Below are 57,671 nucleotides of genomic sequence, written 5' to 3'. Positions count from 1 at the left end.
TTAAAATCGTCGGTATTTTCTACCGCACTTTCAGGCTTTGCATCATTCGTTGTTGAATTTGCATAAGCAGCCTGTTGTGTTTTCGGTTCTCCCCAACCTGATGGCGGTGTGACTGGTTCACGATTCATCAATTGTTTAATTTGTTCTTCTTCAATGGTTTCATATTTGACTAACGCATCTTTCATTGCGTGCAGAATATCCATATTATCAGTCAAAATCTGTCTTGCTCTCGCATAGTTACGATTTACAATTGCACGAACTTCTTCATCAATTGCATGAGCGGTTTCATCTGACATATGTTTTGCTTTCGCCATTGAACGACCTAAGAAAACCTCGCCCTCATCTTCCGTATAAAGAATTGGACCTAATTTGTCAGAGAATCCCCATTGCGTCACCATATTACGCGCGATATTAGTCGCTACTTTAATATCATTCGATGCACCCGTTGAGATATTTTCCTCACCGTAAATCAAATCTTCTGCTAAACGCCCCGCATACAAGGTAGAAAGCTTACTTTCCAATTGTTTTTGGCTAATACTAATTTGATCACCTTCAGGCAAGAAGAATGTCACACCCAATGCTCGTCCACGAGGAATAATCGTCACTTTGTGTACAGGATCATGTTCAGGTACTAAATAACCCACAATCGCATGGCCAGCTTCATGATAAGCAGTGGACTCTTTTTGCTTATCCGTCATAATCATGGTTCGACGCTCTGGCCCCATATTGATTTTATCTTTCGCTTTTTCAAACTCAAGCATGGTTACCATACGTTTATTCACTCGAGCAGCAAATAAAGCGGCTTCATTCACTAAGTTTGCTAAATCTGCACCAGAATAGCCAGGCGTACCACGAGCCAATGTCATTGCATCAACATCTTGTGCTACAGGCACTTTTCGCATATGGACTTTTAAGATTTGCTCACGACCTTTTACATCAGGTAAACCAACAACAACTTGTCGGTCAAAACGACCTGGACGAGTTAAGGCTGGGTCAAGCACATCTGGGCGGTTAGTTGCTGCAATAACAATTACGCCGTCATTACCACTAAACCCATCCATTTCAACCAGCATTTGGTTTAAGGTTTGTTCACGTTCATCATGTCCACCACCTAAACCCGCACCACGTTGGCGACCCACAGCATCGATTTCATCAATGAAGATTAAGCAAGGTGCATTTTTCTTAGCCTGTTCAAACATATCTCGTACACGTGATGCGCCAACACCCACAAACATTTCTACGAAATCAGAACCAGAAATAGTGAAGAATGGAACTTTTGCTTCCCCTGCGATAGCACGAGCCAGTAAGGTTTTACCAGTACCTGGAGGCCCTACCATAAGGATACCTTTTGGAATTTTACCACCCAAGTTTTGGAATTTATTCGGATCACGCAAGAAATCAACGATTTCGCCCACTTCTTCTTTTGCTTCATCGCAACCAGCGACATCCGCAAAAGTAACCTTAATCTGATCTTGGTTCAGCATTTTTGCGCGGCTTTTACCAAAGCTCATCGCTTTGCCACCACCGCCTTGCATTTGGCGCATAAAGAATACCCATACGCCCACAAGGAATAACATTGGGAACCAAGAAATTAAAATTTGGGATAAGAAACCACGTTTTTCAAATGGCGTACCTTCCACCTTGACTTTTTTGCTTAACAAATCATCAAGCAATTTTTTGTCTTCAAGTGGGGGCATTACGGTTGAATATTTAGAACCATCCGTTTTCGTTACCGTAATCTCATTAGCATCAAAACGTGCCGCTGTCACTTGTCCGTTGCTTACATCGTAAACAAAGGTTGTATAATCAGTAGAATTATCTACCGAAGAGGAATTAAAACTCTGGTATGCAGTCATCATAATGACTGCGACTACCACCCAAAGCACCAGATTTTTGACCATATCGTTCAAAGTCTAACCTACCTTTCCTAAGTTAAAAAATTTTTTACAAGATACTATACATTATTAGCAATGAAAAGCTATCAAAGCAATTAACCTTTATAGCCTGTTGCCACAATATATACTTCGCGAGAACGTCCGCGTGATGCTTCAGGCTTACGCACTTTCACCACATTAAATAAAGAACGAATTTCTCTTAAATATTCATCAAAGCCTTCACCTTGGAAAACTTTAACAACAAAGCTTCCTTTGGTTGCCAAGACTTGTTTACACATATCTAAAGCAAGCTCGACCAAATACATTGCGCGTGGAATATCCACTGACGGCATTCCACTAAAATTTGGTGCCATATCAGACATCACAACATCAACTTTATCTTCGCCTACGCGCGCTAATAAAGCATTCAAAACGTTTTCATCACGGAAATCGCCTTGCAGAAAATCAACGCCTACAATGGGATCCATTTCCAAAATATCACAAGCAATCACTCGACCTTTGCCACCAATTTGCCCCACCACATATTGCGACCAACCGCCAGGTGCTGCGCCGAGATCGACCACGGTCATTCCTTGTTTAAATAATTTATCCGTTTGCTGAATCTCATCAATCTTAAAATAAGCGCGTGATCGCAACTTTTGCTTATGCGCTTTTTGCACAAATTGATCACTAAAATGTTCATTTAGCCAGCGAGAAGAACTCGCTGAACGTTTTTTCTTTCCCATAATCTTCTATTTTTGGTAGTAGTTTTGCTTATATTTGGTTACAATCTGCCGAATTCAAGCCGAAGCTGATTGAAATCAGTGAAAAACATTGAGAAAATCAACCGCTCTTTTTAATTAGGAATCCTTATGACAACCTTATCAACCAAACAAAAACAATTTTTAAAAGGTCTTGCGCACCATCTTAACCCAGTCGTTATGCTTGGTGGAAATGGCTTAACCGAAGGCGTACTTGCTGAAATTGAAAATGCACTTAATCATCACGAACTCATTAAAGTAAAAGTTGCTGGTGCAGATCGCGAAACAAAACAACTTATTATCGATGCGATTGTGCGTGAAACTAAAGCTGCACAAGTACAAACTATCGGGCATATTTTGGTGCTTTATCGCCCAAGCGAAGAAGCAAAAATTCAGCTTCCACGCAAATAACAACAAAAGTGCGGTCATTTTTAACCGCACTTTTTTATTTAAATATAATTCACTTCAATAATATCAAACTCAACGACACCGCCAGGCGTTGTAATATTAACGGTATCATCTAATTCTTTACCAATTAAACCTCTCGCAATTGGTGAATTAACCGAAATCAAACCAGATTTAATGTCCGCTTCATCATCGCCCACAATGCGATAAGTGACTTCTTCGTCTGTATCTGTATTTACAAGCACAACGGTTGCACCAAAAATAACTTTACCGTTATTTGGCATTTTTGTGACATCAATAACTTGAGCATTACCAAGTTTACCTTCAATCTCTTGAATACGGCCTTCACAAAAACCTTGTTGCTCACGAGCCGCATGATATTCTGCATTTTCTTTTAAATCACCGTGCTCACGGGCTTCTGCTATCGCTTTAATAATTTCAGGACGACGTACATTTTTTAAGAAATCCAATTCTTCACGTAATTGTTCTGCGCCACGCACAGTCATTGGAATTTGTTGCATTGTTTTTCCTTTTACTAAATAAAACAAAAACCACGGCAAAATACTAAAATCTTGCCGCAGTATTATTAAAAATAAACTTGAAATGAGAAAATGATTTACTCAATTTCATTCGGGGCTTATTATTGTTCGTCTAAAAAAAAATAGCAACCATAACAAACCTAATATGAAAAAATTATCTTCAATTTCAACCGCACTTGGATCCTTTTTACTTTCAGTGAGTTTTAGCCTGCCGACTTTCGCCAATATTAATGTTTCAGATTTAACACAAAAATTGCCTGAAGGTTCTAGCGTAGGTTTCATCGCAAAAAATATAAATCAAAACCAAATTATCGCAGATTATAATGGCTCAACCTTTATGCTTCCTGCAAGTACACAAAAAGTTTTTACAGCTGTTGCGGCTAAACTTGCATTAGGTGATCAATTCCAATTTGAGACCGCTCTTTTGACTAATGGGAAAATTCAAAATGGGAATTTAGATGGTCACTTAATCGTGCGTTTTACAGGCGATCCTGATCTCACTAGCGGCCAACTTTATAGCTTACTTGCAGAATTAAAAAAACAAGGTATCAAAAAAATTAATGGCGATTTAGTATTAGATACCTCTGTTTTTTCCAGTCATGACCGAGGATTAGGTTGGATTTGGAACGATCTCACAATGTGTTTCAACTCTCCCCCAGCAGCTGCAAATATCGATAACAACTGTTTTTATGCGGAACTAGATGCCAATCAAAATCCTGGTGAAACAGTAAAAATCAATGTACCTGCACAATTTCCAATTCAAGTGTTTGGACAAGTCTATGTAGCGGATAGCAATGAAGCGCCTTATTGTCAGCTTGATGTTGTTGTACACGACAATAATCGCTATCAAGTAAAAGGATGTCTAGCCCGTCAATCTAAACCTTTTGGCTTAAGCTTTGCTGTGCAAGATACAGATGCTTATGCTGCTGCGATTATTCAACGTCAATTAAGACAATTAGGTATTGAGTTTAATGGCAAAGTCATGCTGCCCCAAAAACCACAACAAGGTCAGCTATTAGCTAAACATTTATCCAAACCATTACCAGATTTATTGAAAAAAATGATGAAAAAATCGGATAACCAAATTGCCGATTCATTGTTCCGAGCGGTGGCATTCAATTACTATAAACGCCCTACATCCTTTCAATTAGGTACATTAGCGATTAAATCCATATTACAAAAACAGGGAATTCGTTTTGGCAACAGTATTTTAGCCGATGGTTCAGGTCTGTCTCGCCATAATCTTGTAGCACCTAAAACAATGCTATCCGTTTTAGAATACATCGCCAAAAACGAAGATAAATTACATTTAATGGAAACTTTCCCCATCGCAGGTGTAGATGGCACGATCAGTGGGCGAGGTGGATTAATTAGCCCGCCATTAGTAAAAAATGTGATTGCTAAAACTGGATCTTTAAAAGGGGTTTATAACCTAGCCGGATTTATGACAAATGCTCGAGGGGAAAAAGTAGCCTTTGTACAATTTATTAATGGCTACTCAACAGGCGATTTGGAAAGCAAAACAAAACGTGCGCCACTGGTACAATTTGAGCGTAACTTATATAACGAACTCTATAAATATTAATAAAGTCTTCTAAAAAACACCGCACTTTTCCATCCAAAGTGCGGTGTTTTTTTATTTCCTTTTAAAAATACTATTGATCAATGCAACACAATTAAATGATAATAATTTTCATTGCTTAAATTATTATATTTTTTTATACTCGCCACTCTTTTTTAACCTAGATTTAACTTTTGGGAAGCAATTTATGAATTTTAAATTAAGCCTAATTTACACCGCACTTTTTGCTGGAGTTTCTGTTTCGTTTGTAGCGAATGTAAATGCAAAAGAACATTCAACTAATGAACACACATTAGAAGGTATTGAAGTCATTACAAAACTTGTTAATGAAAAAGGCTATAAGGCTGAGCGCACTGAAATTACGGGCGTAAATTCATCAATTATTGATACACCTTATAGTATTGATATTGTGACACAAGAACAATTACAGGATAAACAGCCAAGTACTTTAGAAGACGCAGTAAAAGGAATTAGTGGTTTAAGTCAAGGTAATAATTTAGCAGGCACACTTGATACAGTAAAACGCCGTGGCTACGGTGGAAATCGTGATGGTTCTATTATGCGTAACGGACTTGCAAGTCCACTAGCACGTAACTTTAATGCTAACGTAGAACGAGTTGAAGTACTAAAAGGCCCAGCTTCAGTATTATATGGCATGCAAAACCCAGGCGGCGTAATTAACGTTGTAACTAAAAAACCTTCCTATGAAAACCATAAAACAACGTTAGATACAAGTTACGGTTCAAATTATAGCCGTAATTTTGGAATTGATGTTACAGGCCCCATTGCTGATACTGGATTCGCTTATCGCATCGTTGCTGATCACAAGAAAAAACATTCTTGGCGTAATTTTGGTGAAAATAAAGAAACAATCATTGCACCATCTTTATCTTGGAAAAATGATTCAACAAAATTAACCTTGTCTTATGAATATCAAGATTATAAAGGTGATTTTGATCGTGGTATTTTCATAGACACAAATAAAAAAATTGGGCTTAACCATAACCCAAATTATGGAAAACCTGTTGATATTCCATTAGAAAGAAGATTAGATGATCCAATCAATGTAACAACAGGTTACTCTCATACTATTCAATTTAATGCTGAACACAAATTAAATCCAAATTGGACTCTGAAAGCAGATTATGGATATGCAAAAAATCATTATTCTGATTGGCAAGCTCGTATTACAAAATATGATGCCAAAACCAGAAAGGTAACAAGAAGAATTGACAGTACAAATCCATCCGATGCAGTGAATAATAGTTTGAATTTATCTGCTATTGGGATTATAGAACAATCCCCTTCCGTTACTCACCAATTACGTACGGCTGTTGAACTACAAAAATATCAGTTAACGATTGGCGATTTACGCCGTAGCGGAACACATACAATGTCTATTGATACCCCAGAATATAATTCAACACAGGTGATTAATGGGCAGGCATCGTCAAAAACAGATGTACGAACTAGCGATATGTTAGAACAATATAAAACTCTTGGTTTAGTCGTGCAGGATGCAATCTATTTGGGTGACAAATGGATTGTTTCTGGTGGTGTTCGGGCACAATGGCATCAAATAAAATCAGGACAAGGACGCGAAAATCAAAAATTCCGTAATAATGACAGTGGTTTTGCCCTTTTACCACAATTAGGTTTAGTTCACTTAATTACACCTGACTGGTCTATTTATGGAAATGTAGGTACGTCAGCTAAACCTAATCCCTCTCGTAGCTGGGATTACAAAGGTGAAAAAATCAAACTTGAAACAAGTCGTCAATTTGAAATTGGAACCAAATACAATAATGAATGGTTAAGTGCTAACCTAGCTTTATTCCATATAATTAAAGATAACACCGCAAAACGCTATAAAGATCCTGCTACAAATGAAAATGTTATTAAAATTGCAGGCAAAGATCGTTCTCAAGGTATCGAAATTGATATTAATGGCAAGCTAACTGACAAACTAACAATTTCAGCCAATTATACTTATACTAAAACAAAAGTATTGCGTGATGATGCTGAACCACAAAATATAGGTACTGATTTTGATAGTACACCAAGACATCTTGCTGGATTAACATTAATCTACGATTGGGGGCACTTCTTAGGGGGGCATTGGCGTACAGGTGCTGGTGCTGAATATCAAGGAAGCTGGGGATTTAACTATATCAATAATGGTCAAGCGACTTGGTTAAAAATACCATCTGCTACGCTTTATAATGCCTTTATTTCTTATGACGTAAAACTCGGCAAGCAAGATCTTAATTTACGTTTAACAGGTAAAAACCTTACTAATAAACATTATTTTATCTCTCATACCACAGCAACCATGGAACACTTATCTATAGGTTCACCGCGTGAAGTTGTACTAAGTGCAAAATTCAGCTTTTAATTCATAAAAATATATCCTCTATCTCTATATAGGAATAGAGGATTTTCATTTTTTATAGGAAATCAATGAACTGGCAAACCGAACTTAATAATAGTTTAAACTGGATTTTAACCGCACTTTTTTGGGTGATATTGTGCTTTAGCGTAACAATGTTAGCCTTAAAACAAACTACTTTCGGCAAAAAATTCTGGTGTATTGTCTCTCCATCAATGAACAAAAAAACAAGCATTAAACTAATTTTAATGTTGTTAGTGCTCTTTATGATGATATTGTTGGAAGTACGATTTAGTGTACTTAATTCATTTTTTTACAATGGATTGTATAGCTCAATGCAAGAATTAAATATTGAGAAATTTTGGTTCTTTGCAAAACTAAATGCTCTCCTTGTGGTAGCACAAGTTATACATGCCATTGCTGATTACTTCTTTCAACAAGTATTTGAAATTCGTTGGTTGGAAAGCCTTAATGCAACACTTGTTAAACGCTGGCTAAATAAGAAAAAATACTATCGCCTAAAATACGAACGAGATTTACCGGATAATATCGATCAACGTATCGAACAAGATGCAAGAGAATTTATTACCAGTACGGTACAAATTGTGCGAGGCATGATTAACTCGGTGCTCACGACCATTGAATTTACGATTATTTTATGGTCACTTTCTGGTGTGTTAACTTTATTTGGATTTAATATCGAAAAAGGCGTCGTTTTCTTCATTTACTCTTTTATTATTTTTGCAACTCTCATGTCCGTGTGGATTGGTCGCCCACTAATTAAGCTAAATTTTACAAAAGAGAAACTCAATGGCGATTATCGTTATTCCTTAATCCGTGTACGAGACAATGCAGAAAGCATTGCTTTTTATAATGGTGAGCCAAAAGAACAAACTTTCTTACAATATCAATTCCGTCAAATTATTCATAACCGTTGGTCCATTGTATTAAAAATGTTGGGCTTAAATAGTTTCAACTCTGGGGTAACTCGCGTGGCTAAGTTATTACCTTTAATGTTACAAGCACCACGTTTTTTTTCTGGTCAGATAAAACTAGGAGATATGCATCAAACAGTCCAAGCATTTAACCGATTAATGACCGCACTTTCATTCTTCCGCTTGTTCTATGAGCAATTCACACTCTATCAAGCTCGGTTAAATCGTCTTTATGGTTTTATAACAAAAATGGATGAATTAGATAAACAAAACATTCACCATCCTTTTCATTGTTCTCATCGTGTCGCCTTAAAAAACTTCGGTATTAAAGATGAACAAGGTCATGCACTACTCAATAATTTAAATATTCATTTAGAAAATGGAGATGCCCTATTGATTCAAGGTGCATCTGGAACAGGAAAAACATCGCTGCTAAAAGCAATTGCAGGAATCTATCCTTTTGAAACCATAGGTATTGCAGAGCATCCATGCATGGGAAGTTTATTCCTGCCACAACGACCTTATATGCCGCAGGGTAGTTTACGAGAAGCAATTTGTTATCCAAATATCAATCCAAGTCACACAGAATTAGAACAAACCATGAGGGATTGTGCGCTAGGAAAATATATACACGCACTTAATGTAAAAAATGACTGGCAAGCGATTTTATCGCCCGGTGAACTTCAAAGAGTGGCCTTTATTCGTATTTTACTCACTAAACCAGATGTTGTATTTCTCGATGAAACGACTTCAGCATTGGATGAAACAACCGAGCATTTACTCTACCAAACAATTAAAGAGCGTCTGCCCGAAATGATCATTCTCAGCGTAGGTCACCGTAGTACATTACAGCAATTTCATAACAAACAACTAAAATTAGATGTATGTTTATTATGTGAACATTAGAAGATGGCAAGTTAATATATCAGCCAAATATTTTATTTATTTTGATGATAGTCTGAAGAGCGCCTATAAAATTAAAATAAAACTATAAAAAAAGCCCTCGATATTCGAGGGCTTGATTTTTTACTATCGTAATAAAAATTAGCGACGTAAACCTAAACGAGCGATAGTGCTTTGATATAAAGCAAGATCAGTACGTTTTAAGTAGTCTAAAAGTTTACGACGACGAGAAACCATACGTAATAAACCACGACGACCATGGTGGTCTTTTTTGTGCTCAGCAAAGTGAGCTTGTAAGTGGTTGATTTGTGCAGTTAATAATGCGATTTGAACTTCAGAAGAACCAGTATCTTTCGCATCACGACCAAATTCAGCAACGATTGCTGCTTTTTTTTCAGTACTTAGAGACATTTTTTACTCCTAAAAGGTAGTGTTGTTAATACATCATTCGCCGATCTCTAACTCAGCGATGACAAGGAGCCTGCATTCTAGCGATGAATAGGCTTAAATGCAAGGTTTAAAGCTAAAAAAGCCAGATGATTAACATGGCAACCTTCAAATGTTGCCTATTTATCTCCCCTCATTGCCACATTAACAACTCATCTCTAAATTGATTGAAATAAGAAACGATTATTAATTTACTTTTTACACTTTCTTTTTTGAATATATATAGTCTAATATTTTGTAAATTACTGAAAAATAAAGACATTTATAGATTCTTCAAAATGTAATACGTAGTTGAAGATATATGAGTGATAACTTTAAAACTAATACTTTAGATAATCAATTTTTAACTTATAATGATGAAATTACCGAGCTGTTCATATATCATCCTCATTGCTTCAGAGGACATTACAGCACGCTTGGGTTCGCTTTCGACAGATTTCGAGCGGTTTATACCGTGGAAAGTAGTGGATGATAAAACAAAAGAAAGCGATTAATTTTCACAAAAATCTGCAAACCATATCAGAAATAAAAAAACATTTGAGCGTTTTTGCACAATTTTAGTCAATAAGATTTCCTATACTAATACCTCATGTACATCAGAAGAGGAAAAATCATGAAAAAAATAATCTCAACCGTATTTTGTTCGCTTATTGCTGGTACATCTTGTGCAAACTCATCAGTTTTTAGCATTAATGTGCCAGATTTACCTAAACACGGATTTCACGCTAAAAACTTGTTAAGTACCGATTATGGTTTTGGTTGCAATGGAGGAAATCTGTCACCAGCGATATCTTGGACAAATGCCCCGAAAGGGACGAAAAGTTTTGTGGTGACGATCTATGATAAAGATGCGCCAACAGGCATTGGCTGGATGCATTGGGTCGTTGCAAATATTCCTGCAAATACGACCGCTCTTCCTGAAGGCATTAAAGCTGATGGTACTAATTTACCACAAGGTGCGCTGCAAACCCGCACTGATTTTGGCGTGCCAGGCTTTGGCGGAGCTTGTCCACCCGAAGGACAAAAACATCGTTACGAAATTAAAGTCACAGCAGTAAGTGTAGAAACCTTGCCAAATGTGACGGCAGATACAATGCCTGCTGTAGTCGGTTATTTTACTAAAGCTAATGCCCTTGCCGAAGCTTCTATTATTGTGGAACATAGTCGTTAAACAGCACTCGATTGCCGAACCTCTAACGGAGAACAACCAAAATGTTGTTTAAATTTCACGGAAAAACGTGAATGACTTTCATAGCCAACTTCATAGGCGATTTGTGAAATTGGGCGTTGAGTGAGTTGTAACAAATTCAACGCTCGCATCATTCGCACTGTAGTTAATACTTCCCGAAACGATGTTTTTTCTGCAGCGAGATGACGGCGCAATGTAGCTTCACTGGTATTTAACAATTTTGCAATGTCTCCAATTTTCCAGTGATACTCAAAATTTTCTGAAATTTTCTTACTAATTTGACACTTTAAGGATGGGGTAGAAAATGGATTAAATACACCACCCTGTTCCGACAACCAAGCTAGTAATTCCCACAAGCGAATTTCCACAATACGATCAGGAATTTCATCACTGGAAAGTGCTTTTGAAACAATCGAAAAAGCTTGCTGTATAAAAGGATGTACAGGCAAGTGAAACAGGCTTTCAAAGGTTTTTGGCTTTGAAAGCAGCCCAAAAAATCTCTCAACCACTGCATTATCAATAGATAACCAATCCGCTTGATATACACCTAGTTCATCAGGTTCATTAATCACATCAAATCGTTGATTTCCTGCCAACATTACCATTTCACCAGCTTGGATAATTTTCTCTCCATTTATCCAACGTAGAATTTTCCGACCACGCCGAACCCAAATAACGGTAGGTTGCGTAAAATAAGATTTATCTAGTTTCAATTTATGTTGTTGTATAATAGTACTTTTTTCAGCAAAATTAGGACGAATGGGCATAAAAATTCCTTGTAAAAGTGCGGTCATTTTAAGTAATTTTTTATGAATGTTCTAGATGATCTGCACCCCAACCTTTCACCTAATCTTTCAATAATTTAATTTTTTCAATCACATTTGTTGTTGAACAACCATTTTCAAAGTTTAGCACTTTAACATCACCGCCATTTGCCCAAACTTCTTTTGCTCCAGCAATCTCTTCGGGGTTGTAATCTCCGCCTTTAACTAAAAGATCTGGTAGAATTTCGCCGATTAAACGCTGTGGTGTGTCTTCGGTGAACGGCACCAACCAGTCCACTGATGCCAAACCAGCCAATACCGCCATACGAGTTTCAAGATTATTAATTGGGCGACTTTCACCTTTTAAGCGTTTAACTGAATCATCACTGTTTACCGCAACAATTAAACGATCGCCCAATTTGCGTGCATTTTCTAAATAAGAAACATGCCCTGGATGCAAAATATCGAAACAGCCATTAGTCATCACAATTTTTTCACCGCGCGCTTTCGCTTGTGCGACAGCATCTTTTAATTCAGCTTCATTCATAATGCCAAACCCAGTGTCAGGGCGAGCATGAATCGCATTTTCAAGTTCCACAGTCGAAACCGTTGAAGTACCCAATTTCCCCACCACAATTCCTGCAGCAACATTAGCTAAATAACAAGATTCTTCAAAAGAACGTCCATCTGCTAATGCAGTTGCTAATACACTAATGACAGTGTCACCGGCTCCCGTCACATCAAATACTTCTTTTGCAACGGTTGGCAAATGATAGGGTTCTTGATTTGGACGCAATAATGTCATTCCTTTTTCAGAACGCGTCACCAAAAGTGCGGTTAATTCAATATCAGAAATTAATTTTAAACCCTTCTCAATAATTTCTTCTTCTGTATTGCATTTGCCCACGACAGCTTCAAATTCAGACATATTTGGTGTCAATAATGTCGCACCACGATAGCATTCAAAATCAGTTCCCTTTGGATCGATCAACACAGGTACATTCGCTTTGCGTGCAATTTGAATCATTTTCTGAACATCTTTAAGCGTGCCTTTACCATAATCAGAAAGAATCAAAGCACCGTAATTTTTCACCGCACTTTCTAACTTAGCTAATAAATCCTTGCAATCTACATTATTGAAATCTTCTTCAAAATCAAGGCGGAGCAGCTGTTGATGACGAGATAAAATACGTAATTTAGTAATGGTTGGATGGGTCTCTAATGCAACAAAATTACAATCGATTTTTTGTTTTTCTAATAAATTAGAAAGCGCAGAACCAGTTTCATCTTGTCCAATCAGCCCCATTAACTGAACGGGTACATTAAGTGAAGCAATATTCATCGCTACATTTGCAGCCCCCCCCGCGCGCTCTTCATTTTCTTGTACACGAACCACTGGCACAGGTGCTTCTGGTGAAATACGGTTCGTTGCGCCGAACCAATAACGATCAAGCATCACATCGCCTAATACGAGTACTTTTGCTTGCTTAAATTCTGCTGAATATTGAGCCATTTTAAAATCTCTCTATTTGAATAACCAAAATTGTGGCGATTTTACCACAACTCAAATTTACGATAAACTACGCCCCTAACTTACGTGGAAAGAACAATGAAAAACGAAAAACTCCCTCAATTTCAACCGCACTTTTTAGCCCCAAAATACTGGCTTTTTTGGTTAGGCGTGGCAATTTGGCGAAGTATTTTATGTCTTCCTTATCCTATTTTGCGCCATATTGGTCATGGTCTCGGTTGGCTGTTTTCACATTTAAAAGTGGGTAAACGTCGAGCAGCCATTGCACGCCGTAATCTTAAACTTTGTTTCCCTGATATGCCTGAAAACGAGCGTGAGGCGATTTTGCAAGAAAATCTTCGTTCAGTAGGCATGGCAATTATCGAAACTGGCATGGCTTGGTTTTGGTCGGATTCACGTATCAAAAAATGGTCAAAAGTTGAAGGCTTACATTATCTAAAAGAAAATCAAAAAGATGGAATTGTTCTCGTCGGTGTTCATTTCTTAACGCTAGAACTTGGCGCACGCATTCTTGGTTTACATCATCCCGGCATTGGTGTTTATCGTCCAAATGATAATCCTTTGCTTGATTGGCTACAAACGCAAGGTCGTTTACGCTCTAATAAAGATATGCTTGATCGTAAAGATTTACGCGGAATGATCAAAGCTTTACGTCACGAAGAAACCATTTGGTATGCGCCTGATCACGATTACGGCAGAAAAAATGCTGTTTTTGTACCATTTTTTGCAGTGCCCGATGCTTGCACAACCACTGGTAGTTATTATTTATTGAAATCCTCACAAAACAGCAAAGTGATTCCATTTGCGCCATTACGCAATAAAGATGGTTCAGGCTATACCGTGAGTATTTCAGCGCCTGTTGATTTTACGGATTTACAAGATGAAACGGCGATTGCTACGCGAATGAATCAAATCGTTGAAAAGGAAATAATGAAGGACATAACAATATACATGTGGCTACATCGTCGTTTTAAAACACGTCCAGATGAAAATACGCCTAGTTTATACGATTAAAAGTGCGGTCGAATATCACCGCACTTTTTGATAGAATTTTCTCAAATTTAAAAAATTAACGACTCATCTAACCATGACAACCAATTATTCAGCTCAAGAAATTACCGTTCTTAAAGATCTCGAGCCGGTGCAAATTCGCCCCGGTATGTATACAGACACCACTCGTCCGAATCACCTCGCACAAGAAGTTATTGATAACAGCGTGGATGAAGCCCTTGCGGGTTTTGCCACAAAAATTGAAGTAATTTTACACCCAGATCAATCTATTGAAGTCACAGATAATGGTCGCGGTATGCCTGTAGATATTCATCCTACGGAAGGCGTTTCTGGCGTAGAAGTGATCCTGACTAAACTACATGCGGGTGGTAAATTCTCCAATAAAAATTATGAATTTGCAGGTGGTTTACACGGTGTGGGGATTTCTGTGGTGAATGCGCTTTCTGAACGCGTGGATATTCAAGTTAAACGCAATGGTGAAGTGTATAAAATTGCCTTTGAAAACGGCAATAAAGTAGAAGAATTGGAAGTTATTGGGACTTGTGGCAGACGCACAACGGGAACAACTGTTCACTTCAAACCGAATCCAAAATATTTTGACAGCGCAAAATTTTCCGTTAGCCGCCTACGCCATTTATTAAGAGCGAAAGCGGTACTCTGCTCAGGGCTTGAAATCAAATTCATTGATAAAGTAAACAATACTCAAGACATTTGGTTATATGAAGATGGTCTTTCCGATTACCTTATCGAAGCAGTTAATGGCTTTGAAACTCTTCCTGAAAAACCATTCGTTGGTAAATTTAAAGGAACAAATGAAGCGGTTAGCTGGGCATTACTTTGGTTGCCAGAAGGTGGCGAACTGATTGGCGAAAGCTACGTAAACTTAATTCCGACTATTCAAGGCGGAACGCATGTTAATGGCCTACGTCAAGGTTTATTAGATGCCATTCGTGAATTTTGCGAATTTAGAAATCTATTACCACGCGGCGTAAAACTTACCGCTGATGATATTTGGGATCGTTGTTCTTACATTCTTTCCCTTAAAATGCAGGATGCGCAATTCGCGGGGCAAACCAAAGAACGCTTATCATCACGCCAAAGTGCGGTCTTTGTCAGCGGTGTTTTAAAAGATGCGTTTAGTTTATGGCTCAACCAAAACGTACAAGACGCTGAAAAATTAGCAGAAATCGCGATCAGTTCCGCACAACGCCGATTACGAGCAGCCAAAAAAGTCGTACGTAAAAAACTTGTTAGTGGGCCTGCATTACCAGGAAAATTAGCGGATTGTGGCTCACAAGATTTAGAAAAAACAGAATTATTTTTAGTGGAGGGCGACTCTGCGGGCGGTTCAGCAAAACAAGCTCGAGATCGTGAATATCAAGCGATTTTGCCGTTACGTGGGAAAATCTTAAACACATGGGAAGTTTCCCCTGATCAAGTATTAGGTTCAACAGAAATTCACGATATTGCCGTTGCTCTAGGGATCGATCCTGACAGCAATGATTTATCACAACTTCGCTATGGTAAAGTATGTATTCTCGCGGATGCTGACTCCGATGGCCTGCATATTGCCACCCTCCTCTGCGCCCTGTTCTTACGCCATTTTCCGAAATTGGTACAAGACGGTCACGTTTACGTCGCAATGCCACCACTTTATCGCATTGACTTAAATAAAGAAGTCTTCTACGCATTAGATGAAAACGAAAAAGAGGCGATTTTAGATCGGTTGAAAAATAAAAAAGGCAAACCGAATGTTCAACGCTTTAAAGGTTTAGGTGAAATGAATCCATCGCAATTGCGTGAAACAACAATGGATCCTAATACGCGTCGCCTTGTTCAATTAACTTATGATTTAGAGGAAGACCAAGGCGCGAATACATTAGAACTCATGGATATGTTATTAGCGAAAAAACGTTCCGAAGACCGTAAAAATTGGTTACAAGCGAAAGGCGATCAGGTTGATTTATCTGTTTAGACTAAATTAATCTCAGTAAACCCGAATTTTAATAAATTAAGAATATATTCAATTAACAGAAACCAAAATGACAAATATCAATTATGAAGGCATTGAGCAAATGCCTCTACGCACCTTCACCGAAAGGGCTTATCTCAACTATTCCATGTATGTCATCATGGATCGTGCGCTGCCTTTTATCGGTGACGGTTTAAAACCCGTTCAACGCCGTATTGTATATGCGATGTCTGAACTTGGCTTAAATGCTACGGCAAAATACAAAAAATCAGCCCGTACCGTCGGTGATGTACTCGGTAAATTCCATCCACATGGAGACAGTGCTTGTTATGAAGCGATGGTGTTAATGGCACAACCCTTCTCTTATCGTTATCCGCTCGTAGATGGTCAAGGTAACTGGGGGGCGCCAGATGATCCAAAATCTTTCGCGGCCATGCGTTATACGGAATCACGCCTATCTAAAATCTCAGAAATCTTGTTGAGTGAACTCGGACAAGGAACGGTAGATTATCAACCAAACTTTGATGGAACCTTGGCTGAACCGCAATATTTACCCGCTCGTTTACCTCACATTTTATTGAACGGAACAACAGGTATCGCAGTGGGTATGGCGACAGATATTCCACCGCACAACATTAATGAAATTGCTGATGCGGCAGTGATGTTGCTAGATAATCCTAAAGCGGAATTAGATGAAATACTTGAAATTGTTCAAGGTCCAGATTTTCCAACAGAAGCGGAAATTATTTCGCCAAAATCAGAAATTCGTAAAATTTACGAACAAGGCCGTGGCTCAATAAAAATGCGTGCAACTTGGAAAAAAGAAGATGGTGAAATTATTATCTCAGCACTTCCGCATCAATCTTCTCCCTCAAAAGTCATTGCACAAATAGCCGATCAAATGACGGCAAAAAAACTGCCAATGCTAGAAGATATTCGGGATGAAGCCGATCACGAAAATCCAATTCGAATTGTGCTAGTCCCTCGTTCAAATCGAGTCGATACTGATGCCTTAATGGCACATTTATTTGCGACAACGGATCTTGAAAAAAGTTACCGTGTAAATATGAATATGATCGGGCTTGATCATAAACCTGCGGTAAAAGGCTTATTAGAAATCTTAAATGAATGGCTTTCTTTCCGTCGTATAACCGTGACTCGTCGCCTGCAATATCGTTTGGATAAAGTGCTCTCCCGCTTGCATATTTTAGAAGGTTTGATGATAGCCTTTTTAAATATTGATGAGGTTATCGAAATTATACGTCACGAAGATGATCCAAAACCAGAGCTTATGGCACGCTTTAATTTAAGCGATGAACAAGCCGATGCAATTTTAAATTTACGCTTACGTCATTTAGCGAAATTAGAAGAAAACCAGCTAAAAGCTGAACAAGATGAACTTGAAAAAGAGCGGTTAAATTTAGAAGCAATTTTAGGATCAGAACGCCGTTTGAATACGCTTATCAAAAAAGAAATTCAAGAAGATGCGAAAAAATATGCTAGTTCACGGATGTCTCAACTGGTCGAACGTGAAGAAGCCAAAATGATCTCTGAAAGTGACATGACACCAGCAGAACCTGTTACTGTCATCTTATCAGAAATGGGCTGGGTACGTTGTGCTAAAGGACATGATATTGATCCTAAATCATTGAGCTACAAAGCGGGTGATAATTATCGAGCTCATGCTTGTGGCAAGAGTAATCAAGCCGTTGTATTCATTGATAGTACGGGGCGGAGTTATGCCCTCGATCCGCTTTCATTACCTTCAGCGCGTTCGCAAGGTGAACCCCTCACAGGTAAACTAAATTTACCAGCTGGTGCGACCATTGAATATGTCGTAATGGCCAGCGAACAGCAAAAATTATTGATGGCTTCTGATGCGGGTTATGGTTTTATTTGTAAATTTGAAGATTTAATTGCACGAAATAAAGCAGGAAAAGCCTTGATTTCTTTACCAGAAAATGCCAAAGTGATGGAGCCTAAAACGCTGGCGAATGCCACCGCACTTGTTGTCGCGATGACATCCGCTGGCAGAATGTTGATTTTCCCGACAAAAGATTTACCGGCATTATCAAAAGGCAAAGGCAATAAAATTGTGACAATTCCTGCAGCAAATGCAAAAGAACGCAGTGAATTGTTAGTGAGATTATTGCTCATTTCAGATCAAGCAAGTCTTGAATTTCATTCCGGAAAACGAAAAATTGTATTAAAACCGGAAGATCTGCAGAAGTTCCGTGCTGAACGAGGCAGAAAAGGTTCGACATTACCACGTGGATTACATACCAATGTTGAAATAGTGATAATCGAACCGTAACACAACACATAATTTAAACACAACATAGGGAGATCCAATTTATGAGCTATACTTTTAGCACGTATGAAACCCTTGCATTAGCGAGTTTAGTCTTGCTATTGGGCTATTTTTTAGTTAAACGCATTAATGTATTAAAAGCATTTAACATTCCAGAGCCAGTTGTTGGCGGCTTTATCGTTGCCATTGGTCTTTTAATTTGGCATAAAGTCGATGGAACATCCTTTAACTTTGATAAAAATTTGCAAACTACCATGATGTTAGTGTTCTTCACTTCCATTGGTTTAAGCGCAAACTTTTCCCGTTTAATTAAAGGCGGAAAACCACTTATCGTATTTTTATTTGTCGCTGGTTTATTGATTATTTGTCAAAATATTATTGGTATCGCAGGTTCATTAGCATTAGGTATCCATCCAGCATACGGTTTATTAGCGGGTTCTGTCACATTAACTGGCGGTCACGGTACGGGTGCAGCTTGGGCTGATACCTTCGTTCATCAATTTAATCTACAAGGTGCAACTGAAATAGCGATGGCTTGTGCAACCTTTGGTTTAGTCTTTGGTGGTATCATCGGTGGCCCTGTTGCACGTTTCTTATTAAATCGTCAAAAACAAGGTGAAAACCCTGAAAATGATGAAGTTGATGATGTTCAAGAAGCCTTTGAACATCCAACTTACAAACGTAAAATTACTTCACGTTCTTTAATTGAAACTATTGCAATGATGTCTATTTGTTTGCTTATCGGTCAATATTTAGATGCGCAAACAAAAGGTACAGCACTTCAATTACCAACTTTCGTATGGTGTTTATTTACTGGTGTTATTATCCGCAATATTCTAACGAACATTTTCCGCTTCCAAGTAGCTGAATCAGCTATTGATGTATTAGGTAGCGTAGGTTTATCTATTTTCTTAGCTATCGCATTAATGTCGTTAAAACTTTGGGAACTTGCAGGTTTAGCTGTCGATGTATTAGTCGTTCTTGCTATTCAAGTTGCATTTATGGCTGCCTTTGCAATCTTCATCACCTATCGTGCAATGGGTAAAGATTATGATGCTGTCGTATTAAGCGCAGGTCACTGTGGTTTCGGTTTGGGGGCAACTCCGACTGCAGTCGCAAATATGCAAGCTGTCACCAGCCGTTTTGGGCCATCACACAAAGCATTTTTAATCGTTCCAATGGTAGGTGCGTTCTTTATCGACCTAATCAACGCAGCATTATTGAAAATCTCATTTGCAGTTGTAAATATGCTCGCGTAAAGTGCGGTTGAAATTGACAATGTTTTAGAGAAATGCCTTTATCTTAAATCGATAAAGGCATTTATTTTAAGGAAGAAAAACAAAAGGAAAAATTATGCACGAATTATCTCTTTGTCAAAATATGCTGGAAATAGTAGAACAACAATGTAAGAGCCACGATATAAAAAAAGTAACAGATCTTTGGCTAGAAATTGGCGCGCTCTCTTGTATAGAACCTGATGCATTAGAATTTTGTTTTGATATAACCTTTCAAGGTACGGCTGCTGAAGGCTGCAAACTTCATCTCATTCCTATAGCAGCGCAAGCTTGGTGTTGGCAGTGCCAAAAATTAGTTGAAATACAAGCCCATCATGATTCTTGTCCAAATTGTGGCAGCATACACTTGCAACGACAAAGCGGTGATGAATTACGTATTAAAGAAATTGCCTTTGAATAGACCGCTCTTTTTTAGCATTTCCAATATTCTTACCAATATCATATTTCATTAAGCATAAAAAAGGACAGGCATAAAGCCTGCCCTAATCATGATAAATATTATATTAAGCCACAAGTGCGGTTTCTTTTAAACGAGATTTGAGCTTAGTATATTCAGTTACAACATAGTGCTCAGCCCAACGTTGATCTTCAATTTTTTCGATACGCACTGCGCTGTATTTATATTCCGGAGTACGAGATCCCGGATTTAAATGTTCAGCGGTGAGTTCGTTACATTTTCCGATCCACCATTGGTAAGTCATATAACACGCACCTTTGTTAGTACGAGAACTTACATCAGCACGAGATATAACTTTACCACGAGATGAAGAAATCCAAACAAGCTCATTATTCTTAATACCTAAAGCTTTCGCATCTTGATCGTTCATTTGAACAAATCCTGGTTCATCAGCCAACGCAGCAAGAGCACGGCAGTTACCCGTCATTGAACGGCAAGAATAGTGACCAACTTCACGCACTGTAGAAAGCACTAACGGATATTCTTCAGAGACTTCTTCCATTGGTGGTTCCCAATCGCAAGCAAAGAATTCCGCTTTACCATTTGGACGGTCGAAGATTTGACCTTCATACAAGTATGTAGTGCCTTGATCTTCGGGGCCTTCATCTGTACATGGCCATTGAATATAACCCAAGCCTTCCATTTTTTCATAAGTTGCACCTTTATAAATTGGGCAAAGCTCACGCAACTCATCCCAAATTTCTTTGGTATTGTTGTAATGCATTGGATAACCCAAAGCTTGTGCCATAAGACTAATGATTTCCCAGTCGTCTTTCACATCACCAACAGGATCCACCGCTTTATAGAAACGTTGGAAACCACGGTCAGCTGCACTATAAACACCTTCGTGTTCTGCACAAGATGTTGCTGGTAAAATCACATCCGCTTCCGCTGCCGTTTGAGTCATAAAGATATCTTGAACAATAATAAACTCAAGATCTTTAAAGGTTTGTTTCATGGCATTCAAATCAGGTTCAGTTTGTAAAGTATCTTCACCCATAATATAGAATGCTTTGAGTTTACCTTCTGCCACAGCATGTGGCACTTCACTCAATGGTACGCCCGGTTTAGTTGGAATAGACGGTACGCCCCATGCTTTCGCAAATTTAGCGTTGATTTCTGGATCCGCATAGCTTTGATAACCTGGTAAGGTATTATATAAAGCCCCCATGTCACATGCGCCTTGTACGTTGTTTTGACCACGCACAGGGTTTACACCAACATTTGGTTTACCTAAGTTACCAGTAAGCATTGCTAAACTTGCCAACGCACGTACAGTTTCCACACCTTGACGGAATTGACACACGCCCATACCCCAAAGAATTGTCGCAGTTTCTGCTTTCGCATAAGTGCGGGCAATTTCTCTCAACATTTCAGGCTCAATGCCAGTGATGTGTTGAGTTGATTCAGGTGTATAAGCTTTTACAGTTTCATAGAACGCATCGAAATTTTCGGTATGTTCATCAATGAATTTTTGATCTTGTAATCCTTCTTCAAGAATCACGTTCATCATTGCATTCAAAAATGCGACGTTGCTACCATTGGCAAGAGGCGCATAAATGTCAGCAATACGAGCGGTTTCAATTTTACGAGGGTCACAAACAATAATTTTCGCCCCTTTTGCTTTTGCGTGGTTAATACGACGCGCCACAATAGGGTGAGACGTTGAGGCATTATAGCCAAAGATAAATACGCATTTAGTGTCTTCAATCTCAACGATTGAGTTGGACATCGCGCCATTACCCACTGATTTGAGCAGACCTGCTACAGATGGGCCATGTCAGACACGAGCACAACAGTCAATGTTGTTATTGCCTAATACCGCACGAGCAAATTTTTGCATAACGAAATTCACTTCGTTACCTGGTCCACGAGAAGAACCCGTTACCATAATTGACTCGTTGCCATATTTTTCTCTAATTTCTTGTAAACGTTTTGCAGAATAGGAAATAGCCTCTTCCCAGCTCACTGGCGTGAACGGCTCACCACGTTTGTAGCGAATCATCGGTTGAGTTAGGCGAGGAGTGAGGATTTTTGTGTCATGCACGAAATCCCAGCCATAATATCCTTTCAGGCAAAGCTCCCGTTCGTTTGTTTTACCGTTTGCACCTTCAGCACCCACAATTTTGTTGTTTTCAACCAATAGATTGATCTTACAACCTGAAGCGCAATACGGACAGACAGTAATCACTTTTTTAATTGCCATAGTAATGTCCTTATTTTAGATAACCAGAATGAATTACTCATTCCGAGTAATATAATACGCCTAAATAAAGAACATAGTCTTATAAATTCTGTGGATTTTTTGATATAAAACAGGTTTTAGATAATTTTTTAATATTCTGAGAAAACTCAAAGAAAAATGACCGCACTTTTGATAGCGAGGTCATTAGAAGATGTGTATAAAAATTGGTATGAATAATAAGGCTTTACAACTATCAAATTTTATTGGTTTTGCTTATTCAAATTAATCTGCTTTTCAACATAATTTATCATCTGTAACGCAATATCAATCTCACTTGTTTTTTCAATCATTTCTAAGCCTGGGCTTGCATTCACTTCTAAAACCAATAATCCATTTTTTGAACGAATTAAATCCACGCCAGCTACATCTAAACCGATGGCTTTTGTTGCTCTAATGGCTATCTGTTTCTCGTCATCGCTTAGGGTAATTTTTTCGGTTTTTCCGCCACGATGGCAATTCGCCCGAAACTCACCATCTTGTCCAATTCTCTGCATCGTTGCCACAACTTGATCGCCAATCACAAAACAACGAATATCTGTATTTCTCGCTTCTTCAATAAAATCTTGCTGCAACATAGATATATTGGTTTGCTTAAAAGCTTCCATAATGCTCACCGCACTTTGTGGTTTTTCAGCCAAAATCACCCCAATTCCTTGTGAACCATTTAGCATTTTTAAAATTGTCGGCGAACTGATATGAGGTACCGTCGCCTGAGCTTGCACTTCACTGCCACTTAAAAGTGAATTGGGAATAGGAACACTTGCATTCAGCAACAGTTGCAAACTTTTCCATTTATCACGCGCATTTAAAAATGCCTGAGATGAATTTAAACAAAAAGCCCCTTTGCCTTCAAAATGCTGTAAGACTGAACATCCCATTTGCGTACTCGTTGTGCCAAATCGAGGCAAAACAGCATCATAATCAGGCAATAAATAAGGTTTCGACTCGGAATTTTCTTGATAAAAAATCTGAAAGTGCTGTGGATTTTGTGAGAGTTTTAAGAGGCAACGATTAGGATCTAAAATATCCATCTCATGCCCTTGGTGTTTCGCAGCTTCTTTTAAGCGTCGGCAACTGTAAAGACGAGGTTCGCGGCAAAGCATTAGTAATTTCATAATATTTAACTCATTGTCTACGATGTTCCTTATATTACACGAATAAAAACACTTTATGTAGACGATAAAAATCAGGTAGAATTGCCTAGAATTTTTAACTCAAAAAAGGAAATCTTATGTTCGTTGTTATTTTTGGTCGTCCTGGCTGCCCTTACTGTGTGCGTGCAAAAAACCTTGCTGAAAAATTAAAAGGCGAAGTTGCTGATTTTGACTATCGTTATGTGGATATTCACGCAGAAGGCATTACTAAAGAAGATTTATCAAAATCTGTCGGCAAACCAGTAGAAACCGTACCACAAATCTTTATTGATGAAAAACCAATTGGTGGTTGCACTGATTTTGAAGCATTAATGAAAGAACAATTTGGTATCGTTGCTTAATTTTTCTTTTTAACTTACAAAAAAGCCACTTTCAATCGAAAGTGGCTTTTTTCATAGAATTGTTTTAACCATTATAACGCTTAAAAATTAATGTTGCATTTGTACCGCCAAAACCAAAGCTATTTGACATGACAGTTTGTAATCCTGCATTTTCTTTCGTCTCAGTAACGATATTGCAACCTTCAGCCGCTTCATCTAAGGTTTCGATATTAATACTTGGCGCAATAAAGTCATTATCCAACATTAATAACGTGTAAATTGCTTCGTGTGCACCTGCCGCACCTAATGAGTGACCAGTCATAGATTTAGTGGAAGAAATCGCTGGGATTTTATCGCCAAATATATTTTTAATTGCACCTAATTCTTTCACGTCACCTACTAGAGTAGATGTGCCATGTACGTTGATGTAATCAATTGGGGTATCGACAGTAGCCATTGCTTGTTTCATGCAACGCTCTGCACCTTCACCGCTTGGTGCAACCATATCATAACCATCAGAAGTTGCGCCATAACCTACAATTTCAGCGTAGATTTTTGCACCACGAGCAAGTGCGTGTTCTAATTCTTCCACTACCACAACTGCACCACCACCTGCAATAACGAAACCATCGCGGTTTGCGTCATAAGCACGAGATGCTTTTTCTGGCGTTTCATTGTATTTAGTTGAAACGGCACCCATTGCATCGAACTCAGTCGCACATTCCCAAGATAACTCTTCTGCACCACCAGCAAAAACTACATCTTGTTTGCCTAATTGAATTAATTCAACCGCATGACCAATACAATGTGCAGAGGTTGCACAAGCAGAACTGATTGAATAGTTCACACCACGGATTTTATAAGGGGTGGCTAAACAAGCAGAAACACTTGATGCCATAGTTTTCGTTACAGCATAAGGACCAATCGCTTTTACACCGCGAGGGCCACGTACCGCATCACACGCCACTAATTGATTATGTGCAGAACCCGTACCAGCACCAATCACTAAACCAGTGCGATCATTAGAAACTTGATCTTCTGCTAAACCTGCATCCTCAATCGCTTCACGCATAGAAAGATAAGCATAAGCCGCTGCATCACCCATAAAACGGAACACTTTACGATCGATGTGCTCGCTTGGGTTTAATTTGATTGTTCCGGCAACATGGCTACGCATATTCATTTCTACAAACTCAGGCACAACTTCAATACCTGATTTCCCTGCTTTTAATGAAGCCAATACTTCTTCTTTGTTGTTACCGATACTTGAAATAATCCCAAAGCCTGTAATTACAGCTCTTCTCATTGCTTCTTCCTTATTGTTTTATATGTAAAAATAACGGCTCAAAATTACTACGAAATAAAAATATTTCAAGCAATAATTCATTTGTTCGACCAGTTTAGAAAATCGCGTTATTATACGCAAATTTCATTAGGCAAGGAAGGAATAAAAAATGACCTTTAGCGTCCAACATGCTGAGATTCACTTCAATCAAAACCATATTCCCGTCTCAAATCAATTCGATGATGTCTATTTTTCTAACGAAAATGGATTGGCAGAAACAGATTATGTTTTTCTACAAGGTAATCAACTTTGGGAACGTTGGATAACACACAAAGAAGCTAATTTTGTCATCGCTGAAACAGGATTTGGTACAGGATTAAATTTCTTTGCGGCAACCAAATTGTTCCGTGAATTTCGCCAGCAACACGAGAATCATCCTTTAAAACGCCTAAATTTTATTTCCTTTGAAAAATATCCGCTAAAAATCACCGCACTTTCGCAATCGCATCTTGCCTATCCGCAGTTTGAAGATTTAAGCGCTCATTTGCAACGTTATTGGCCTTCATTGATTCTAGGTTGTCATCGTATCCATTTTGGAGAGACAACGTTAGATTTATGGTTTGGTGATGTATCAGAAAACTTGCCACAACTTGGCGATTATATGAATGAACGTATTGATGCTTGGTTTTTAGATGGCTTTGCGCCAAGCAAAAATCCTGAAATGTGGAATGATGATCTCTATAGCTTAATGTTTCATTTCACGAAACCCAATGGTTCTTTTGCCACCTTCACCGCAGCAAGTTCGGTCAGAAAAGGACTTGAATCCGCAGGCTTTAACGTGACAAAACGTAAAGGCTTCGGCAAAAAACGTGAATGTTTAAGTGGGCTAAAAATACAATCAAAATCTACCGCACTTTCGACACCTTGGTATCTTGCTCAAACTGCGAAAATGGAAAAACAAGATGTTGCTATTATTGGCGGTGGAGTTGCGTCTCTTTGTGCTGCCATTTCCTTAGTAAAACGCGGAGCAAAAGTCACTATTTATTGTGAGGATGACACGCTCGCACTCAATGCCTCATGCAATAAACAAGGGGCATTTTATCCGCAACTTAGCGATGATAATGCGCTCACCGTTGATTTTTACCTGCACGCTTTCAGTTACGGTCGCCAATTACTTGATTGGGCAATCGCACAAAACATCGAGTTTGAGCACGAATTTTGTGGCGTAGCACTATGTGCTTACAACGAAAAAAGTGCGGTTAAATTAACAAAGATTTCTCAGCTTGGTTTGCCGAACGAAATCTTCCAAATGCTAAATGCTGAACAACTCAGTAAAAAAGTGGGATTACCGCTTAATTGCGAAGGCGGTTGGATTACTCAAGGGGCTTGGCTTGCACCAAGACAATTTGTTCAAAATGCCTTTTCGTTTCTTGAAAAGCAGGGTGTCATCATTAAAACCTCACAAAAAATTACCGCACTTTCTCAACAAGAAAAAGGTTGGGAACTAGAAAATACGCAAGGCCCAAAATACTGCCATGAAGTCGTCATTCTTGCGAACGGATATAAAATTACTGATTTTATTCAAACAGAAAAGCTACCACTCTACCCTATCCGCGGGCAGGTCAGCCAAATTCCAACATCAGAAAACTTACTCAAACTGAAATCTGTGCTTTGTTATGATGGCTATCTTACTCCAGCCGATCAATTAAAAACCTCACATTGCATCGGCGCAAGCCATGTTCGTGATAATGTTGATCGCCACTTTAGTGAACAAGAACAACTAGAAAATCAACAAAAACTCCAACAAAATATCGCCCAACCTTGGACGCAAGATGTGGATACATCAGGCAATCTCGCTCGTGTAGGCATCCGATGCTCCGTAAGAGATCTTGCCCCAATGGTGGGAAACGTACCTCATTTTGAACAGCAACAAGCGGATTATTACAATTTATTCAACCTCCGTCGCCGTAAACAACCTATTCAAAGTGCGGCCAATTTTCAGAATCTTTTCTTAACGGCTGCCTTAGGTTCTCGTGGGCTTACCTCCGCCCCACTCTTAGGTGAAACCTTATCTTCAATCATTTATGGCGAGCCATTACCAATAAGCGAAGCTATATTTCATAACCTTTCAGCTAACCGAGCTTGGGTGAGAAAGTGGTTGAAAGGTTCAAAAGTTGAATAAATTGATAAGATTCAATATCTTACAAAAATGACTTTGAAGTGTTAAAATTAAATAAAATGTAAATATAAGAATGAATACAAAAATGCCATGCAATCAATCAATCAATCAATCAATCAATCAATCAATCAAATTATAGAATTTGTTAAAACTTGCTATAAACCAGAAAAACTGTTTGATTTTCTTAATCAACATTCCATTCCTTTTTCTTATATTGGGGGAATGACCAATCAAAATGTTCTACTTAATATTTCTGGAGTTAAGTTTGTATTACGGATCCCTAATGCCGTAAATTTATCACTTATAAATCGAGAATATGAGGCATTCAATAATGCTCAGGCATATCGTGCTGGCTTGAATGTAGAAACTCCCGTATTAGATGCAAAAAGTGGCGTAAAACTGACTCGTTATTTAGAAAATAGTAATACTTTAAGCCAGATACAATTAAACGAGCAAAGTTGTTTGTCTCAAGTTGTGAATAATTTATATCGTTTACACAATAGTGAATTTGTTTTCCGTAATGTATTTAGCGTATTCGATGAGTTTCGCCAATATTTTTCATTACTAGAAAACAAATCCGCTTTTTATCAAGCTGATTCGAGAATGGATAAACTTTCAGCTGTATTTTGGCAATTTGAAGAAATCAATAAAGAGATAATTTTACGTCCGTGCCACAATGATTTAGTCCCTGAAAATATGTTATTACAAGATGATCGGCTATTTTTTATCGATTGGGAATATTCGGGCTTAAATGATCCGCTATTTGATATAGCTACTATCATTGAGGAAGCTCATTTATCGAAAGAAGCTGCTGATTTTCTATTAGAAACCTATTGCAATCAGACAAATAAATATCACAAGACAGAATTTCAAATCGCTCACAGACGGTTAAAAATACATCGTTTTTGCCAAAATGTATTGTGGTTTTTATGGACAAAAGTAAAAGAAGAACACGGCGAGAATTTTGGCGATTATGCGTTAAAACGCTTAGACGCAGCATTTAAACTTTTAGAGGAATTGCCATAATGCGTGGCTATCTCTTTGGCATACTGTCCGCTGTATTTTGGGCATTATCTGGGCTATTGTATAACGAATTACCACTAAGTGGATTCTCTGCATTGGGAAAAGTAATTTCGTTACTCTTTTTAATTGATTTTTTTTCATTGCTTGCTATAGGCATAACATTGTGGCGAAGAGGAGCGGTTAATTTTCAAAAGATTTTTTGGCTCCCCGTATTATCGGGAGTATTAGGCGGACCATTGGGGATGTCGGCATATTTATTAAGCATCCACTATTTAACAATATATTATGCAGCACCGCTTTCTTCTCTATTCCCAGTTTTAGCAGCATTGATGTCTTATTGGATTCTAAAAGAAAAAATTACCAAAACAGCCCAATTCGGATTCGCCTTGGCTATTATTTCTTCTTCGTTGCTTGCTATTGAAGTAGGACAAGAAATAACCTTTAATACTATCGGTTTTATTTTTTTAATAATTTGTATATTAGGGTGGTCATCTGAAATAGTGATATCCTCCTATACAATGCGTTCTCTCTCTGGACTTCAGGTGTATTTTTTAAGACTATGTGGTTCAACTATTGGTTATTTATTGATTCTATTTATTCTTTCCTTGAAAAATTTCTCACTAGATATACTTAGTTTTAATTATGTACAAATTGCTGGTGTAATAATCTTTGGTGCATTATCTTACTGCTGCTATTACCAAGCGATTTATCTGTTAAAACCAATCAAAGCAATGGCATTAAATATCACATATTCTGTATGGGCAATTGGACTTGGTTATCTGCTCTATAAACAGCCAATTAAGCCCATTACCTTACTACTCACCTTATTATTAAGTGCAGGAGTGATCGTTACACTTTATTACAAAGGGGAACAAAAATGAATGCAATCATTTTAGCAGCAGGCCTAGGCAGCCGATTTAAAGAAATCACACAAACCACTCATAAAGCGCTATTAGATATTCATGGAACACCTAACTTAGAACGGACACTCACTTTTCTACGTCAAGCAAATATCGACAATATTGTCATTGTTACAGGGTATTTACACGAACAATTCAATTATCTACAAGAAAAATATAATTGCACTCTAATTCATAATGAAAAATATAGAGAATACAATAGTATTTATTCCTTCTCTCTAGCTCGAGACTTCTTTAATGATTGTTATGTGATTGATGCGGATGTTGTGCTTAATCGTAATATTTTTCTAACGAAACCATCACACAGCAAATATTTCACAGTCATCCGTTCTAAAACGCACAATGAATGGCTACCGATTTTAAATAGTAATGGGCAAGTAATGCGTATTGAGATTGGATCATTAAACCAGCCTAGCTTGTCAGGGGTATCTTATTGGACAACTCGGGATTGCAATACAATTTTAAATCTACTCAAAGATTACTTAAGTAAAGTTCGGTTAAAAAATCCAAAACTTTATTGGGATACCATTCCGATGGAATATATAAATAAATTGAATGTTCATACTGAGCAACTTAACAGTGATGATATATTTGAAATGGATAACCTTGATGATTATCAGCATATTTTACAAAAATTGACACCAAACAAGGAAAAATAATGAAAAAATTAACGCTCAGAGAACAACAACTCGTTTGTCTCAATATATTAGATTATTTCCACGCATTATGTGAGCGACACCAAATTCACTATTCTCTTGGTGGTGGAACATTAATCGGTGCAATACGCCACAAAGGCTTTATCCCTTGGGATGATGATATTGATGTTTATATGCACCGTGATGAATATCAAAGGTTCGTTGATGTTTGGTTTCAAGAAACTCACGAACACTACAATATGGAAACTGCGGAAGATATACTTGCTCAATATACCGGTGAAATGGCAAAAATTTTCGATTGTCGCACTCAAATAACAGATGCTAAGGGAAGAAAAAGCCCAATGTTTATGGATATATTTATCTATGATGGCGTACCGAATGAACCAAAGATCATCTACTCACTGATGAAAAAGCATCGAAGAATTAAACTTCGCTTTTCCTCTTGCAAAAAAAGATGGTTAAGGGCAAAAGAAAATACCATGCAAAAAGCTATACTTAATAAATTAAGCCACTTTCTATTTTCCAAAATGCAAAAAAATTTAGCACAATTCCAAATAAAATATCCGATAAAACAATGCGATTATATTGGTCTTGTATTATCTGACTACGGTGGTTGGCAAAAATCTTATATGCCGAAGGAATATTTTAACCATGTTATTTATAAAGAATTTGAAGGACGACAATTTCAAGTAATGAATGGATATCACGAACACTTAACACAATATTATGGAGATTATATGAAGCTTCCACCAGAAGAAGAGCAAAAGCCACATCATATTCAAGAAGCGTATATTTTGTAAGCGAAAGGGCAGATTTAATTCTGCCCTTTTTCAATTATTACTTCACGTTCCTACAATTCAAACAATACAAATATTGACCTTTAGGATCATTAAATTTAGTTAATACATTCAATTCTTTTTGTAATTTTTGAATTGGAGCTGGCAGACCAAGCCATTTAACTAACTGCTCTTGCGCACCTTTTTTCGTGTCGCGCAATAAGGTGCTAATTAAACTAACGTTATCATCTGTAAACCATTCCACACTAAAATCTTGTACGGCAGTATCTTGGCGTTGATTCACTAATTGCTCTGCTTTATTGACCGCTTCATTAAAAGAACCAATTTCATCCACCAAACCATTTTGGAATGCATCACTGCCTAACCAAACCTGACCTTGAGCCAGTTTATCTACTTGTGTTTTAGAAAGCTGGCGACCTTTGCTAACAATTTCTAAAAATCTATCATAACCATGCTCAATTTCTGTTTGATAAATATCTTGCACGGGTTTTTCTAACGGAGAAAACGCAGATGTATTAGCTAATTCAGTGGTTGAAACACCATCAGCATTCACACCGATTTTCTTAATGCTATTTTCAAAAGTCGGGAACATCGCGAAAATACCGATAGAGCCTGTAATGGTGTTTGCATCGGCAATAATATAATCTGAAGTGGATGAGATCCAATAACCACCAGATGCTGCCATTGCCCCCATAGAAACAATCACAGGTTTTCCAATTTTCTGTAAATTTTCAGTCTCTTGTCGAATAATTTCTGAAGCAAAAGCACTACCTCCCGGTGAGTTGACTCGTAAAACAACGGCTTTTACTGAGGTGTCATCATGAGCTTTACGAAGAATTCGTGCAATGGTGTCGCCACCAGCATTTTCTTCATCACTTTCACCATCTATGATCGTTCCCTCAACATTCACGACTGCAATTTTATTCGGTACATTGTAATGTTCTAAACGATCTGGCAGTTGAGTCAAATAATCATCAAGTTCAATAAGATTCGCTTTCCCCTCACTCCCTTTACCAAAAAGTGCGGTGAGTTTTTTATCTAAATCTAAACGAGTTACAACATCAGTTACTAATCCACGTTGTTGGGCATAAGCGGTACTATTGCCTTTTAACGCTTTAAGTTCTGCAAGATACTGTTTCGCATTCGGCAAAATGTTATCTTTCTTAATATTACGATTTTCACTGACGGATAAAACATAATTATTCCACATTTCACCTAACCAACGTTGCATATTTACTTTTGCCTCAGCCGACATATCGTTGCGTAAAAATGGTTCTACCGCGGATTTATAAGTCCCTACGCGGAAAATATGTGGTGTAACGGCTAACTTGTCTAGCATCTCTTTAAAATACAAATTCTCTTGCGATAAACCGTGAATATCCACGCTTCCAATTGAATTTAAATAAATTTCATCAGCAAAGCTCGCTAAATAATATTGTCCTTGTGAATAATTATCCGCATAGGCGATCACTGGTTTTCCTGCATCTTTAAAATGACTGATAGCGCCACCAATAAAATCTAATGCGGGTAAATCTGCCCCTTCAAAATAATTGAGATCGAGCACTAATCCTTTAATTTTAGGATCATCTTCCGCTTGTTGAATGGCAAATACCACATCAAACGTCGAAATTTTTCGAGGGACGTGCTCGCCATTCAATTCGCTTAACGCATCTTGCCAACGAAGTGTTTCATCTCGGTTGTCCGCTAGATAGCCATCTAAATTCAGTAATAACGCGCCTTCCCCTGTTAATGTTGTAGATTTTTTCCCACCGCTTGAAAAGCTAATTACCGCCACTAGCAACAATACAAATCCTAAAAACACGACATTCATCACAAGATCACGAATGAAACATAGTGCTTTCCAACAAAATTTTAATACTCGAAACATACAAATTACCCTTAAAAAATTTGCGTTAGCGTATCACAAAGCCTTGTCAAAAACTATGCTATAATCCACCGCACTTTTATTCATAGGGAATAATAAAATGGACGCGTTAACTCTTTTAACAACAAGAAAATCAAACAAAAAATTGACCGCACCTGCGCCTAATACAGAACAACTTGAACTTATTCTCCAAGCAGCAATGCACGCACCAGATCATGGGAAATTACATCCTTATCATTTTGTTGTAATGGAAAATGATGGATTAAATAAATTGGAAACGTTACTCAAAGCAGCCGTTGTGGAATTTGATTTGGGTGAAGAAAAATTAAAGAAAGCTGAAAATTTAGCACATCGCGCACCTATGGTCATTGGTGTCGTAGCAAAGATCGATCCAACTATCGCTAAAGTACCTGGATGGGAACAAATGTTGAGTGCAGGTTGTGCAACTTATGGATTACAACTGGCTGCACAAGCACAAGGGTTTGATAATGTGTGGATTTCAGGGAAATGGGTTAATGGCACTGCATTACGAGAAGCTTTCGGATGTCGTGAACAAGATCGTGTGATTGCGTTAGTCATGATTGGCACAGGTATAGAAAAAGCCGAACGTGAATGCCGTGTTATCGATACAAAAGATTTTGTAACCTATCTATAAAATATTTCTTGCTTTCCTCAATACTTAGAGGAAAGCAAAATATTGCTCTACTCTTCTTCCAATTCATCCGCCATTGCCGCCAATATTTCTCGTGTAAGAAGAGCCAATGCACGATAAAAAGGCAAAGTTGCTTGATTTTCTACTTGAGTTAAAAACTTCGCTGCACAAGGCAATAAAAAGGTTTCAAAGAATTCTTGTTGAGCCACTAAAGAATCCGAATTATCTTCAAGCCAAGAGGCTGTAAGTAATAATAAGGCAAAATGATCCGCACTTTCCACCTCTGGCATATTGCGTACAAGACGAAAATTCACAAATTCTTCAACATCAATGCCATAAGCTGAAATAGCAGTCATAACTTTACCATTGGCACCAAATAATTTTTGATACTCTTGGTTCAATAAATCGAGATCAATTTTAGCTTGTAAGCTATTCAGCGCTAATTCACTTTCTTTATCAGTATCTAACGCCCAAACTTGACTCAAACCTTTTTGTTGTAACCAAGCAAACGCGCCTGCTAGCACTTCATCGGTAGGAGAACGATAAAAAAGATTGCCGAATAATCGACTAATTAATGAAAAATTATTAATTTGTTTTTCAGACATTACGCTTTTTCCTTTAAAAGTGCGGTCAATTTTGCTTGAGTTTTTTGAGCGGCAAGTTCAATCATTGCTTTACGCGCCTCATCATCAATTAAATGAATATCACCGAATAATTCAAACTCAACATTTTCAATGCCACAGTAATTAAACAGTCCATTAATCAAACAATGATTGAGGGACTTATCTACACCAAATTCTTTATATTTATCGAGATTACTGCCAATCGTAATAAATTGTTGCATTTGCTTATTTTTTAGCAATCCCACTGATTCGCCGTTTTCCGTTTTGTAAGCAAAGCCATGGCTTAATACGCGATCTAAATAGCCTTTCAAAATTGCTGGAAATCCCATCCACCAAAGAGGATAAACCAACGTAATAAAATCCGCTTGAAGAATAAAATCATGCTCTTGCTGAATATCTGCTGGAATAATACCTTTGTTAGCATTCTGCAATTCTTCATGAGATAAAATTGGATTGAAATTCATTTCATAAAGATCACGAAAAAATACATTTACACCATTTTCTTGACTAACTTGCTCAATGCGATTGGCAATCGCTCGCCCAAAACTACGCACAGAATTAGGGTGAGCAAAAATAATTAAGTGGTTCATTTTTCTTACCTATTTGTAGGGAAATAAAACGTGGCAGAAGTCTATCAAAATAGACCGCACTTTGCATATAAAATCACATAAAAAAAGCGGGCATAGCCCGCTCTCTTATTTGCATCATAATTATGCTGCGTTTTTACGTTCTTCTTCCATACATACTGCCGCAGTAAATAATACGTCAGTTGATGAGTTTAATGCCGTTTCAGTTGAGTCTTGTAAAATACCGATTATGAAACCAACACCGATCATTTGTGCTGCTACATCATCTGAAATACCAAATAAGCTACATGCTAATGGGATTAATAATAATGAACCACCAGCCACACCAGATGCACCGCAAGCACAAAGAGAAGCCACGATACTTAATAAAATCGCACTAACAAAAGAGACTTCCACACCTAATGTATGTACTGCCGCTAACGTTAAAATTGTGATCGTGATTGCAGCACCCGCCATATTGATGTTCGCACCCAATGGAATAGAAACAGAATAAGTTTCTTCATCAAGATTTAAGCGTTTTGCTAATTCAATATTCACGGGGATATTCGCTGCGGAACTACGTGTGAAGAATGCAGTTACACCACTTTCGCGTACACAAGTCCACACTAATGGATAAGGATTGCGACGAATTTTCCAGTAAACCAAAATAGGATTTACAACAAAAGCAGTAAATAACATCGTACCAATTAATACAGCAAGTAATTGCACATAACCGCCTAATGCAACTAGGCCTTTATCAGATAAGGTTTCAGCCACTAAACCAAATACACCAAATGGCGCAAAAGAAATAATGACGTGAACAATTTTTGATACGCCTTCTGCAAAATCTGATAACACATTTTTAGTTGCATCAGATGCATGACGTAACGCCAAACCTAAACCAATAGACCAAGCTAATACACCAATAAAGTTCGCTTTGAAAATCGCATTTAATGGATTATCTACCACGTTTAAGATAAGGGTAAATAAAACTTGGCCAACAGCTTGCGGCGCTGAACTTGCATCTTCTTTGGTTGCAAGAACCACTTCCGTTGGGAATACGAAACCAGCAATAACAGCAACAAATGCAGCTAAGAATGTACCTAAAAGGTAAAGCACAATGATTTCTTTCATATTGCTTTTGGTGCCAATCTTACGATTTGCAAGCGCAGCCATAACAAGAAAGAAAATCAAAATTGGCGCAACAGCACGCAATGCTTTAACAAAGATGGTACCTAAAACGCCCACTTTTTCCGCAATATTAAAACCTAAAGCACCTTCAAGTGCAGGTCCAACAAGCGCAATAATGATCCCTAGAACTAAACCAGTTGCAATTCTTTTTACTAAATTGCCCTGGAATAACAGACGAAATAAACGAGATGTGTTCATACTTTTATCTTTCTTTTTAATAAATTTAACTTCAGATTGTTACCAATCCACCTACAAGGGAATTAAAGATAGCGTAAATTCTTATCGAAAGAAAATATTTTTTGTTATTTTTTATCCAATAAGTGAACTTTTTTCTAAATTTGTTAGATATTTTCTAAAAACATACTTATAAAAAAATTTTTTATTTAACCTATTGACATCCTGTATGAAACACCAGTAAAATTTAACTGTACAAAAAAACAAGGTAAAAGGTTATTTATCCATATTATTTAACAGGAGATAAGAGAATGAACAACCAAACTTTGACTGCGCAATATGAAATGGATTTTTCTTATAATCCACTCCCTTTTTTCAGTGATATGGATGACAGCCTTAAATTCAATAAAAAACTAGACTTAAATCTTTATTGTATCAAACGTCCAAAGCAAACCTGTTTTATTCATGTAACCAATCCAAATATGTTAGCTTGGGGAATTGAAACTGGAGATATGCTAGTCGTCGAAAAAAATGACAATCTTTATTCAGGTGATCTTGTTGTGCTAGAAGAAAATAACGAATTTCATGTCTATGAATTTATGGCGCATAACAGCAATTACCTTTTCATGGCATTGGATTCCACCACACCAAATATAAATACCAAAGATTGGTCGAATTTACCTATTGTCGGCACCGTAACCAATACGATTCATCAAATGAAACGTCGCGATAAAATGAAATGGGCAGCATAGTTAAAAGCAAATAAAAAAAGTGCGGTGAAAATCAACCGCACTTCTATCTAGTATCTAGATTATATTTAAATTAATGACTCGTCGCTTTACGTCTAGCAATCACTGCATCAGAAAGTTGTTGCAATAATCTTTCAGAATCTTCCCATCCAATACATGCATCCGTAATACTTTGTCCATAAGTCTGCGCTTTACCATCAACTAAATCTTGACGACCTTCTACTAAATGGCTTTCTACCATTACGCCAAAAATTTGTTTAGAACCTGATGCGATTTGATGACACACATCTTGGCAAACATCCATTTGTTTCTTGTATTGTTTACAGCTATTTGCATGGCTAAAATCAATCATGACATGAGGGATTCGGCCAGATTTCTCAATATCTGCACAAACTTTTGCCACATCTTCAGCATTGAAGTTTGGTCCTTTATCTCCGCCACGTAGAATAATATGACAATCTTCATTCCCTTTTGTAGAAACAATCGCAGAGTGACCAAATTTAGTGACAGATAAAAAATAATGAGGTGCTTCTGCTGCGCCAATTGCATCTAAAGCAACTTTCACGCCACCATTGGTTGCATTTTTAAAACCAACAGCACAAGATAAACCAGAGGCTAACTCACGATGAACTTGTGATTCGGTTGTACGCGCCCCAATTGCGCCCCAGCTCATAAAATCTGCAACATATTGTGGCGTGATCATATCTAAAAATTCACCGGCAGATGGCACACCTAAATCATTAATATCAGAAAGTAATTTTCGTGCAATGCGTAAACCATCATTTAAACGATAAGTATCATTTAAATACGGATCGTTAATTAAACCTTTCCAGCCCACAGTTGTACGTGGTTTCTCAAAATACACGCGCATAATAATTTCAAGGCTATCTTTATATTTTTCACGTAATGGTTTTAAACGGTTTGCATACTCAATCGCAGCCTTAGGATCATGAATAGAGCAAGGACCAATAATCACTAATAAACGATCATCTTTACCATGAATAATATTATGTGCCTCATGACGAGTTTGCTTCACTAATGCCGCAGCATGTTCACTAGCAGGGTATTTTTCTAATAAGGCAATGGGTGGTAACACCTGATCGACTTTTTCAATTCGCGTATCGTCGTTTGCCACGACAATTTCAATTTTCTCTTTAGCCATATATCACTCTCAAACCTTCAAATGTTGTGTTTTAATTATGTAGGTAATCTACACCTATTTCTTGTACTAGTAAACTAGTTCGTTGTGTTTTTTAAGAATAAAACCTACAAGTTCGTTATTAAACTATCTTTAACGCATGCTTGCAAGCCGAATAAAGTGAAATATTGAGTGAATAAAAGACAAAAAAATACCGCACTTTCATGCGGTATTCACAAAATTAATGGCTACTTAATACTTGGGCTGGTTGTAATTTAGCAGCCCTACTTGCTGGATAAAGACTAGCAATTAAACTCAATGCAAGCGCTGCGACTAAAACCATCAAAACATCCAACCAATGTAACTCACTTGGCAAAAAATCGACAAAATACACATCGCCCGATAATAATTTCTTACCGATAACCCACTCAATGCCTTGAATAAATGTTGTAAGATTTAGTGCAAGTATAATGCCTAACACAATACCAATTAAGCAACCTTTCATTCCTGCCTGTAAGCCATACCAAATAAAAATACGTTTAATGAACGCATTATTCGCCCCAAGCGTGCGCATAATGGCAATATCACCCTGCTTATCTTTTACCGCCATAATCAGCGTAGAAACAATATTAAAACATGCCACCCCAATCACGAGCACCATGGCGATGTACATCACTGTTCGAATAAGTTGAATATCGCGATACATATAACCAAATTTACTAATCCAGTTTTGAATATAAAGCATCTGCGGATAATCATTAAGCATAGATAAATCCAGATTTTTCACAGAAAAAGGATCATCTAATTTCAATTCAACACCTGTTATTTGAGCTGATTTATAAGTCAAAAATTCTTGTGCTTGAGCAAGCGGTAATAAGGCATAACTATAATCCAGTTGCCCATCTAAACGTAAAATTGCAGTGACTTGCACGCGTTCACGAGTTGGTTGAGCAAGTTGTTCATCGCCATTTTGCTGAGAAATAAGTAAAGTAACCCAATCACCCGCTTTTACATCAAGTTCTCTAGCAATACCCGATCCCAAGACTAATCCACCTTCTTTCCCAAATTTATCCCAGCCTTGCTCTTGTACGAAATTACCAAGAGAACTCACACGATCTTCTGCTTGTTTTTCAATGCCTTTCACCTGAACCACTTTCAGTTTTGAGCCATTTTCTACCAATGCAGTAAAACTAACAAAAGGGGAAATACCTTTAATTTGGGCATTTTGTTGTAAGCGTTTTTCCAAATTTTGCCAATGGTGAATGGTTGGATCCGTTGCATTCGGTGCAGATAAAATCTCTGCATGAGGAACCACTGCAAGAATTCGTTGGTTAAGCTCGCGCTCAAAACCATTCATCGCACTTAAGCCAACAATTAAAACTGCAACACCCAGCGCGATACCGATAGCTGAAAATTTTGCAATTAACGCAACTAAAGGATTTTTCTGCTTGCCACGTTGATAACGCCAACTAATAAAAAACGGCGTATTCATCACATACCTTCCTTCAAAATACCATCTTGCATAACTAAACGGCGTGATAATTTTTCAGCAAGCCCCATATCGTGAGTGACTAATAAAAAAGCGATATTTTGCTCTTGATTAAGTTGTTGAATGAGTTCAAAAATGCTTTCTGTGGTCTTGTGATCGAGATTTCCAGTGGGCTCATCCGCTAAAACTAACGATGGATTATTCACTAAAGCACGCGCGATAGCCACACGCTGACGCTCCCCACCAGAAAGCGCAGAAGGACGATGGGTAATTCTATGGCTTAATCCCACCGCACTTAACATTTTTTCGGCACGATCTTTCGCTTCTGTTTTATTTTGATGACCAATCAACATCGGCATCATCACATTTTCAAGTGCGGTAAAATCTGCCATTAAATGATGGAATTGATACACAAATCCTAAATAACAATTACGCAAAGCAGCTAATTCATTAGCCGATGCTTTTTGCAAAGATTGTCCATTAATAAACACTTCACCACTACTTGGCTGATCAAGTCCCCCTAAAGTATGCAATAAAGTACTTTTCCCTGATCCCGAGCTTCCCACAATCGCAACCAATTCTGCGGGTTCCATAGAAAAAGAAACGCCTTTTAACACTTGCGTTTGATTTTCACCTTCTTGATAAAATTTATTGATGTTTTCGCATTTTAATAAATAGTTATTCATTTTTTACTCGTTTTAACCGCACTTTAGCAGCAAATCATCTCATTAAAAACTTGCGCGAGTCTATCACACTTTTCTTTCAGCTTAAATTTCAATACGCCCAAAGTATTCAAATCCCGTTTCAGGAAAATATTTTTTAAGATAACGTTTTAAATAGCCTTGTGTCTCTTGACTAATGATAGGATCATATTCTGGATAACCGTTATACATTACGCTTAGTACTGACACACCATGAGAACGACAGGCCTCTAAACTTAATAATGTGTGGTTAATACTACCTAATTTTCCCGATGTCACTAAAATCAAAGGGTAATTATTTGACTGGATATAATCTAACGTCGTCGCCTCTTCGCAATAAGGCACCATTAATCCACCGGCCCCCTCCAGCAACACATAATCATATTTTTCTGCCAAAAGCGCGGTAGATTTTTCAATAATTTTTTCATTAATTTCTCGCCCTTCGAGCTTTGCCGCTAAATGAGGAGAACAAGGATATTCAAAAAGATAAGGGCAGGTGTAGCCTTGTAAATCTTCTTCAGTCAAATCAATGCCTTGAATCTTTCGATGTACAAGCAAATCATCAGCAATATTTTTACAGCCTGTTTGAATCATTTTTTGTGTAATAACGGAAAAGCCTTGTTCCATCAACTTTTTAGCATAAATGCCTGTTGCAACCGTTTTACCTACATCGGTATCAATGCCCGATACAAAAATAACCTTGCCCATAAATACGCCTTACTAATTTCCAGCACGAGAATAACGTGCGATAAAAAACAATGGATGATAAGTTAACCGCACTTTACCCGATGGCAAACTAAAAGCCTTCAAGTAATCATCAATAAATTTGTTGAGATTTTTTCTTGTCCAATTTTTCTGGTTAGTCGCTGTTACACCGGTATATTTCAGATGTTTGAGTACATCCAATGGCGTATCAAACTCTAGTATTATAGTAAAATCGTCACACCATAAAAGCTCAAAACCATTGGCTAACCAATTTTGCCATTGAGATAAATTAGGATAACTTAACCCCACATTCGTCATTTGGCGAATCTCTTTTAAATTATCTTCACCAAAGCTAGCAATCGCCAATAAACCGTTAGGTTTCAATCCTGTTTTACAATAGGAAATAAAATTGTCAGGATGATGAAACCACTGCACCGCTGATGCACTAGCAATCAAATCAAATCGTCGTTGAAAAGAAAAGTTTTCCGCATCGCCACAATAAAAATCAAAGGGTTGAATCAGTTTTTCAGCGAGTAGAACGCGCACATCGCACAAATCATTAAATAACCAATAATTGGCTGAAATCTGTTTCTGCAACAACGTACTCAACATACCAGAACCGCAACCTAGTTCCAAAACGCTATCTAATGACCCCTTTGGTAAATAGTCTTGCAAATGCATCATTAACTTAATATTCATTTTTTGTTGAATTAACGCATGTTCATCATAGCTATTTAAGGCTTTTTGGAAGGCGTGTTGAATACGCGATTTATCTACGGAAGTTAATGATTCCATAATGCCGACCAGTGGGTAAATCTTGAAAACACATAATGTTCACCCTCTATTTCCTGAACCGCACAACGCGATGCCCAATATTGGTGCTGATTAGCTGGCGTAAAAATTTTATCGTGAGAACTAACCCATGCATTTGTCCAGTGAATAAGATCGGTGCGTTTATCCTGCTGAATCATCGCAAAAAGAGCGGTGAGTTCTTGATGAATTTCGTTAAATGGTCGTGCAGAAAATTGTTGATAATGTTCAAAAGATACTTTGTCACCACAAATTCTACGTTCAAACTTTGAACGAGTATTTTCTGTGAGATTATCTAACGTACCTTTAAAAATAGCATAGGGAATACCAAAGCTATCATCACAAGGTAAACCTGTGCCATTCACTGCTGTGGCAGATTGTAAGGTGATTCCTTGTAATACTCGCTCTGCCACCCAAACACCCATTGACCATGCCACTACACGAATTTGCTGATAGGCAGAAAAATCAAAATCTAACTTCAAATCTTGATAATCATAGCAAATTAATAAATCATGATCTGTTGGCAAAATCAAATGAGCTACAGCATCAAGAGGTGTCCCCCAGCCAGCAAAATAAACTATTAAATGCTCACCTTGATGATCATAAAATTTCGTTTTCACATTATTTCCTTATAAGCATGCCACAAACTGTTTTACTTCATCCATTGTCATATCTGCCGTCAAAGACAATCGTATTCTGGATGTACCTTTGGGTACTGTCGGTGGTCTAATCGGTAAGCAATAATAACCTTGCTCTTGCAAATCTTTCGCCTTGGCAAGGGTTGCTTCGTTCTCACCTAAAATATAGGGAACAATGCAAGTTTGGCTTGGCATTATTTGCGTTCTATGCTCCACTTCTTGGCGTAAAAATGCACTTAACCGCTCAAGATGCGTTCTTTCTTTTGAAAATTGTGGTAATCGTTCAAAAATAAAATGAGTCCAAGCCACATTAAACGGTGGAAGCGCGGTTGAAAAAATCAATGGACGCATTTGATTAATCAAGCACTCTTTTAATATTTTATCACAGATGACATAAGCCCCCATTGAAGCTAAGGCTTTGCCAAAAGTGCCAACCAATAAATCTATATCAGCTATCACATTAGCTCGTTCAGCAATACCTAATCCGTTTTTACCGTAAACGCCTATTGCATGGGCTTCATCCACATAAAGATAAGTATTGGGAAACTGTTTTTTTAATTGAACAAGATACTTCAAATCAGCTACATCGCCATCCATACTAAAAACGGACTCTGTCACAATAAAAGTGCGGTCAAATTTTCCAGCATTTTTTTCGAGCAGATTTTTTAGATGTTCATAATCATTATGACGATAACGAAAGAACTCACATTGGCTTAAACGAATGCCATCAATCATGCTCGCATGCACTAATTTATCTGCCAAAATTAAACTTTTTGTTGTCGTCAACGCCGGTAAAATACCAAGATTGGCGTGATAGCCACTGTTAAATAATAAAGCGCTTTCTCGTTGGAAACGTTGAGCGATGAGCTGCTCGAGATCGGTATAAATAGGAAAATTGCCCGTTAATAAACGAGACGAAGAACTGGTAAAAGAAGGGAAATTATCGCCATATTGCTGTAAAAAAGACTGGCGCAAGTTTTCATTTGATGCCAAGCCTAAATAATCATTAGATGACATATTCAACATTTTGCGATTTTCTCGCGTAATATATCGTCCTTGATGAACTAAATCTGGAATTGAACGATATTGATTTTGTGCGCTAAGCTGTTCCAGTTGCTGTTTGAAAGCATCCATTTTTCATCCTAATGTTCGTATTCCTGCGTTAAAGCCAGAATCGTGCCTTCCGTTAATTTCAGAAGTTCATCATCTTTAATCACAAATGGTGGCATCACATAAACCAATTTTCCGAAAGGCCGAATCCAAACACCTTGTTCCACAAAACGTGGGACTAAAGTTTTCATATTTACCGCACTTTTCATTTCGACCACCCCAATCGCTCCTAATACGCGAACATCTTTGACGTAATCTTTTTCAGCTAAAGGCGAAAGCTGTTGTTTTAAGGAAGACTCAATTCGCTGAATATTTTGTTGCCAAGGGCTTTCCAACAATAAACGGATAGATTCTGCTGCAATCGCACAAGCCAACGGATTTGCCATAAAAGTGGGTCCATGCATAAAACATTTAGCCTCACCGCGACAAATAGTTTGCGCAATTTCAGTGGTCGTAATGCTCGCAGATAAAGTTAAATAACCACCGGTTAAGGCTTTACCGATACACATAATATCTGGCGAAATCCCAGCATGCTCAGCAGCAAATAATTTCCCTGTGCGGCCAAAACCTGTAGCAATTTCATCAAAAATTAGCAAAACGCCATATTGTTTACAAAGTGCTTGCGCTTTCACTAAATAAGTTGGCGAATAAAAATACATACCACCCGCACCTTGCACAACAGGTTCTAAAATCAGTGCGGCGATTTCATTACCTTTTCGTTCAAGTAAATCAGCTAAAGGTTCAATCGCATAATCATTCCAAGATTCATTAAATGGAATATTGGGTTGAGGAAGGAAATATTGTACGGGTAGGCTATGATGAAATAAATGATGCATACCTGTGGTTGGGTCACACACAGACATCGCATTCCAAGTATCGCCATGATAACCCGAACGGATGGTGGCGAATTTTTGTCGTTGTACTTCCCCTTTAGCGTGCTGATATTGAATAGCCATTTTCATCGCCACTTCCACGGCAACAGAACCACTATCAGCAAAAAAGATCTTATCTAATCCATTTGGCAAAATTTGTACCAATAATTGAGCTAATTCCACCGCGGGTTCATGGGTAAAACCGCCAAACATAATATGGCTCATTTTTGCCAACTGATTCTGTGCAGCCGCATTTAAACGAGGATGATTATAACCATGCAACGCCGCCCACCAAGAAGACATGCCATCAATCAAACGACGGCCATCTTTTAAGGTTATCATCACGCCATCAGCACGTTCTACCGCATAAAGCGGCATATCAGAAGAAACTGAAGAATAAGGATGCCAAATATGTTGTGTATCAAAAGCTAAAAGTGATTGTTCATCCATCATTCATTTACCATTAAAAAACTTATTCGTATCTCAAGGCAGCGGCAGGTTCTACTTTCGCAGCTCGATAAGCGGGATAAAGTGTAGAAAGTAAAGAAAGCAACAAGGACAATCCAATGACAAAAATCATTTGAACAAAGGATAATTCTGTCGGTAAAAAAACACCCTGTGGATTTACCGCACTTACAATGTCCGTTAAATTCAACGTGACTAAAACACCCAAAATAGCACCGAGCAATGTGCCAACAAATCCCACCAGTAATCCTTGATAAATGAACACCGAACGAACTTGGGATTTTGTTAAGCCCTGAGTTTGCAAGATCGCAATTTCCCCTTGTTTATCCACCACCATTAAACTTAATGAGGTGACAATATTGGAAATCGCCACAACAATGATCAAACTAATCAGCAATCCCATCATATTTTTTTCCATTCTCACCGCTTGGAAAAATTCACCTTTTTGGACGCGCCAATCCGTGATTTTTTGTGTTGGGAAATATTGAGGGAGTTCTGTAATTTGGAACGGATCATTCAAAAATAAACGATAACCCTGCGCTTGCTGAGGTTGAATACGCATTAAGCGACCAATATCTGTAATATTAGCAAAGGCTTCATAACCCGATGCTTCGCCATAATCATAATAAATATCGCTCACCGTAAATAAACGCTGCATTGGCACCCGACCGAATGGTGTATATTGGCTATTTTCCGTAATCATCAAACGGATTTTATCCCCAATATTCACGCCCAATTTTTGAGATAGTTGATCACCAATGACCAATTTAAATTCACCAGTCGGTAAAATTTCATTAAATTTAGTCTGATCAAAAGATTCAACCAAAGGATCATCAGAAAATGATTGAATACCAATAATTTGTCCTGCACTCACGCCTTTTGTCGTTTGATAAATCACATTTGTTGTATTGATCGGCACTGCTTTTTGGACAAAGTGCGGTAAATTTTTTAATGTTTTTTCTGTAGAAATAGGCCTTTCTTCACTCACAATCGCATGAGGAATAGAAGATAGCACCTGTTGTTTTTGGTAACCTTCTAATCCATTCATCACCGAAAGCACGATGATCAATGCCATCACACCTAGCACAATCCCCAGGCTTGCAAGATTAGTCACTAATCGCCCAAAACGATCCGCACTTTTCGCACGCCAATAACGTAGCGCAATATAAAGAGAAATAGGAAAATTCATTATTTTTGATTTAATTGTTGTACAAATTCTTCGATGTTTTTCATTACTTTTCCAACTAATGTTGTCACTGCACTATCACTCGCCCAAGCAATATGCGGGGTGATAATTAAATTAGGCATCGTTTTTGCAGCTAAAATTAACGGATTATCTTTTTCTGGTGGCTCTTTTACCATTACATCCAAAGCTGCTCCGCCTAAATGCCCCGTTTTTAACGCATCAACTAATGCAAGTTCATCAATCAAAGGCCCACGCCCTGTATTAATCAAAAATGCACCTTTTTTCATTTTGGATAAAGTGTCTGTATTAATTAAATTCTTGGTTGTTTCGGTTAATGGACAATGCAACGTCACAATATCCGCTTGTCTTAATACTTCCTCAAAGGGCGTATAACCTTCACGGCAAACAGTGGCATCTTTATGTTCTGCATAAAGCACTTTCATTCCCACGGCATTAGCCAAACGCCCCACTTCTGTCCCTAAGCAACCTTTACCAAATACGCCTAATGTTGAACCGCGCACATCTGTAATTGGGTAATCAAAATAACAAAATTGTTTGCTTTTAGGCCATTTTGCTTCCGATTGATCGCGTAACCAACCTGCAAAGCTGTGTTTTAAAGAAAAAATCAGACCGATTACGTGTTCTGGCACGGTTGTTCTGGAATAACCTGTCACATTACGCACGGCGATTCCCATTTCTTCGGCAGCCACAAGATCAACATTATTTGTACCGGTTGCAGTGATCGCAATTAACTTTAATTTAGGTAATTGTTTTAACGTTTCTCGATCAAAAATGACTTTGCTCGTAATAACAATATCAGCATCTTTCGCTCGTTCAATCGTTTCTGCAGAAGAAGTATGCTCATATTCAGTCCAAGTATGCACAAAGCTTGGACGAGGAATAGGGATATGTTTCGGGATAGCCGTACTATCTAAAAAGACGATATTCATCATTTCTACTTTTATATACAAAGTGATCTGCCCCCCAAAAGTTGGACAGGTTAGTTAACTTAAATATTGAGCTCGGTATTGCACTGGGCTCAATCCTTTGAAAGCAAGTTTAATTCGTTTTTGGTTGTAATACACTAAATATTCTTCAATTTCAGCCTGTAATTCAGCGATTTAGTGATAAGTCCGAGAGTGGGGTGCAGATCACTTAAGCCGATTATTTATCTAATTGAACAGGAAGAAATAAGCTTAATGGACGTTTTCTCACAATTTGACAAACTTCATGCCAAATTGCCCACCAGCTATCAATTTCCGCATTCAAAGAACGTAGTGCAACCCAAAGCGTTAATGAAAAACTGACAACTAAATTCACTAAACCAATCAACAATACAAAACCAATGCACTGTAAAAGCAATGAATAGGTGAATTGTCCGCTCACAGCAATATAGCCGACATTCGCAGATGAAAATGCCACATGACGAATATCTAACGGAAGATGCGTTAAGTAACCCACCACACCCGTAATACCAAGCAGCATACCAAAGCAAAGGTTACCGATAAGCGAGCCATAATTCTCATGCATATAATTAGCAAATTTAACGCGAGATTTCTCAGACATTAATTTTTTCAATAATGGATGTTGTGCTAAACGCATGCGCATATTCAAATAATTGCTACGATTATCAAAATAGCCAGAAATAATTCCGGAGCAGAATAACCATACACCTGCAATAGCTGCGAACCATAAAGAACCATCTAAAGGATCAATACGGTGTAATTGATAGGCTATTTTCTCTGAATTCATCAATGGCTCACCTGTTTGATGTTGATAAACAAAAGCAATTAATGCCGCTAATCCCATAGCAACTACTACATTGCCTAAAACGGCCACGCTTTGGGAACGAAATACATCCACTAATAACTGGGCTAATTTCATATTTAATGTTTTGCCTTGTGGATTTTTCTCTACTGCCTCAGCAAAACGAGCAGCTGTCATGGCTGGCTGTTTGGTTGCAACCGTGAAATGCAACATAAAGATCACCATAAAACCGAAGCCGTAATTTAAACCTTCGGCAAGACCTTTCCAGACTTTATCATCAATAATGCTGCCTAAATAGGTTTTAAATAACGCCATTAGTGCAATCAATACACCACCACCCGCGGCAGAATAAAACATTGCCCAGTACTCTTTTTTATCTCGCGTAATGTAATGCTCGCCATGATCGCCCGCATTTTGGGTAATGCTACGTGAAATTAATCTTGAGCTTTGTTTCCATAATCGGGTGATGCTATGTTTTTCTGCTGCTGTGCGGGCAAAACAGCCGCTTAATAACAATATTCGTCGTGGTAAATAGTGATTTGAAACAAAAATCGCCATCAAGGTTTCTAATCGTTCTAAAGTCTGGGAAAGACGTTCTAATAAATACGCTGTATTTAAGGAAGACCCCACTACTGCCCCACGTTTCTGTAAGCCAATAATCAATGCCTTACATTGATCAAACATTACCTGTAAATGGCTATCATCAAAATCTATTGATTGGCGACGCGCCGCTACCCAATCAACCACCTCATGGTGTAAAGCAACAAAAGGTGAATCAGCATTTAACAGAGAGGGTTCCATTCGCATCAGCTCAGGATCCATATCTTCAGCTGCAATCCAAATTGAAAGCATCTCTATGGCAAATAGCCCTTCACTTTCAATATGATTTTTTAAACGTTCCCGATCTTTTTGTTCTGTATAACGGGTTAAAACGCCAAATACGCCTCGCCACGTTTTTAATGGGACGGCATCAATCCAGCGAGCATCATTTTTATCGCTAAACAATAAATAAAAAATATCACGTAAATCATTAATATCTTTAAAAGAGGGGTTAAAACGCTCATAAATACGCGTTTTCATTTCCTGTCCAAAACCGCCACGTGTAAGAATACCGCTACTAATAAACAAGGGATAAAGGCGCAAACCACATAACCAACCAGATAATAATTTCGAAACAGAACAGCCTAATTCTTTATCGTTCTTTAGGATAAACTTAAACAAGTGCAAGGTTGGAGAAATTTTTTCTGTAGGGCTACTACGTAATAATTGACACAGCCCTTCCACAAGACCAAAGGCATCGTTTTCCGCCACTTTGTTTCGCAAAAATTGCGGTAAGGTATCGGTTTTAATCATGAGCTTTCCCCATATCGTTTATATTCAAAAGCGAGACATTATACAGCGCTGTTGGATAAAGTAAAAATTAACGGAAAAAGCGATCTGCCCCCCCCAAAAAAAGTTGGACAGGTTAGTTAACTTAAATATTCTTCAATTTCAGCCTGTAATTCAGCAATTGAATGATAAGTCCGAGAGTAAAAGCACTCTGATTTTAATATTGCAAAAAAGCTTTCAATCACCGCATTATCGTAGCAATTTCCTCAGCGACTCATACTTTGTACCTCTTTACCCTCCAACATCTTTACCCATTCCACCGAGCCATACAATACGCCTTGGTCGCTATGAATAATCGGGCATTCTGTCGGTTTAAGCCGACTAAGTCCTTGTGCTAACATCTTTTTCACCAATGAAAATTTGGGGAGTGTTGAAAAGTTATAGGCAATCACTTCTCGGTTAGCCAAGTCCATCAACGCTGAAAAATAAAGCTTTTCTTGCCCAACCTGAAATTCCGTTACATCCATTACCCATTTTTGATTGAGTGCCGTTGCTGTAAAATCACGATTCAGCAAATTCGGGGCAATATGCGATGTTTTTCCTCGTTTTCCATGTCTTTTCTTGCGTAAAATGGAATGAATACCTAACTCGTTCATTAGCTTTAACACCGTTTTATGGGAGTAATTTAAACGTCATGGGGCGATAACCATCTCTCTTTCTGTTCTTTTTATACAGCGATAAGATAGCCTCTTTTACCTCGTGATAATTTCGCTTAATCTCTTTATAGTAAAAGCTTGAGCGAGGCATTTTAGCCACATGAAGTAAATAATTTAACGCGTGGTCCAGCTTCAATCTTTCAATGATTTTTCTTTTTTCTGTCGTTGTTTTTGACGGTCGAGCGCCTCCAACTCCTTTAGATAAGCAATCTCCGCACGAGCCAAGACGAGCTCTCGTTGTAACTTTTTAAACGCTTTAGGTGAAAAGTCTGTAGTTTCTGGAATTTCAATGTCTTTCTTTTTCATCTTTGACTTCACTATTTTCGGTGGTTGAAGGGTTGTATGAGGCGATTTTACGCCATCAAGCCCTCTTTCCCGAAATGCTTTTAGCCAATAAATGACGAGAACGTGGGAAATTTTATGAAGTTTAGCCACCTCACGGATACCATAATCCTGTTCGGTAATGAGTGTTATAATTTTCAAACGAAATTGATAAGAGTAGGACATACTCTGCACCTCAAAGTAGGTGCCCAGGTTTTGGGGTGCAGATCAAAGTGCGGTCAAAATTAACCGCACTTTTGCTTAAATATTTTATTAGATTGAGGTATCCAATTCTGGAAAAGATTTTACTAAATCATCAATCGCTTTCATTTGAGACACAAAACCTTCAAGCGCAGAAAGAGGCAATGCAGAAGGGCCATCACATTTCGCTTGATTTGGATTTGGATGCGCTTCTAAGAATAAACCTGCAATTCCTACAGCTAAACCTGAACGCGCTAATTCGGTTACTTGTGCGCGACGGCCACCTGATGCAGCCCCAAATGGATCACGGCATTGAAGTGAATGGGTTACATCAAAAATAACCGGGCTACCCTTAGATGCTTTTTTCATAACACTAAAGCCAAGCATATCCACAATTAAATTATCGTATCCAAAGTTTGTTCCACGATCACAAAGAATGATTTTATCATTACCGCATTCTTCAATTTTTTCCACGATATTACCCATTTGACCAGGGCTTAAGAATTGTGGTTTTTTCACATTAATCACTGCACCTGTTTTCGCCATCGCTTCAACGAGATCTGTTTGTCGTGCCAAAAAGGCTGGAAGTTGAATAATATCGACAACATCAGAAACAGGCTGACATTGATAGATTTCGTGTACATCGGTAATAATTTTTACACCGAACGTATCTTTTAATTCTTGGAAAATTTTTAAGCCTTCTTCCATGCCAGGTCCACGGTAAGAATGAATAGATGAACGATTCGCTTTGTCAAAAGAAGCTTTAAACACATAAGGCACACCAAGTTTCTCCGTCACTTTCACGTAAGCTTCACAGACTTGCATCGCCATATCACGACTTTCAAGTACGTTCATTCCACCAAAAAGCACGAAAGGTTTGTCATTTGCAACATCAATATTGCCGATTTTTACAATTTTATTTTGCATAAATTTTCCTTAAATCAATGGAGGGCAAAAGAATCTTTATCAATCTCGCCCTTAAGTTCTAAAAGTTGAGTTCGGATTAAAGCCGCAGTTGGGTCTTCCGGACAACGTTCCACAAAAAATTCTAGATCTTTCAATGCTGAAGGGTAAGCGCCCATCTGAGCTAAAACTAAACCGCGATCACGGATGTGATAAGGATCTTCATCATTACCAATCAATAAATTCTCAATATAACGGTATGCCATGTCGTTATGCTCTTCGCGGATGAGCGCATTCTTCGCCAGTTGCTCAAAACGAGAATAAAGCAACGAAAGATCGGCTCTATCAAGTTCTTCCGGTTGAATTTGCACACCAAAGCCAAATGCCCCTTCATAAAGTTGCTGTAATTTTTCTTGCGATATATAAGTGCCATCCCAAGGATCAATAAAAGCCACTTCATCTCTTACTTCGGCACGTAAAATGAGTTGTGTTGGGAAATTTACTGGATAAATCGGTAAATCTAATACGTCAGCTAAATAAAGCACTATCGCCCCAAGCGTCACTGGCATACCTTGGCGATTTTGAAACACATAAGGCAAATATAAATTGCGAGCATAAAAATAATCTTCTGGATCGCAATGAAAGCCCCAATCACCATAAAATAGCTGTAGTAACTGATGAATCTGCTCTTCTTTCGGCCAATCTGGCGAAATTTCTTTACGCGCTCGACGTACAAGCCCACCGATTTTTCCCCGAAGTTGCGCTTCTGATGTGCCATCATCTGAGATGGTATTATAAAAATGCACAAATTGATCGTATAACGCACGTCGATAATATTTCATTACTTCTTCCAAAAACCTAAAGTGACGCGCTCATTGTCGCCATAATCACGCACGGTTTCAACCATTTCCCAATGATTTTCTAGGAAAATTGACCGCACTTTTTCGCCTTGTTGCCATCCGTGTTCAAGCAATAATGCACCATTAGAATTCAAATAATTCGGCGATGATTCAATAATATGACGTAAATCAGCATACCCCGCATCATTAGCAACTAATGCAGAAAGGGGTTCAAAACGCACATCGCCTTGATGCAAATGTTCATCTTGCGCATCAATATAAGGCGGGTTGCTGACGATAAGATCAAACTTCCCTGTTATATTTTCAAACCAACTGCTCTGTAAAAATTTTACATTTAGCTGATTTCTTTCTGCATTAGATTGGGCTAACGCCACAACATCGGGCATAAGATCAACACCAATGATTTCTAATGAAATCTGTTGTTTTTGACAAATAGAGGAAAGCTCTGATGCTAATGCTAACGCGATAGCGCCTGTGCCTGTGCCGAGATCAAGAATACGAAAGTGCGGTGGATTTTCTTGTAATTTTTCTAAGGCAATTTGTAATGCCTTTTCCACTAAAATTTCAGTATCTGGTCTTGGAATCAATGTGCCTTTTGAGACATTTAGCGGCAACGACCAAAATTCTTTTTCGCCAAGAATATAAGCAATAGGTTCGCCTTTTAGACGACGATCTAAAAGTGCGGTCAATTTTAACCGCACTTTTTCATCAATCTCGGTATCATCAAAAGCAAGGATTTGCGTACGCGATTTGCCAGTAACATGTTGAAGAAGCACAAGTGCATCAATTTTACTATTTTCAGTGGGATTTTTTTGTGCTAAATCCGCCATTGCTTGTGCTAGCCATTCTTTATAATTCATTATTTTTCATCTTTTAACACAATCGTGCCAGCCAATAAATCAGTTAAAGAACGACGATCATCGCGCACAAGTGCAACAATACCGCTAATAATCAATAAGAAACTCGTCCACGCCAATAAAATATCAATAATCTCACGGCCGATGTATTTACCAAATTCAACGGGTTGATTGGTATGATAATTAAATACTCGCAAGCCTAACCAGCGTTTTGCCATTGTTTGGCCATAAGTTTTCATAAAATATAACTGAAAACCTATATATACAATCGTCCCCACTACACCGGCAAAATCCCCCAACGCAAAACCGAGACCAACCATCACCCAAAGCACAAGTCCATTAATCATACTTGCAAGCCAACGTTTAAAACGGCTCGCTTGAGCAGGTTGAGAAGGCTTGAAAGCAGAAGAAAATTCAGCATCTTTTTGATTTTCAATAATCATTTTATTTCTCCGTAAAGTTAAAAAGGACATCTGAAATCAGATGCCCCTATCATTAATTCTGTTCAGACAATGCCGCCAACTGATCTGCTTGATATTCGGTAATAATCGGCTGAATCAGTTCATCAATTTTACCATTCATCACTTCATCCAAACGGTAAATAGTGAGATTGATACGATGATCTGTGACTCGACCTTGCGGATAATTATATGTACGAATTTTATCAGAACGATCGCCCGAACCTAATAAGTTACGGCGCATATCTGTTTGTTCTGCAGCTTGGCGTTCTTGCTCTGCTTGAACAATACGTGACGCTAATACCGACATTGCTTTCGCTTTATTTTTGTGCTGTGAACGCTCATCCTGACATTCCACCACAATACCAGTTGGAATATGTGTAATACGCACCGCAGAATCCGTTGTGTTTACGTGCTGACCACCTGCACCTGATGAACGGTAAGTATCAATACGTAAATCTGCTGGATTAATTTCTGGCATTTCAGATTCTGGCAATTCTGGCATTACCGCGACGGTGCAAGCAGACGTGTGGATACGCCCTTGCGATTCAGTTTTTGGTACACGTTGTACACGGTGGCCGCCTGATTCAAATTTTAACTGACCATACACGCCATCACCGCTTACTTTGACGATCACTTCTTTATAACCACCCTGCTCACTTTCATTTGCGCTGAGCATTTCAACACGCCAGCGTTTACTTTCTGCATAACGGCTGTACATACGGAATAAATCACCGGCAAAAATACCCGCTTCATCACCACCCGTACCCGCACGAATTTCTAAATAGCAGTTATATTCATCATTTGGATCTTTTGGTAATAAAAGAATTTGAAGTTGTTGCTCCACTTCTTCAATTTCGGCTTTGGATTCTTCAATTTCTATTTCTGCCATTTCTTTCATTTCAGGATCATCTAACATCAACTCAGCTTCAGCAATGTTAGAATTAAGCTGATTCCAACGATTAAAACATTTCACCACATCTTCAAGTTGTGAATATTCTTTAGAATACGCACGGAATTTATCCTGATCACTAATTACAGAAGCATCACCTAACAAGGCTTCTAATTCTTCATAACGTTCTTTTAAACTTTCAAGTTTTGCAATAATAGAATCTTTCATATTTTTATAAAGTTAAAGCCAAAAATAAAATCGGCCTATTCTAGCCGATTTTAAGGAAAATTGACAGCGAAGGAGATTAAGAATCTCAGACGCTTTGTGTTGGTGACTTACTTACTATTTATGAGTCTCTTCTTTTTAATTGCCAATTTTCATTATTACCATTCCCCTCTATTTAGCTTATCGTAATATATACATCCTGTTTGTTCTCCATTATTACAAGCCTTACCAAGCCATTCTTTGGCGAGTGTTCTATCTTCCTGAATACCTTGTCCACTAAAATACATCAGACCTAACTTAAGCTGACCATCAGCACTACCATTTTCTGCTGCTTTCTTAAACCACTTCACGGCTTCGGTATAATCTTTTCTTACGCCACGCCCTGCAACATAAGCCGAACCTAAACTAGCCTGAGCACCTGCATGTCCTTGCTTCGCCGCTTTGCGATACCATTTCGTCGCTTCAAAACCATCTTGTTTTACGCCTTCTCCTTTTTCATACATACTTCCCAAAAGAAGTTGGGCGCTCGCATCACCTTGCTCTGCCAAGGGGTGAATAATTGCCAACATCGCTTTGAGGTCTTTTTGCTTATATAGCTGCTGAAGTTGAATTATTTGGCTTTGTTCTATTGCCCAAGCAGTAGATTGAAAAGAAAATACAGAAGCACCGAAAAGTGCGGTGGTAAAAAGTGTTTTTGTTAGTTTCATTTTGTTTTCCTATTAAATTGAATGAATGGATAATCTTTTATTTTTATTCACTAAAATTGGCGTATAAGTCGAAAAATCTTTAAGTACTTCGCTATGTGGGTGCCCATTTCGTCGCTGGCCATCTGCTGAAAACACACTAAGACAAGGCGAAAATATGTTCGCTAATCCTTGCTGCCAATTATGCTTTGAACCGTGATGGGGAACTTGTAAGCAATAAATTCTCGCCATTCGTTCTACACCTAATGATTGCGTTAAATCGGTTAATAATGGCAAATCGTTTAAAAACGCATCGCCGGTGTATAAAATGGCATTTTTTGTTTTATTCTTTGGAATAACCACTATTTCATTTTCATTGTCTGTCGAAACATCAAAAATATGATGATTTCCCATTCTCCAAAAAGAAAGGGGGTTTATATTTCGAATATATAAATATTGAGAAATGATATTTTTGTTTTTACCTCCATTTCCAAATGTGAGAGTGTAGAGTGTTTTTAAGGCTGGCGTTGGATCTGTGGAATTAAAGTGATGAGATTGAATAATTTGTTTAACCTGCTTTTGAAAAGCAGTCAAACTTGCTGGCACTTTTGCAAGCAAATGAAATGGCACGTTATATAAAACAAATTCAAACAGCTCTCCGTATTTTCTAAATAAAAGGGCTTTATCAGGATTGAGCCAATGTACATTTTGTTCTAAGTTATCAAATTCATTTGATAATTTTTCAGTAGTTTCAAAAGAAAGTACATCATCAAAATTACTTGGTTCAAGCCTTCTCGAAATTTCACTCTCATTTTCTTTTGCAGGTAATAAGAGAAATTGGGTTTCTTTTAATTCTTCAGCAAAATCAGCTTTTAAATATTGAATAGGGTTCTGATAAAATCTCCATTCTTCATCATCTGGCTGAATATCTAAAAGAGAAGCAATTACTAAGCGTTGCCATAAAGGATAATAAGGCACAACCCAGCGTTTTATTTTTCGCCCATTTTTGAGTAGTTCTTTTACACCACTAATATGATCTTTATCAAAATGCGAAAGCACTAATAAATCAATATCAGCATTATTTTCTTGCTGGTTATATTTTTGTATGGCATTTTGAATAAGTTTCGGACTTGAATTCGTGCCACAATCATAAACCCAATGAAAGGCTGGGGCGTCTCCCATTTGAATACGCCCACTTGAAAATAACCCTTGCCCTACATTCCAAAATTCACATTGTAAAGTTGGCATTAGAGTTCCCCTCTATTTAGCTTACCGTAATATTCACATCCATTTTGTTCTCCCTTATTACAAGCCTTACCAAGCCATTCTTTGGCTAAAGATTTATTTACTTGAACGCCTTCTCCGAAAAGATATGCTACTCCTAGCATAGATTGAGCCTTTGCATTCCCCTGTTCCGCCGCTTGGCGATACCATTTCACCGCTTCAAAATTATCTTGTTTTACGCCTCGTCCGCTAACATACATATTGCCCAAATTTAATTGAGCATCTGCATATCCTTGCTCCGCCGCTCGGCGATACCATTTTACCGCTTTAACATTATCTTGTTTTACGCCAACCCCCTCTTCATACATCTTTCCCAAAAGAGCTTGAGCATTCGCATCACCTTGCTCTGCCAAGGGGGGAACAAGTTTCAACATGAAGTCTTTTTGTTGTTCTATTGCCCAAGCAGTAGATTGAAAAGAAAATACAGAAGCACCTAAAAGTGCGGTGGTAAGAAGTGTTTTTGTGAATCGCATAGAAATCGTCCGTTTATTAATCAATAATTGAAATAACCAAACATTTTTTGTTTAGCAAGATGTTTTATTGTACTCTCTGTAAAGAGAGTACAACACCCAGTATACTGGGTGTAAAATGATTAAAAATTGAACTATTTAATTAGGGGGGAATTGGGGGGATTAAGACTGAAAAAAGTGAGCAATCTTGCTCACTTTCAGCTATTAAATACGCGCGACATCAAACTTCGCCAAATTAATGTCATCTTCTGTGCCATAAAACATAGCAAGCGCATGACGTAGCGTTTCCGCTCGTTTTGGTAAACCTTTTTCCGCGTAGATTTTCACTTGCTCATACACGGCTTGTTTAAAAGGCTGTGTATCGCCCGGATTGCCATTCAAATTATCCGCACTGGCAAAATAACGAAAACCTGCTGCTGTTGCTAAAATCCATTCTAATGCTTGCGGTTTAACTTCAACTTTTTCAAAATCACGCTGGCGTTCTTCAGAACGTCCATCTGGCTCATACCAATAACCAAAATCTTCTAGTTTACGGCGTTCTTTGCCTGCTACTAACCAATGGGCAATTTCGTGCAATGCACTGCTGTAAAAGCCTCGCGCAAAATAAATTGCGTTATAAGGCACTTCATCATTTGCAGGAATGTAAATTGGCTCATCCCCACCTTTAACCAATCGCGTATTATATTCTTCTTCAAAACATTGATTAAAAATCGCAATAATATCTTCTAATTTATGTTCCATGGTATCGACTCCTAAAAAACCGCGAGATTATATCACCAGAGGCTCATTTGTTCTTGTTTATTTTCT

General features: G+C 38.0%; 55 protein-coding genes and 2 pseudogenes (2 of these 57 running past the window's edge). 19 read left to right on the top strand and 38 right to left on the bottom strand.

Annotated elements, in window-relative coordinates:
- On the bottom strand, positions 1–1,901 hold the 5' portion of the coding sequence (gene ftsH, locus DV428_RS06005) for an ATP-dependent zinc metalloprotease FtsH (protein WP_114909045.1). 7 nt of this gene lie to the left of the window's left edge; 1,901 of the gene's 1,908 nt are visible here — the first part of the coding sequence; its start codon is at positions 1,899–1,901; the stop codon falls past the left edge of the window.
- Positions 1,902–1,990: 89 nt separating this feature from the next.
- A complete protein-coding gene (gene rlmE / locus DV428_RS06000; RefSeq protein ID WP_005637911.1) occupies positions 1,991–2,620 on the bottom strand; it encodes a 23S rRNA (uridine(2552)-2'-O)-methyltransferase RlmE in 630 nt (209 codons plus the stop codon).
- A 126-nt stretch (positions 2,621–2,746) separates the two neighbouring features.
- On the opposite strand from rlmE, the gene yhbY reads away from it, so the two are divergent.
- Positions 2,747–3,046 carry a ribosome assembly RNA-binding protein YhbY gene (yhbY, locus tag DV428_RS05995; protein WP_005628915.1) on the top strand — a complete coding sequence of 100 codons (300 nt, stop codon included), beginning with the start codon at positions 2,747–2,749 and terminating at the stop codon, positions 3,044–3,046.
- A gap of 38 nt (positions 3,047–3,084) precedes the next feature.
- Here yhbY and greA read toward each other — a convergent pair whose 3' ends face one another.
- Positions 3,085–3,561 (bottom strand): transcription elongation factor GreA, encoded by a 477-nt coding sequence (greA, locus tag DV428_RS05990; protein ID WP_005628917.1) that lies wholly within the window; start codon positions 3,559–3,561, stop codon positions 3,085–3,087.
- A 163-nt stretch (positions 3,562–3,724) separates the two neighbouring features.
- Here greA and dacB point away from each other — a divergent pair, with 163 nt between their 5' ends.
- From dacB to DV428_RS05975, 3 genes are all read left to right on the top strand, one after another.
- A complete protein-coding gene (gene dacB / locus DV428_RS05985) occupies positions 3,725–5,164 on the top strand; it encodes a serine-type D-Ala-D-Ala carboxypeptidase (protein WP_114909044.1) in 1,440 nt (479 codons plus the stop codon).
- 184 nt (positions 5,165–5,348) lie between these two features.
- Positions 5,349–7,556, top strand: a complete 2,208-nt coding sequence (locus DV428_RS05980; RefSeq protein ID WP_114909043.1) for a TonB-dependent siderophore receptor — start codon at positions 5,349–5,351, stop codon at positions 7,554–7,556.
- 65 nt (positions 7,557–7,621) lie between these two features.
- The gene (locus DV428_RS05975) at positions 7,622–9,391 is read left to right on the top strand and encodes an ABC transporter ATP-binding protein/permease (RefSeq protein WP_114909042.1); all 1,770 of its coding nucleotides are present in this window, start codon (positions 7,622–7,624) and stop codon (positions 9,389–9,391) included.
- A 138-nt stretch (positions 9,392–9,529) separates the two neighbouring features.
- Here DV428_RS05975 and rpsO read toward each other — a convergent pair whose 3' ends face one another.
- On the bottom strand, positions 9,530–9,799 hold the full coding sequence (rpsO, locus tag DV428_RS05970; RefSeq protein WP_005628925.1) for a 30S ribosomal protein S15: 270 nt from the start codon (positions 9,797–9,799) through the stop codon (positions 9,530–9,532).
- Positions 9,800–10,169: 370 nt separating this feature from the next.
- Between rpsO and DV428_RS09840 the strand changes: the two are divergent.
- Positions 10,170–10,323, top strand: a pseudogene (locus DV428_RS09840) (type I restriction endonuclease); the annotation flags it as partial.
- Positions 10,324–10,448: 125 nt separating this feature from the next.
- Complete coding sequence (locus tag DV428_RS05965; RefSeq protein WP_114909041.1) at positions 10,449–11,006, top strand: YbhB/YbcL family Raf kinase inhibitor-like protein; 558 nt, start codon at positions 10,449–10,451, stop codon at positions 11,004–11,006.
- Here the strand turns inward: DV428_RS05965 and DV428_RS05960 are convergent.
- Entirely contained in the window at positions 11,003–11,791 is a 789-nt protein-coding gene (locus DV428_RS05960; RefSeq protein WP_239993695.1) for an AraC family transcriptional regulator, read from the bottom strand. The genes DV428_RS05965 and DV428_RS05960 overlap by 4 nt on opposite strands.
- A gap of 79 nt (positions 11,792–11,870) precedes the next feature.
- On the bottom strand, positions 11,871–13,301 hold the full coding sequence (hldE, locus tag DV428_RS05955) for a bifunctional D-glycero-beta-D-manno-heptose-7-phosphate kinase/D-glycero-beta-D-manno-heptose 1-phosphate adenylyltransferase HldE (RefSeq protein WP_114909039.1): 1,431 nt from the start codon (positions 13,299–13,301) through the stop codon (positions 11,871–11,873).
- A 96-nt stretch (positions 13,302–13,397) separates the two neighbouring features.
- On the opposite strand from hldE, the gene htrB reads away from it, so the two are divergent.
- From htrB to hypA, 5 genes are all read left to right on the top strand, one after another.
- Positions 13,398–14,333 carry a lipid A biosynthesis lauroyl acyltransferase HtrB gene (gene htrB / locus DV428_RS05950; RefSeq protein ID WP_114909038.1) on the top strand — a complete coding sequence of 312 codons (936 nt, stop codon included), beginning with the start codon at positions 13,398–13,400 and terminating at the stop codon, positions 14,331–14,333.
- Positions 14,334–14,406: 73 nt separating this feature from the next.
- Positions 14,407–16,305: a DNA topoisomerase IV subunit B gene (gene parE, locus DV428_RS05945; protein ID WP_114909037.1), complete on the top strand. Its 1,899-nt coding sequence runs from the start codon at positions 14,407–14,409 to the stop codon at positions 16,303–16,305.
- Between the two features lie 67 nt (positions 16,306–16,372).
- Positions 16,373–18,616: a DNA topoisomerase IV subunit A gene (gene parC, locus DV428_RS05940; RefSeq protein ID WP_114909036.1), complete on the top strand. Its 2,244-nt coding sequence runs from the start codon at positions 16,373–16,375 to the stop codon at positions 18,614–18,616.
- A 41-nt stretch (positions 18,617–18,657) separates the two neighbouring features.
- Positions 18,658–19,872 carry a sodium/glutamate symporter gene (gltS, locus tag DV428_RS05935; RefSeq protein ID WP_114909035.1) on the top strand — a complete coding sequence of 405 codons (1,215 nt, stop codon included), beginning with the start codon at positions 18,658–18,660 and terminating at the stop codon, positions 19,870–19,872.
- A 94-nt stretch (positions 19,873–19,966) separates the two neighbouring features.
- Entirely contained in the window at positions 19,967–20,308 is a 342-nt protein-coding gene (gene hypA / locus DV428_RS05930) for a hydrogenase maturation nickel metallochaperone HypA (RefSeq protein WP_114909034.1), read from the top strand.
- Between the two features lie 103 nt (positions 20,309–20,411).
- Here the strand turns inward: hypA and fdhF are convergent, their stop codons facing one another.
- Together fdhF and DV428_RS05920 are read right to left on the bottom strand one after the other, a co-directional pair.
- On the bottom strand, positions 20,412–22,571 hold the full coding sequence (fdhF, locus tag DV428_RS05925) for a formate dehydrogenase subunit alpha (RefSeq protein WP_239993563.1): 2,160 nt from the start codon (positions 22,569–22,571) through the stop codon (positions 20,412–20,414).
- A 239-nt stretch (positions 22,572–22,810) separates the two neighbouring features.
- The gene (locus DV428_RS05920) at positions 22,811–23,725 is read right to left on the bottom strand and encodes a RimK family alpha-L-glutamate ligase (RefSeq protein ID WP_114909033.1); all 915 of its coding nucleotides are present in this window, start codon (positions 23,723–23,725) and stop codon (positions 22,811–22,813) included.
- Between the two features lie 116 nt (positions 23,726–23,841).
- Here DV428_RS05920 and DV428_RS05915 point away from each other — a divergent pair, with 116 nt between their 5' ends.
- Positions 23,842–24,105, top strand: coding sequence for a GrxA family glutaredoxin (locus DV428_RS05915; protein WP_005628952.1), 264 nt, complete (start codon positions 23,842–23,844; stop codon positions 24,103–24,105).
- Between the two features lie 64 nt (positions 24,106–24,169).
- Here DV428_RS05915 and fabB read toward each other — a convergent pair whose 3' ends face one another.
- Positions 24,170–25,390 carry a beta-ketoacyl-ACP synthase I gene (gene fabB / locus DV428_RS05910; protein WP_114909032.1) on the bottom strand — a complete coding sequence of 407 codons (1,221 nt, stop codon included), beginning with the start codon at positions 25,388–25,390 and terminating at the stop codon, positions 24,170–24,172.
- Positions 25,391–25,538: 148 nt separating this feature from the next.
- Here fabB and mnmC point away from each other — a divergent pair, with 148 nt between their 5' ends.
- The 5 genes from mnmC to licD all read left to right on the top strand — a co-directional run bounded on the left by mnmC (position 25,539) and on the right by licD (position 30,947).
- The gene (gene mnmC / locus DV428_RS05905; protein ID WP_114909031.1) at positions 25,539–27,551 is read left to right on the top strand and encodes a bifunctional tRNA (5-methylaminomethyl-2-thiouridine)(34)-methyltransferase MnmC2/FAD-dependent 5-carboxymethylaminomethyl-2-thiouridine(34) oxidoreductase MnmC1; all 2,013 of its coding nucleotides are present in this window, start codon (positions 25,539–25,541) and stop codon (positions 27,549–27,551) included.
- 87 nt (positions 27,552–27,638) lie between these two features.
- On the top strand, positions 27,639–28,574 hold the full coding sequence (licA, locus tag DV428_RS05900) for a phosphorylcholine kinase LicA (RefSeq protein ID WP_162790785.1): 936 nt from the start codon (positions 27,639–27,641) through the stop codon (positions 28,572–28,574).
- Complete coding sequence (licB, locus tag DV428_RS05895; protein WP_114909030.1) at positions 28,574–29,452, top strand: choline transport protein LicB; 879 nt, start codon at positions 28,574–28,576, stop codon at positions 29,450–29,452. Before licA ends, licB begins: the two co-directional genes overlap by 1 nt.
- The gene (locus DV428_RS05890; RefSeq protein WP_114909029.1) at positions 29,449–30,150 is read left to right on the top strand and encodes an NTP transferase domain-containing protein; all 702 of its coding nucleotides are present in this window, start codon (positions 29,449–29,451) and stop codon (positions 30,148–30,150) included. Before licB ends, DV428_RS05890 begins: the two co-directional genes overlap by 4 nt.
- Complete coding sequence (gene licD, locus DV428_RS05885) at positions 30,150–30,947, top strand: lipopolysaccharide cholinephosphotransferase LicD (RefSeq protein ID WP_114909028.1); 798 nt, start codon at positions 30,150–30,152, stop codon at positions 30,945–30,947. Before DV428_RS05890 ends, licD begins: the two co-directional genes overlap by 1 nt.
- 37 nt (positions 30,948–30,984) lie before the next feature.
- On the opposite strand, the gene sppA is transcribed toward licD, so the two are convergent.
- Positions 30,985–32,832: a signal peptide peptidase SppA gene (gene sppA, locus DV428_RS05880; protein WP_114909027.1), complete on the bottom strand. Its 1,848-nt coding sequence runs from the start codon at positions 32,830–32,832 to the stop codon at positions 30,985–30,987.
- 97 nt (positions 32,833–32,929) lie between these two features.
- On the opposite strand from sppA, the gene DV428_RS05875 reads away from it, so the two are divergent.
- Positions 32,930–33,484, top strand: coding sequence for an NAD(P)H nitroreductase (locus DV428_RS05875; RefSeq protein ID WP_114909026.1), 555 nt, complete (start codon positions 32,930–32,932; stop codon positions 33,482–33,484).
- Between the two features lie 47 nt (positions 33,485–33,531).
- On the opposite strand, the gene DV428_RS05870 is transcribed toward DV428_RS05875, so the two are convergent.
- The 3 genes from DV428_RS05870 to sstT form a co-directional block, all read right to left on the bottom strand.
- The gene (locus DV428_RS05870) at positions 33,532–34,086 is read right to left on the bottom strand and encodes a TorD/DmsD family molecular chaperone (RefSeq protein ID WP_114909025.1); all 555 of its coding nucleotides are present in this window, start codon (positions 34,084–34,086) and stop codon (positions 33,532–33,534) included.
- On the bottom strand, positions 34,086–34,694 hold the full coding sequence (locus DV428_RS05865) for an NAD(P)H-dependent oxidoreductase (protein WP_114909024.1): 609 nt from the start codon (positions 34,692–34,694) through the stop codon (positions 34,086–34,088). Before DV428_RS05865 ends, DV428_RS05870 begins: the two co-directional genes overlap by 1 nt.
- 120 nt (positions 34,695–34,814) lie before the next feature.
- On the bottom strand, positions 34,815–36,059 hold the full coding sequence (gene sstT, locus DV428_RS05860; RefSeq protein WP_114909023.1) for a serine/threonine transporter SstT: 1,245 nt from the start codon (positions 36,057–36,059) through the stop codon (positions 34,815–34,817).
- Positions 36,060–36,346: 287 nt separating this feature from the next.
- On the opposite strand from sstT, the gene DV428_RS05855 reads away from it, so the two are divergent.
- The gene (locus DV428_RS05855) at positions 36,347–36,787 is read left to right on the top strand and encodes a LexA family protein (RefSeq protein WP_114909022.1); all 441 of its coding nucleotides are present in this window, start codon (positions 36,347–36,349) and stop codon (positions 36,785–36,787) included.
- 70 nt (positions 36,788–36,857) lie between these two features.
- Here DV428_RS05855 and aroG read toward each other — a convergent pair whose 3' ends face one another.
- The 25 genes and pseudogenes from aroG to dinB form a co-directional block, all read right to left on the bottom strand.
- Positions 36,858–37,946 carry a 3-deoxy-7-phosphoheptulonate synthase AroG gene (gene aroG / locus DV428_RS05850; protein WP_114909021.1) on the bottom strand — a complete coding sequence of 363 codons (1,089 nt, stop codon included), beginning with the start codon at positions 37,944–37,946 and terminating at the stop codon, positions 36,858–36,860.
- A gap of 217 nt (positions 37,947–38,163) precedes the next feature.
- Positions 38,164–39,414 (bottom strand): lipoprotein-releasing ABC transporter permease subunit LolE, encoded by a 1,251-nt coding sequence (lolE, locus tag DV428_RS05845; protein WP_114909020.1) that lies wholly within the window; start codon positions 39,412–39,414, stop codon positions 38,164–38,166.
- On the bottom strand, positions 39,414–40,097 hold the full coding sequence (gene lolD, locus DV428_RS05840) for a lipoprotein-releasing ABC transporter ATP-binding protein LolD (protein ID WP_114909019.1): 684 nt from the start codon (positions 40,095–40,097) through the stop codon (positions 39,414–39,416). Before lolD ends, lolE begins: the two co-directional genes overlap by 1 nt.
- An 81-nt stretch (positions 40,098–40,178) precedes the next feature.
- A complete protein-coding gene (gene bioD, locus DV428_RS05835) occupies positions 40,179–40,820 on the bottom strand; it encodes a dethiobiotin synthase (RefSeq protein ID WP_114909018.1) in 642 nt (213 codons plus the stop codon).
- Positions 40,821–40,832: 12 nt separating this feature from the next.
- A complete protein-coding gene (bioC, locus tag DV428_RS05830) occupies positions 40,833–41,612 on the bottom strand; it encodes a malonyl-ACP O-methyltransferase BioC (protein ID WP_114909017.1) in 780 nt (259 codons plus the stop codon).
- The gene (locus tag DV428_RS05825; RefSeq protein ID WP_114909016.1) at positions 41,600–42,247 is read right to left on the bottom strand and encodes a DUF452 family protein; all 648 of its coding nucleotides are present in this window, start codon (positions 42,245–42,247) and stop codon (positions 41,600–41,602) included. The genes bioC and DV428_RS05825 overlap by 13 nt, the downstream gene beginning before the upstream one ends.
- A gap of 9 nt (positions 42,248–42,256) precedes the next feature.
- Positions 42,257–43,399, bottom strand: coding sequence for an 8-amino-7-oxononanoate synthase (gene bioF / locus DV428_RS05820; protein WP_114909015.1), 1,143 nt, complete (start codon positions 43,397–43,399; stop codon positions 42,257–42,259).
- 8 nt (positions 43,400–43,407) lie between these two features.
- Positions 43,408–44,697, bottom strand: coding sequence for an adenosylmethionine--8-amino-7-oxononanoate transaminase (gene bioA / locus DV428_RS05815; protein ID WP_162790815.1), 1,290 nt, complete (start codon positions 44,695–44,697; stop codon positions 43,408–43,410).
- Between the two features lie 22 nt (positions 44,698–44,719).
- Positions 44,720–45,901 carry a lipoprotein-releasing ABC transporter permease subunit gene (locus DV428_RS05810; protein ID WP_114909013.1) on the bottom strand — a complete coding sequence of 394 codons (1,182 nt, stop codon included), beginning with the start codon at positions 45,899–45,901 and terminating at the stop codon, positions 44,720–44,722.
- The gene (locus DV428_RS05805; protein ID WP_114909012.1) at positions 45,901–46,848 is read right to left on the bottom strand and encodes a 2-hydroxyacid dehydrogenase; all 948 of its coding nucleotides are present in this window, start codon (positions 46,846–46,848) and stop codon (positions 45,901–45,903) included. The genes DV428_RS05810 and DV428_RS05805 overlap by 1 nt, the downstream gene beginning before the upstream one ends.
- A 54-nt stretch (positions 46,849–46,902) precedes the next feature.
- A pseudogene (locus DV428_RS05800) lies at positions 46,903–47,010 on the bottom strand (IS3 family transposase); the annotation flags it as partial.
- 52 nt (positions 47,011–47,062) lie between these two features.
- Positions 47,063–49,018 (bottom strand): site-specific recombinase, encoded by a 1,956-nt coding sequence (locus DV428_RS05795; protein ID WP_114909011.1) that lies wholly within the window; start codon positions 49,016–49,018, stop codon positions 47,063–47,065.
- A gap of 116 nt (positions 49,019–49,134) precedes the next feature.
- Entirely contained in the window at positions 49,135–49,239 is a 105-nt protein-coding gene (locus tag DV428_RS09735) for an IS3 family transposase (RefSeq protein ID WP_114909010.1), read from the bottom strand.
- Between the two features lie 21 nt (positions 49,240–49,260).
- Entirely contained in the window at positions 49,261–49,650 is a 390-nt protein-coding gene (locus DV428_RS05785; protein ID WP_114909009.1) for a DDE-type integrase/transposase/recombinase, read from the bottom strand.
- Between the two features lie 192 nt (positions 49,651–49,842).
- Entirely contained in the window at positions 49,843–50,217 is a 375-nt protein-coding gene (locus tag DV428_RS05775; protein WP_114909008.1) for a transposase, read from the bottom strand.
- Positions 50,218–50,304: 87 nt separating this feature from the next.
- Positions 50,305–51,159, bottom strand: a complete 855-nt coding sequence (gene kdsA / locus DV428_RS05770) for a 3-deoxy-8-phosphooctulonate synthase (RefSeq protein WP_114909007.1) — start codon at positions 51,157–51,159, stop codon at positions 50,305–50,307.
- Positions 51,160–51,173: 14 nt separating this feature from the next.
- Positions 51,174–51,977: a SirB1 family protein gene (locus tag DV428_RS05765; RefSeq protein ID WP_114909006.1), complete on the bottom strand. Its 804-nt coding sequence runs from the start codon at positions 51,975–51,977 to the stop codon at positions 51,174–51,176.
- Entirely contained in the window at positions 51,977–52,855 is an 879-nt protein-coding gene (gene prmC, locus DV428_RS05760; RefSeq protein WP_114909005.1) for a peptide chain release factor N(5)-glutamine methyltransferase, read from the bottom strand. The genes DV428_RS05765 and prmC overlap by 1 nt, the downstream gene beginning before the upstream one ends.
- The gene (locus DV428_RS05755) at positions 52,855–53,295 is read right to left on the bottom strand and encodes an RDD family protein (protein WP_162790784.1); all 441 of its coding nucleotides are present in this window, start codon (positions 53,293–53,295) and stop codon (positions 52,855–52,857) included. Before DV428_RS05755 ends, prmC begins: the two co-directional genes overlap by 1 nt.
- Positions 53,296–53,347: 52 nt before the next feature.
- Complete coding sequence (gene prfA / locus DV428_RS05750; protein WP_114909003.1) at positions 53,348–54,430, bottom strand: peptide chain release factor 1; 1,083 nt, start codon at positions 54,428–54,430, stop codon at positions 53,348–53,350.
- 155 nt (positions 54,431–54,585) lie between these two features.
- Positions 54,586–55,134, bottom strand: coding sequence for a tetratricopeptide repeat protein (locus tag DV428_RS05745; protein ID WP_114909002.1), 549 nt, complete (start codon positions 55,132–55,134; stop codon positions 54,586–54,588).
- A gap of 12 nt (positions 55,135–55,146) precedes the next feature.
- Entirely contained in the window at positions 55,147–56,358 is a 1,212-nt protein-coding gene (locus tag DV428_RS05740) for an MBL fold metallo-hydrolase (RefSeq protein ID WP_114909001.1), read from the bottom strand.
- Positions 56,358–56,867, bottom strand: a complete 510-nt coding sequence (locus tag DV428_RS05735) for a tetratricopeptide repeat protein (RefSeq protein ID WP_114909000.1) — start codon at positions 56,865–56,867, stop codon at positions 56,358–56,360. Before DV428_RS05735 ends, DV428_RS05740 begins: the two co-directional genes overlap by 1 nt.
- Positions 56,868–57,068: 201 nt before the next feature.
- The gene (locus tag DV428_RS05730) at positions 57,069–57,605 is read right to left on the bottom strand and encodes an elongation factor P hydroxylase (RefSeq protein ID WP_114908999.1); all 537 of its coding nucleotides are present in this window, start codon (positions 57,603–57,605) and stop codon (positions 57,069–57,071) included.
- A gap of 32 nt (positions 57,606–57,637) precedes the next feature.
- On the bottom strand, positions 57,638–57,671 hold the 3' end of the coding sequence (gene dinB, locus DV428_RS05725) for a DNA polymerase IV (RefSeq protein WP_114908998.1). Its footprint extends 1,034 nt past the window's final position; 34 of the gene's 1,068 nt are visible here — the last part of the coding sequence; its start codon lies beyond the right edge, outside the window; its stop codon occupies positions 57,638–57,640.

It is taken from the genome of Haemophilus haemolyticus, assembly GCF_003352385.1.
Taxonomy (GTDB): Bacteria; Pseudomonadota; Gammaproteobacteria; order Enterobacterales; family Pasteurellaceae; genus Haemophilus; species Haemophilus haemolyticus_I.
The sequence above is the reverse complement of the archived record's forward strand: the minus strand, read 5'-3'. Positions and strand labels throughout refer to the sequence as shown.

Coding starts and splice junctions, on each gene's coding strand:
- DV428_RS05785 (WP_114909009.1), bottom strand. CDS start 49,650: ATGAACGAGTTAGGTATTCATTCCATTTTACGCAAGAAAAGACATGGA.
- bioD (WP_114909018.1), bottom strand. CDS start 40,820: ATGGGCAAGGTTATTTTTGTATCGGGCATTGATACCGATGTAGGTAAA.
- DV428_RS05875 (WP_114909026.1), top strand. CDS start 32,930: ATGGACGCGTTAACTCTTTTAACAACAAGAAAATCAAACAAAAAATTG.
- DV428_RS05915 (WP_005628952.1), top strand. CDS start 23,842: ATGTTCGTTGTTATTTTTGGTCGTCCTGGCTGCCCTTACTGTGTGCGT.
- prfA (WP_114909003.1), bottom strand. CDS start 54,430: ATGAAAGATTCTATTATTGCAAAACTTGAAAGTTTAAAAGAACGTTAT.
- DV428_RS05890 (WP_114909029.1), top strand. CDS start 29,449: ATGAATGCAATCATTTTAGCAGCAGGCCTAGGCAGCCGATTTAAAGAA.
- DV428_RS05865 (WP_114909024.1), bottom strand. CDS start 34,694: ATGAACCACTTAATTATTTTTGCTCACCCTAATTCTGTGCGTAGTTTT.
- DV428_RS05920 (WP_114909033.1), bottom strand. CDS start 23,725: ATGAAATTACTAATGCTTTGCCGCGAACCTCGTCTTTACAGTTGCCGA.
- licA (WP_162790785.1), top strand. CDS start 27,639: ATGCAATCAATCAATCAATCAATCAATCAATCAATCAATCAAATTATA.
- rpsO (WP_005628925.1), bottom strand. CDS start 9,799: ATGTCTCTAAGTACTGAAAAAAAAGCAGCAATCGTTGCTGAATTTGGT.
- lolE (WP_114909020.1), bottom strand. CDS start 39,414: ATGAATACGCCGTTTTTTATTAGTTGGCGTTATCAACGTGGCAAGCAG.
- DV428_RS05980 (WP_114909043.1), top strand. CDS start 5,349: ATGAATTTTAAATTAAGCCTAATTTACACCGCACTTTTTGCTGGAGTT.
- DV428_RS05730 (WP_114908999.1), bottom strand. CDS start 57,605: ATGGAACATAAATTAGAAGATATTATTGCGATTTTTAATCAATGTTTT.
- kdsA (WP_114909007.1), bottom strand. CDS start 51,159: ATGCAAAATAAAATTGTAAAAATCGGCAATATTGATGTTGCAAATGAC.
- parE (WP_114909037.1), top strand. CDS start 14,407: ATGACAACCAATTATTCAGCTCAAGAAATTACCGTTCTTAAAGATCTC.
- DV428_RS05965 (WP_114909041.1), top strand. CDS start 10,449: ATGAAAAAAATAATCTCAACCGTATTTTGTTCGCTTATTGCTGGTACA.
- DV428_RS05745 (WP_114909002.1), bottom strand. CDS start 55,134: ATGAAACTAACAAAAACACTTTTTACCACCGCACTTTTCGGTGCTTCT.
- sppA (WP_114909027.1), bottom strand. CDS start 32,832: ATGTTTCGAGTATTAAAATTTTGTTGGAAAGCACTATGTTTCATTCGT.
- DV428_RS05775 (WP_114909008.1), bottom strand. CDS start 50,217: ATGTCCTACTCTTATCAATTTCGTTTGAAAATTATAACACTCATTACC.
- licB (WP_114909030.1), top strand. CDS start 28,574: ATGCGTGGCTATCTCTTTGGCATACTGTCCGCTGTATTTTGGGCATTA.
- hypA (WP_114909034.1), top strand. CDS start 19,967: ATGCACGAATTATCTCTTTGTCAAAATATGCTGGAAATAGTAGAACAA.
- DV428_RS05855 (WP_114909022.1), top strand. CDS start 36,347: ATGAACAACCAAACTTTGACTGCGCAATATGAAATGGATTTTTCTTAT.
- aroG (WP_114909021.1), bottom strand. CDS start 37,946: ATGGCTAAAGAGAAAATTGAAATTGTCGTGGCAAACGACGATACGCGA.
- bioA (WP_162790815.1), bottom strand. CDS start 44,697: ATGGATGAACAATCACTTTTAGCTTTTGATACACAACATATTTGGCAT.
- licD (WP_114909028.1), top strand. CDS start 30,150: ATGAAAAAATTAACGCTCAGAGAACAACAACTCGTTTGTCTCAATATA.
- parC (WP_114909036.1), top strand. CDS start 16,373: ATGACAAATATCAATTATGAAGGCATTGAGCAAATGCCTCTACGCACC.
- bioF (WP_114909015.1), bottom strand. CDS start 43,399: ATGGATGCTTTCAAACAGCAACTGGAACAGCTTAGCGCACAAAATCAA.
- greA (WP_005628917.1), bottom strand. CDS start 3,561: ATGCAACAAATTCCAATGACTGTGCGTGGCGCAGAACAATTACGTGAA.
- DV428_RS05870 (WP_114909025.1), bottom strand. CDS start 34,086: ATGTCTGAAAAACAAATTAATAATTTTTCATTAATTAGTCGATTATTC.
- sstT (WP_114909023.1), bottom strand. CDS start 36,059: ATGAACACATCTCGTTTATTTCGTCTGTTATTCCAGGGCAATTTAGTA.
- mnmC (WP_114909031.1), top strand. CDS start 25,539: ATGACCTTTAGCGTCCAACATGCTGAGATTCACTTCAATCAAAACCAT.
- DV428_RS05960 (WP_239993695.1), bottom strand. CDS start 11,791: ATGCCCATTCGTCCTAATTTTGCTGAAAAAAGTACTATTATACAACAA.
- DV428_RS05755 (WP_162790784.1), bottom strand. CDS start 53,295: ATGATTATTGAAAATCAAAAAGATGCTGAATTTTCTTCTGCTTTCAAG.
- hldE (WP_114909039.1), bottom strand. CDS start 13,301: ATGGCTCAATATTCAGCAGAATTTAAGCAAGCAAAAGTACTCGTATTA.
- DV428_RS05795 (WP_114909011.1), bottom strand. CDS start 49,018: ATGATTAAAACCGATACCTTACCGCAATTTTTGCGAAACAAAGTGGCG.
- DV428_RS05810 (WP_114909013.1), bottom strand. CDS start 45,901: ATGAATTTTCCTATTTCTCTTTATATTGCGCTACGTTATTGGCGTGCG.
- prmC (WP_114909005.1), bottom strand. CDS start 52,855: ATGAATTATAAAGAATGGCTAGCACAAGCAATGGCGGATTTAGCACAA.
- fabB (WP_114909032.1), bottom strand. CDS start 25,390: ATGAGAAGAGCTGTAATTACAGGCTTTGGGATTATTTCAAGTATCGGT.
- gltS (WP_114909035.1), top strand. CDS start 18,658: ATGAGCTATACTTTTAGCACGTATGAAACCCTTGCATTAGCGAGTTTA.
- DV428_RS05975 (WP_114909042.1), top strand. CDS start 7,622: ATGAACTGGCAAACCGAACTTAATAATAGTTTAAACTGGATTTTAACC.
- lolD (WP_114909019.1), bottom strand. CDS start 40,097: ATGAATAACTATTTATTAAAATGCGAAAACATCAATAAATTTTATCAA.
- rlmE (WP_005637911.1), bottom strand. CDS start 2,620: ATGGGAAAGAAAAAACGTTCAGCGAGTTCTTCTCGCTGGCTAAATGAA.
- DV428_RS05765 (WP_114909006.1), bottom strand. CDS start 51,977: ATGAAATATTATCGACGTGCGTTATACGATCAATTTGTGCATTTTTAT.
- DV428_RS05735 (WP_114909000.1), bottom strand. CDS start 56,867: ATGCGATTCACAAAAACACTTCTTACCACCGCACTTTTAGGTGCTTCT.
- yhbY (WP_005628915.1), top strand. CDS start 2,747: ATGACAACCTTATCAACCAAACAAAAACAATTTTTAAAAGGTCTTGCG.
- DV428_RS05740 (WP_114909001.1), bottom strand. CDS start 56,358: ATGCCAACTTTACAATGTGAATTTTGGAATGTAGGGCAAGGGTTATTT.
- DV428_RS05805 (WP_114909012.1), bottom strand. CDS start 46,848: ATGAATATCGTCTTTTTAGATAGTACGGCTATCCCGAAACATATCCCT.
- bioC (WP_114909017.1), bottom strand. CDS start 41,612: ATGGAATCATTAACTTCCGTAGATAAATCGCGTATTCAACACGCCTTC.
- dacB (WP_114909044.1), top strand. CDS start 3,725: ATGAAAAAATTATCTTCAATTTCAACCGCACTTGGATCCTTTTTACTT.
- htrB (WP_114909038.1), top strand. CDS start 13,398: ATGAAAAACGAAAAACTCCCTCAATTTCAACCGCACTTTTTAGCCCCA.